This is a genomic window from Dysgonomonas sp. PF1-14, from assembly GCF_029892965.1.
Classification (GTDB): domain Bacteria; phylum Bacteroidota; class Bacteroidia; order Bacteroidales; family Dysgonomonadaceae; genus Dysgonomonas.
In genome coordinates this window covers 173,015-230,685 of record NZ_JARXWN010000005.1, presented here as the reverse complement: position 1 = coordinate 230,685, position 57,671 = coordinate 173,015, and the positions used below count along the sequence as shown (strand labels likewise).

The window sequence follows — 57,671 nt, the reverse complement described above, 5'->3', positions numbered from 1 at the left end:
AAACTGAATCGTGTAGAGGAAAACTTTTATCAGGGCAGGCATCATTCGATGACTACCCCTATACAATTTATTCAGGAGACGTTTGAATATTTCAACAAAGCTATAAGGAAAGGGTATTATTTTTATACCGATATTAGTAAAGAAGGTGTACTGCTTTACAATAGCGGCAGGCAAAAGCTATCTGAACCCCGCACCCTGAACTATGAAGAAATAAGAGATTTATCCCGCCAGTATTTTGATGAGAGGTTTAAAAGGGCAAATAGCTTTTTGGCAGATGTTTATAATGCGTTCAATAGAGAAGATTACAAACAAGCATCTTTTTATCTTCATCAAGCAGTTGAAAATCTATATTTTGCGGTAACCTTAACTTTTTCCCTTTATTCTCCCAAAGAGCATAATCTTTTCAAAATATCAGGTTATGCTAAACGGCATACCCTAGAGGTCGGGAAAGCCTTTCCCCGTGATACGGACGAAGAGCAACGTCTGTTCCAGCTTTTAGACGATGCCTATGTGCAGGCTCGTTATAATCCCAATTTTGGAGTAAACAGAGAAGATGTTGAAGCCCTAATTACCAAAGTGGAGTTATTGCGGGATATAACGAAAGAGGTATGTGAGGAGAGAATTTTAGAACATGAGAAAATGGCGGATACAAACAACAATACGGTAGAGGAATGAAAAAAGACAAATCCCTGAAAGATAATTCGGCAAAAAGAGTAGCCATCCTGATAGATGGAGACAATGCTTCTTCGGCTAAACTGAATGATATAACGGAGCTGGCATCCGGCTACGGGGAAGTGATTGTCAAAAGAATTTACGGGGACTGGAGTAAAACAACGCTTTCGAGTTGGAAAGAGCCGGCAAGGGAATTTTCTTACCGCTTAATTGAAGCCCTGCCTTATATAAAAGGAAAGAACACTACTGACATTGTGTTTGTGATTGATGCAATGGACTTGTTAAATTCAAAAAATATAGATGTATTTTTCATCGTATCGAGTGACAGCGATTACACACCATTGGCTCAGCGCATTCGGGAGGAAGGGGTAAGCGTAATCGGTTATGGAGAGAGCAAAACCCCGATTGCTTTTATCAATTCCTGCAAAAAATTCATCTATTCCGACCGAGAACCGGAGAAGAATCCCAAAGCGGAAAAAGGAGATACCCCTGCCGTATTGCTTCAAAAGGAAGCCGATCTGTTCGATAAGGCATACGAATCGGCAGCCGACGGAAAGGAAGAGGTAACCCTCTCACAAATCGGTATGGCAATGAAAAAGATAAAGCCGAAATTCAAAACTGGACGCTACGGATGTAAAACGTTAGGAGCTATCTATGAGAAACTGGATAAGTATGAAGTTATCCAAACCGGACAGAAGGGTATCTATAATGTGGTAAGAAAAAAGTGAAGTGAATACATTATCATAAAAAGCCTCCGATATCACATCGGAGACTTCTCAAATTTTTAGAAAACTTCAAAGAAAATTGGCTGTACAAACTTTAAAAATTACAGATAATCAGAAGATTCTTCCTCATTCGGGGCAATCAGCCATGAATAAATAATATTTATCCATGTAACTATATACGAAATTACCATCATCGTTGTCATAGCTCTTCTTCCTTGCTTGAATCAGTATTAAATTGGAATGATAATGGATATTCATTTCCGAATGAATCGAAAAAAAACAAGTCGATGACCGCCTGCTCTTCCGATTCGGAAGTGTAATACAGGCGGAATGTATCACTGGGCAGCAGGTAAGTGTCATTGGGCAGGAAAGGTTCGTTATTACCTATCCGCAAAGAGCCTGCCCCTTCACTTTGGAAGAAACGGAGGTAATATTCAGCCTCTTCATAGTAACCCGAACGCAGCAATTGACACCTGATCTCCGCTACCTCTCCGACTTTCAGTTTTTTTTGCACAGGCAAGTAAGTAACCTCGAATTCATAACTTTGGCGAACATCAATATTGTCGCTACAGGCACACGCTATTGCGGCCAGCAATAGCGTAAAGATGATGTAAGATGCACATTTTTTCATGTTAAATCTGATTTTTAGTTTTTAACTTTTAGTTTATAAATACCTTGATTCCAAAACCCACCTGTGTATGGAACTTATTAACCTGCGAGCCGAAGAGTATCCGCTCTCTGGCATTGATGAGCAGGGCAAACCTGTCGGACAGGAATGTTTCAATTTCAAAAGATACTGCACCACCATACAGGAAGTTATCCTCTGATGTAATCGTTGCCCCATCGAACAATAACTCTTTGCCCCAGTTTATCGTTTCGTAGCCTCCGACAGCTGATAATCCGACCGAGAAGAATAAGGTCTTACTCCTGTCCGACAGAAAGTTCAGGTAGTAACCGCCTTCTGCTGTTATCTGGGACAGGGGAATAAACTTATCCTTATACTCATAGTTTTTTTGCAGGTATTCCCCGCCGAATACCCACCGATTTCCGTTTTTGGTATAGGCAGATAAGGCGATGCCGCCGTAAAACGCCTGTCCGTCCTTCTTTTCCGCTGTAAAGCCATCTACAAAGCCACCTGTCAGCTGTATGGCTTTCTGCCCCGGTAAGTAACGTTGAGCATGAGCCTGCCCGATCAGGGCAAGACTCAGAATTATAAGGAATGTGATACGCTTCATCTTATTTCACTTTTAGTTCGTTGATTTCTTCGGCTCTCAATAAATCCTCATTCTCAATCACAAAAGATTGATTTCGCCCTCCGTTTTTCTCAAAAAGCTTAATCACCAACTGTTTATCGTTGGGTATGGTAATTTTATCGATTGTGAACACGGTGCGTTCACTTTTATTACCCCCGACAGACGAAACTAAATTATAAGCCCGAAGCGGATAGATAACTGTTTCCTGAATAGCTGTTTGCTTCATTACTTTCTTGTCTACTATTTTCATGCGTACAAAGTCTACATCGAAGGGTACATTAGATGCGTTTTTGATGGAAGTATGCAGGTAGAGCAAGTTGTTATGCGAATAGATGCCTTTGAGCAGGTATTGTATCCCGAATCGTTTGGAACCGATATGCTTAACTATCCGCTTGTCGGTATTGTAGACAGCACGGTTTATCAGGTAAACGATGCGGGGTGATTCGCTGCCCAATTCCTTCAGGTAGATTTCCATACTGTTATTCGGGCGATTGGTTGCTACACCATCATGCATAAAATCCTTCATTTCGATATTGAGCTTTTCCGGTTCATCGGCATATTTAACATTATAGGTATAGTAACTCCCCTCTTCGGTAATGACTGCCATATTGGTTTCCGTTTCAAAATTGCGAATAGCCGCCTTTACCCGCAGGATATTCTCCGAACTGCCTGCTTTGCCCGCAATGATATTATTCGAGCCTAAATCCACATAGCGGATAGCTGCCGGGAAAATGATATGCACGGTCTTATCGAAAGTAACCTCCAACCCGTATGGCGGAATCATGCGGTCGAATGTGATTTTCTTGGTCAGCCCCTCGTAGTAATCTCCAAAAGAGGGTTTGAGTACTTGTTGCAAGTCTTTCTGCATTTCCTCCGGTGTCTGATTGATAACAGGGATGGTGTCCGTCTGGGCATTGGCCGCGATAGTTATTGCCGCCAGCATTATTAATACAATATATTTTCTCATTATTTTTTGATTTAAATTGTTCATTCACTTAGTTTACTTGTAACTCGTAACTGCCCGTAGGGCGCAGTAACTCGTAACTATTTCGGCATCAGCATTACCCTATATCCCGATTTGAGTGTAATCTTTACCTGCCTTATCTTTTTCTGCATATAAGCCGATAAACCCTGTATCGCCCCTTTGGTCAGATCGGAGGTCAGTTGAGCACCCGTGCTTTCGGTCATGGTAAAGCTCGTGCCGACACTGCTTCCCATATTGGCTATGATTTCTTTGGCGGCGTTCATCTCCAATGAGCCGGGAATGTAGATTCCACGTTGTCCGTCCGAATCATAGACCATCATTTCCACAGGAATAATCGTCCCTTCGTACTCGATAGAAGAAATCTGAATCTCCATCCGTTCGCCCTGCACTTTGGCAAGGCCTGTTACAATGGTGTTTTCGGGGATAAGAGTAGTTCCTGCCATGAGTGGCTCGGTCAGGCGCAGACGGGTGGTTTGTCCGTCTACCACAGTTTGGTCATCATGGACAATAGCGGCAATCGTATTTTTCTCCGATACCCCGACTGTCCCGCCCACCGTATTAAAGCTGATATTTCTCGGCTGATCATACATTTGGTAATACTCATCGCCACCTATGGACTGTGCCAATGCAGATACCGTTTGGTTTCGGATCTGCCGTATCGGAGTGATTTTAGTTTTGTTGTTATTACTGCTATTTTTAACCGTACCGTTCGCTATTCTTTTGCTCAGGCTTTGGTTACCGTTGTCCTGCTGAACCTGTGGCATATACTTGGCCGCCATTTGGTAGGACTTTTCCATCAGCTCCAACTGCTCATCCATCGCCGACTGTTTGCTGTCCTTTTCGTTCATTTTGGCTTCCAGTTCCTCCAATCGTTTCTTCATTTCTTCCTTTTCGGGATCGATTTTCGGCTGTTCGTAGAAAGTACCCAATGTGCGGTTGATGTCCTTGTAGGCGGAAACCGAGCTGCCGATAGGCTCTTTCGCTTCTTCCGGCGTTGTTGCTTCCGGTTCGGAATAATCTAATACAACAGGCTCTGTCTTAGCTGATGATTCGTTTTCCAGCATACTAATGTATCCCTGAAGGGATTGCATCCGGTCCTTTTGCTTATTTTGCATCTGCTCCTTTTCGTAAGCGTCTTTTTTGTCGCCGATAATCTCATCTTTGCCCGGATCGGGGATATCGGCGTTAAAGCCGATACCCTCCTGTAGCTTTATTTTGTCTGCATCCGATGGCTTAAATATCAGCCATATGCACCCCACACAGATAATTGCCATCAGGGCAAAAACAGCATATTTTTTAAGCTTCTGCTTTTGCGCCGAAGATATTTTCAGTCGTTCGTTCATATTCTTTGAATTTTTGTTGATTAATTCTTATACTGTCGATAGAATCCTTTCGGATTTTTTGTTGATACAGGTCGAAGAGTTCCTTGTCAACAGGAGAATCCATCATTTGCTCTATCTCCAATACTTTCTTCTTTTCGCTTTCTTTTCCCCAGTTATAAATCGTGGAAAAGGTAAAGTAGAGGTTTCCGATGGTCAGTATCAGGAGCATTATCACTATCGCCGTTATCCGTTTGTCGGGTGTCAGTTCCCCGCAAAAATCCTTGATCTTACCTTCCAACCAATAGCCTAATTCTTTCAGTCTTTCTTTCATAGGCGTTGTTTTTAGCGAGCCAGCACCCTGATATCCTTATTCTCCCTGACTTCGAATCCTTCGATAATAAATCCGTGCGGATTACTTTCCGAGCGAACGGAGTTCAGCAGGCGGCAATAAGTAACCAAAGAGCGTTCGGTAATATTGCTCTCACGGATAATCATCTGCCGGGCATAAGTCGCCGCTTCGTAAGGATAGCTGTTCAGGTTGCATACAACACTGTCTATCCGGATGGTCTGATTGATATTTCCGGAGATTATACGGTTGTAAAATCCCTTCTCCGACAAGTCCTTATAATAATTGAAGGCCGACTTATCGGACAGGAGCAATGCTCTGTTGATATTACTTTCAATGGCACTCTTATCGGGAGAAAGAGTAAAAAAGAGTTCATGGAAGCGCCTGATGTGCTCCCTTGCTTCCACAGGGCGGTTTTGCGACAAGTCCTGCGAGAGAGCCAGCATCAACGATTTCCCGTTGTCTAACACATATATTTTTTGACGTTGCTTTTCCGCAAAGTCATACGCGCTGTATAAGGAGTAGCCTGTAACGGCGGCGCACATACACAAAAACACAATGCCGAAAAATCGGAGGTGCTTAAAACTCGTTTCGATATTTTTTAATGATTTAAATTCCATAAATTCAATTTGAAAATTTGATAATTATTAAGGAGTCTTCCTTGAAGAGCCGGATTGTCCACCATCTCCTGTGGCGTAATTCTTTCCTTGTGGCTGACTGCCGCCGCCGGCAGAACTACTACTGCTACTACCGGAATTACCGCCTCCTTTCAATCGTCCTGTAATATTTCCTGCTGCAGCTCCGGCAGCTCCTCCGGCGATTGCACCGCCTTTGGTTGCCGTCTGGTTTACATTCTTACCGAAGTTACCTATACCCCCGGCCGAGATTATCCAGCCTGCAACTGTCGGAATAGTGAAATAGCCTACAATGCCGATGATCATAAACAGGATATAGATTACATCCGAGTTATCTAAAGAAAAATTCGGGTCAATTTCCATGCGCTCGATATCAGCTTGGAGCATCAGGGATTGAAGCCGCGCCAGTATCGTACTGAATAAATCCGATACGGGCAGCCACAGGTAAACAGAAATATAACGGGTTATCCATTGGGTAAGAGTAGATGAAAAACCGTCCCAGACGGATATGCCGAAAGCGATAGGTCCCAGTATAGCCAATACTATCAGAAAGAAAGTACGAATCACATCGATAACCAACGCCGCAGCTTTGAAGATTATCTCCAGCAGTTCACGGAAAGTATTGCGTATCCATTTCTTGACATCATACAGTTCCCGTTCCAGATATAGCCCTACTTTTGTTCCCACATCGGTGATACCCAGCTCTTCCATTTTGGCGTCGAATATCTCGTTATCGACCAGATAAGCCGTTTCGGGATTCCGCCGCATAGCTTCATATTCCAGCTTATCTTTCTGCTCCGCGTATTTCTGCATATCGAATGTTTCGGATTGCAGCATCCCGTGTGTTCCCTTTACAACCGGGCTCATCACGCTGTTGATTGTCCCTAATACGATGCTTGGGAAAAACATGATACATAGCCCGATGGCAAAAGGACGGAGCAGGGGGTAAACATCAATCGGCTCTGCCCTTGAAAGGGATTGCCAAACCCGATGGGCGACATAAAACAATGCTCCCAGTCCGGCTATTCCTTTGGCTACGCCAACCATATTGCCGCATAAGGGCATCATCTGTTCGTAGAGTGTCCGCAGTGTTTCGTGAAATTGATTAAAATCCATGATTCTAATTTGTTAATGAGATAATATGCCGATGTGCCAATGAGGTTCGCTTCGTGTTAATTTCCGAATTTGCTAATTGACACATTAGCACATTAGCGCATTGATTTACCAATAACGAGCATCCGGATTACCATACAAGGTATTGACACGGGATGTCTCCCCTTTTTTCTTGGCTCTGAGATAAGAAATACTGATATTCTTGTTGGTATAGTATTTCACCAGATTACGGTAGCTTACCATTTCGTCATAGCAATGATTGACCACATCCATACGATCTTTGTCGCTTAATGATAAGGTGCTGATATTTACTACTCCTTTCAATTCATTCAGTACATCACCTGATTGTTCCAACAGTTTAGTATACCCGTGAGCAATGGCATTGAGTTCGTCTATTGAGAAGTTGGGATCGGACAGCATCTTTTGAAAATTAGTAACATAGATTTCCGACACTTCTCCAACCATCAGGATGGTCTTTTGAACTTTTTTCGCGTCTTTTACTAAGTTATTGACCGCTTTGAGCGCATCGTAATACTCTTTCCCTTGATTATAAACCTTTTGAACTTCTTTGAAATTACTGATCATGGTTTGGGCGGTACTCGAAGTCTGTACAATCTGCTTGCTGGTATTTACGATACTCTGTGTAAAGTTCGATGGGTCCCATACTGTCCATTGGGCACTCATATTGGTTGTGAAAAGCATAAGGCTTATGCACAACATGAAAAATTTTGCTTTCATATTGAAATTGTTTTTAAATGAATACTTGTATGATTTTCTAAGAGATTTATCTCTTGTCCGCTAATTGTTTAATCGCTAATTCTATATCGCCACCTAATTTTTCGGCTAAACGGAAAACTTCTACCTTTTCAGTTTCTTCGGTTGTATAGCTCAGGTATTCCGCTTTGCTCACTTCGGTGGCATATACCGCCGATTGCATACCGCCCAATCCTATCCAGACTTCCTTATAAATCCGTTTTGGATTATTCGACATATTGATGGATAGTATCTGCGAGCGTTCCTTATCGGTCAGCCCCAACAAGGACTGTATCGCGTCGAACTTGTTCATATACTTGCGCTGATCCAACAGTATCTTGCAGTCGGAGTTATTAATAATGGCTTCCTTGACAATCGGAGACGAGATAATATCATCCACTTCCTGCGTAACGACAATGGCTTCCCCGTAATACTTTCGAACCGTTTTATACATATACTTCAGATAATCAGCCATATTTGGAGAAGAAAGAGCCTTCCATGCTTCTTCCACAATCAATTGTTTGCGAATGCCTTTCAGATGCCGGAGCTTGTTGATGAATGCCTCCATGATGATGATGGTTACCACCGGAAAAAGTTCTTTATTCTCCTTAATTTGATCGATTTCGAATACGATAAAGCGTTTATTCAGCAGGTCCAATTCCTTGTCCGAGTTCAATAGGAAGTCGAAGCGTCCGCCTCTGTAATATTGCCGGAGGGTAGTCAGAAAATTATTGATATTGAATTCTTCTTTTCCGACGTCAATCTCCCGGTTTTCCAGTTCCGCTTTGTATTCATCCCGCATAAATTCATAGAAGGAGTTGAAGCCCGGAACAATACTCCTGTCGGTTTGTATCCGTTTGATATATTCATCGACGGCACTACCCAGCTCTCCCGATTCGGTCTTGGTGATCTTGTCATCCTCACTTTTCCAGAGAGTCAGCAACAAGGTTTTCAGACTGTCCTTTTTCTCCACATCAAACTGCCCGTCGTCCGTATAGAAGGGATTGAATGAAATGGGATTTTCTTCCGTATAGGTGAAATAGATTCCGTCCTGACCTTTGGTCTTGCGGTTTATCAGCTCGCACAATCCCTGATAGGAATTCCCCGTATCGACTAACAGTACGTGTGTTCCCTGTTCGTAGTATTGGCGCACAAGGTGATTCATAAAGAAAGATTTTCCCGAACCGCTCGGCCCCAATACAAACTTGTTGCGGTTGGTAATAATCCCTTTCTTCATGGGCAGGTCGGAAATATCCAGATGCAAGGGTTTTCCCGTCAGGCGGTCTACCATCTTGATGCCGAAAGACGAAGGCGAACTCCGGTAGTTGGTTTCGGCGATAAAGAAGCACAGAGCCTGCTCGATGAAGGTGTAGAAACTTTCTTCTGCCGGAAAGTCCCCTGCATTGCCCGGAATACCTGCCCAGAATAGTGTCGGGGTATCCACCGTATTGTGTCTGGGTTTACATTCCATCAGGGCCAACTGACTACCCACATCGTTCTTGATGCGGGAAAGCTCCTCCTTGTCTTCCGACCATGCCATTACATTGACATGACAGCGTACCGAGGTCAGCCCGTAGCTATGCGCTTCGTTCAGGTAGTCTTCGATCCACTCTTTGTTTATTTGATTGGAACGGCTGTACCTGGATAACGAGTGCATATTACGGGCTTGCTTTTCAAAACGTTTCAGATTTTCCGTGTGGTCGTCAATAAAAATGTACTGGTTCACGATGTGGTTGCAGGACAAAAGAACACCTATCGGCGCGGCAAAAGACAGGCGGCAATCGCTTCTGTCGGTAGACAAGCGTTCGTATCGGCTATCGGTCTGTACCTTTCCCGGCAGGTCTTCGGTATCGGAAAGGGTATGCAGGCAGAGGCATTTATCGCCTATCTTCATTTGCCCTGCCCCAAGTGTTATATCCTGCAAGCAGGTAGTATCTTCCTGCGAAAGCGAAAAATACTTTTCCACAATACCTGCTTCGGATTCCGTGCCTACAATCTCATCCGTGGTAATGCGGCTTAGCTTCACAAACCCCGAATCATTCAAAATCCGTTCGAACTGCCCAACGGCTTCCAAAAACTTTTGGATGGCATCTTTGTCCTGCATTTCCTTGGGGATGATAAATCCCCGTGTCAGTGCGTTGAAGTTGCTCTGTTGGCGTGCCCTGTCTTTCGTTGTTTTGGTCAGGAACAGATAACTGCTATGGTTCAAATACGGACGTTCATTGAAATGACGCTCGAAACTGCGGGATAAAAAACTGATGTCTTCCTTGTCTATCTCCGGCTCATACTTTTCCTCGACAAACCAGTCCTGACGATGAACGATACTGTAATCGGGAAGTACCTTGACCGCTTTGAGCCAGGCAGCGTGCATGGCCTCATATTCTGCGGAAGTAACGGTAAAGAGTTCGGGCAGCTCTACCCGATAGGCTACCGACAAGTCGGCGTCTTTGCTCAGGATGCAGTCATGTTCGACAGTCAGCAGTGGAAATTTACTTTCCAATGTGGCTGCTTTGGCTGTGTTTCTCATCGGCGGGCTCCTTTCTTTTTTCTTCGGAATAGCCGTTCGATGCGCAGCCTGTTGATGATATATCGGGGATGGTTGCGGGCAGCCTGCAATTTCATCAGCCCGAATTCCCCGTACCTGTCATTCAGATGGAAGGTCAGCCACACCAATATGGAAGCCGTAACAACTCCGAAGCCGATACAGAAAGTTTGGCTGATACCTATCATGTACATGATTACGAAAATCACGAATACGGACAGCAGTCCTCCGGCGAAGATGAACAGGTATTGGGATTTGAGGCCCTTGAACTCGGCGGGCTTGCCGATTCCTTTATTAATCGAGTATTCCATTCTTCTTGTGTTTAAAAAATTATTTAACTCATGTGGATTCCTTATTTCCCCCTTTCGGGGGAAGTAAAGGTTTATGGGTTTACAAGAAGAAGGAACGCAGGATGGTTGCCGCCACAATCAGGAAGATACAGGCTCCGAACCACGAAGCGGCGGTTTTGCTGGTATCGGGATCGCCCGAACTGAACTTTCCGTACACCTTTACCCCGCCGATCAGGCCGACAACGGCTCCAATGGCATAGATTAGTTTTGTGCCGGGCTCGAAATACGAGGTTACCATATTGGTAGCTTCGGTAATACCGCCAATACCGTTTCCCTGGGCAAAAAGGCTTGATGCTATGGCTAAAATCATAGCCATAGAAAGAAGAAGTTTCTTTCTCATAAAAATTGATTTGTTTTTAATTGCCGTGGGGGTGGATAGTCCCCACGGCGGGTTAGACTTGGATAATTAAAATGGATAATTAGTGAGGCCGCAGGCCGTCTTGTAGACTTGTTTACTTGTCAACTCGTCTACTTGTTTACTGATTACTGTTTTCTACATAGGCATCTTATTTTATTGTTCTAAAATATACTGTCGATATCAAAATCCTTAAAATCATCAGGAAAATCCGTTTCTTCCCCGCTTTTGTTTTCTTTTTTGACTTGCTTTGCCAGATGGAACTCAATAACGGAGGTTATAGAATCTTTCATCTTATCGCTGCTTGCCATCATTTGCTCGAACAGCTGCGTATTACGACTCTCATATAACACACGTCCGGCTTCATCTTTCTCCTGATCCGATGGTTTTGCTTTGACAATAACTTCCCCTGCATTCATCAGTTCATCATAACCAGCTCCGCTCGCAAGGACAGCACCTCTTTCTGCTTCGAGTTCTACCATTTCCTGATCCGGATCAAACTCCCCTTCTGTCAACGTTTCGACTTTCTCCAAAGGAACGTCTACATCAGCTATTTGATTGGTTTCTTCTGCTGTTTTCGATGCAAATGTAGAATCTTTTTCCTCAACTCCGGCATTTTTCGGGTTAGTGGTAGCCTTTGTCCTGTCATGTCCTATTTTTGTTTTACTTTCTCCTATTACAGAGGATATTTTTGAGGATTCCGGCTCCGGTTTATGTACCTTGTCCGCTCCTTTTTCCATTGAGCCTGCTCCCATATTCCAATACCACCAATTAACAAGGTTATTTACCTTTTTTAGGAGGGTCGGATAGAGAATCATGCCTAATATAATGGAAGCTGCTACTACTATTATTTGTATCATTTTAGTATGGTCCTCTGTTTTTACTGTTATATATTTTCCTGATTTCTTGTTCGTAAATTTCAAAATGATGTTCCATTACTGCATCTATATAGGAGAATACCGATAGTCTCGGATTTTTATACAGAAGTAGGATCTTCATTATCCGTTCGTAAAATTCTTCTCTCAGATAAACAGTCTTTTGCCGCCTGCCCGTTATATCGATAGGTTTGATAAATAAGGATTCGTAACCGGTCTTCTTTATTTTTGATGCTGAACGTTTAAAGTAGCTGCGACTTCTATCCGTCTTTGTCTTGGGTGTATTATTTTCCATTGTTGTTCTTTTTATTATTTAATTAAGTCGTCCCGCCTCCTGCGGTACAGGTTATTGATTTCGGCTTTATGTTCTTCCAGATGTTGTCGCAGCACAGTGTCGATAAATGCACCGACTGTCATACCTTTCATTGCAATTTCGTTTACGATTGCCAATATTGTCTCATGCAGGTCTAAGCTGATATAGACACATTGCCGCATTTTGAGTTCTTTCGGGTTCAGGAAAGTCGACATATAGCTTTCTCCCTGTTTCTTCTTCCCGATAGCTTCAGTTGGTGGAGAAACCTTATCTTCCCTTTCATTTCTTTCTATATCAGCAACGGGTTCACTGACGGGTGATGGAAGTAGAGTGTGGGAAGAGGGAGCTTTGATTGTTTCCTCATCACCGAATCCGGCAAGGGCGGCAAGCAATTCCTTTTCGTTGACCTCCTCTACTCTGCGGATGATATTACTCTTCTTTGCCATTTGAACTTGGTTTTATTATTGCTTCTATTTCATCTGCCAGCAAATCGATATTACTCCCCTTTACAAGTTGCTTGTCCGGCGGAAACAAAGTACAGCGGAAAAACGGCTTTATCTCTTCCGACAATTCATGCCGGAATCGTTTCCTGTCGGGCAGGAAGTTTTTCATAATCTGTAAGCCCAACTCCCCAATAATATCTTCGTATGTGCCATACAATCCCGATTTTTCACGGGCATCTACCTTATTCCATAGTAGGTAAAGCCCCTTAATATTACCCTTTGCCGTGGAAATGACATTCTCGTTGAGAAGGGAAGCAAATTCCAGTGTGCTTTGCAATACCATCCTGTCGGCACTGATCGGGGCAAAGATATAATCCAGCATAGACAGAGTACTGAGAATCCCCGCACTGTTCAATGTTCCGGGCAGGTCGAAGAAAATAATATCGGGAGCCACTTGGGAATCTAAAAGTCAAAAAAATATCTCTTGCGGAACAATACATAAATTTCAAGGTAAAGAAGCTGATATTGTCTTTCTTGTGTTAGGAAGTAATCCTGCCTCTTCTGGAGCTAGGAATTGGGCTTCTCAAAAGCCGAATATGCTAAATGTCGCTTTGACTAGGGCAAAGAAACGTTTTTATGTTATAGGAAATAAGAAATTATGGGCTTCATGTAATTATTTTAATACAATGAATCGTATTTTAGATATAGATAATAAATAAACATCATATCTGTGATATAGACTTTAAGAATAAAAGTGTATCTTTGAATCTATAGAACAGAATACAAGCCAACTCTAAGCCAAAAGTGGCATTTTGAGAGACAATCCAAAGACAATAACCGTTACTAAATCGTTACTATTTGGATTGACTTCTTTGAATAAACAATTGACAATTATTAATTTAGGATAAAAATAAGTGTTCCCCTGTGGATCACTGCGAATATTGGATAGTCTGCGAACCAAAATCGACCAGATTTATAATGTCGAATTAGAAACAAAAGGCTATGTACTTCCCACAACCATAAAGAATAAACTGCAAGGCAATGATCCCAACAGAAAGACCTTTATGGAATATTCAGTTTGCACAATGAACAGTACAAACTCCACTGAAATTCAGTATGAAGATGTGTTTTGCTTCTGTCAGGCTTCCTGTTACTGTTTGTTAATTTCAGAAGAAAATAGTACCAAAATATTCTTATCTGCGTACTGATAACAATAAAGTTTACCGAAAAAATGTATCTTTGTTCTCGATTTTACAAATTATTGCGTAATAATATATTTATATGCTGACTTCATTATTTGAAAAGCTGGGACATTATACACTACTCATGCAGAAGGTTCTTACAAAACCTCAGAAGTGGAGTGTTTTTTTTCGGCAGTTACTCACCGAAATTAGTAAGTTGGGCGTTAATTCGATATGGATCGTTATCATTATATCGTTCTTTATCGGAGCTGTTATCGTTGTCCAGATTAAACTGAATATAGACTCACCTTTCATGCCGCGCTATACGGTAGGATACGTATCCCGTGAAATTCTGATACTCGAGTTTTCATCTACCATTATGTGTCTTATACTGGCGGGAAAAGTAGGGTCTAATATTGCTTCCGAAATAGGAACAATGCAGGTTACCGAACAGATAGACGCCCTCGAAATAATGGGAGTCAACTCTGCCAATTACATCATTCTGCCTAAAATAATTGCATTGATGGTTTTTGTACCTGTACTTGTTATCCTCAGTATGTTTTTCGGGGTAATCGGGGGATTCGGAGTCTGCGTATTCGGCAATGTGATGCCCGCAGATACATTCCAGTATGGTCTTCAGTTTTTCTTCAAGGAATTCTATGTATGGTATGCTATTGTAAAAACGATCGTCTTTGCTTTCATCATAGCTTCTATAGCTTCTTTCTATGGCTATTCGGCTCGCGGAGGATCACTCGATGTAGGTAAAGCAAGTACAGACTCGGTGGTGATGAGTAGTATTCTTATACTTGTTGCCGACCTGTTACTCACTCAATTAATGATGTCATGATAGAAGTAAAAAGCTTATATAAATCATTCGACGGCAGAGAAGTATTGAGTGATATCAATATCGTATTCGAAGCCGGAAAGACCAATCTGATAATAGGACGAAGCGGATCGGGTAAGACCGTATTGCTCAAAAATCTGGTAGGACTGATGCGCCCAACAAGCGGAAAAATCCTGTATGACGGACGCGACCTTCCTAAAATGAGTATAAATGAAATGAAAGCGCTTCGTCAGGAAATGGGGATGATCTTTCAGGGATCGGCATTATTTGACTCCATGACTGTATCCGAGAATGTAAATTTCCCGCTGATGATGTTTTCAAATATGTCGAAGGCAGAGCAGACCAAACGCACCCAGTTTTGTCTCGAGCGTGTAAATCTTGCAGATGCAGGACATTTATATCCTTCCGAAATAAGTGGGGGAATGATGAAACGTTCAGCCATAGCACGGGCTATAGCCCTCAATCCGAAATATTTGTTTTGTGACGAACCCAATTCGGGACTCGACCCGCAGACCTCTCTGGTGATAGACGATCTGATACACGATATTACCAAAGAGTATAACATGACTACCGTTATCAATACCCATGATATGAATTCTGTGATGGGTATTGGTGAGCGCATCAACTTCATCAAAGAAGGAAAAGTAGAATGGCAAGGAACCAGCCAGGAGGTAATGTCATCGACCAACGAAGATTTTAACGACTTTGTATTTGCATCCGACCTGTTCAAGAAAGTAAAAGCTGCTGAAAATGAAGGGATAAAACTTACATAAGTTGTTGTAAATTACAAAATTATAGTGTTTTTTTATTTACGAATCTAAAATACAATGAAAAACTACACGCTTTGTTTCACAGTAATATTTTTGATGGTTACCATCGGCTTGCATGCGCAAAGTGCAGCTATGCAAGCTCAACGGCACACAATGCAGTTTCATCAACAGGCCATGCAGGCTCATCGACAAGCTATGCAGTCACACCAGATGTTTATGAATATGCATATAATGAGGTCGAATAATATGATGGTGAGAAAGACTAACGGAAAGTATAAATTTAATATTATAACGTTGGATGGCGATACGATAGTGGCAAGTAAGAAGGTAAAGATTAATTTTTTAGAGCCTTTGGCAAAGCTGACGATCAAGACAAAAGAAGGCGAACGGTCCTTTGCTCCGCATGAGACAAAAGAAATTTTCATAAAACAGAAATCAAATTATGTAAAAGGTATTCTGCGTGATAGTATTTGGATTTTTAATACATTTTCGACATCGGAAGTTAAATTTTATGGATTAGCTCCTGTCAAAGAATTAGGTTACCTTAATTGGTTTCAGGCAGAAGGTGATTCGGTACGTGTTATCACCAAAGAGAACATGCAGCAGTTGATGAAAGGTTATGAGAAAGCTGAGAAAGCATTAGATAAGGGGAAAACCGGGCATGCGATTTATTATTATATAAGAGAGGATAATAAAAGGAACAAGGACAAGGAACAAAAAAAGCATTAACCGAAAGGGATATAGTTAGTTGTATGCGAATAAGTCTCTGAAAAACAGGGATTGTAAATGAATCAATAAAATGGACATGAGTATAATTTGTTGATTCTAAATATTACGAACTCTTTAAATAAACAAATAATGAAAATCATATCATATAATGTGAATGGCATACGTGCCGCAGTGAATAAAGGCTTGTATGAATGGCTCGAAAAAGAGTCACCGGATATCCTCTGTTTGCAGGAAATAAAAGCGATGGAAGACCAGATAGATGTGCTGAGCATCCAGTCATTGGGCTATGAATACTATTTTCATCCTGCCGAAAAGAAAGGCTATAGCGGTGTAGGCATCCTTTCCAAGCGTACACCCGATCTGGTCAAAATAGGCATGGGTATTCCCGAGTTCGACAGAGAGGGTAGGGTGATTCGCGCAGACTACGGCGAAATGACAGTTATATGTGTTTATATTCCTTCCGGTACGATGGGAGATATTCGTCAAGAGATAAAGATGCGGTTTTTGGCCGATTTCACTATCTTCATAAACGAATTGCGTAAAGAAAGACCTCAGATACTGATATGTGGTGACTATAATATCTGCCACAAGCCGATAGATATAAACCATCCCGAACGTCACACCAAAAGTTCCGGCTTTTTGCCTGAAGAACGCCAATGGTTTGATGAATTCATCGATACAGGACTGATCGATACCTTTCGCGTATATGACCAAAGCCCAGAGAAATACAGCTGGTGGAGCTACAGGGCAGGAGCGAGGGGTAAGAATCTCGGCTGGCGCATCGACTATCATGTAATTTCCGAAGCTGCCAAACCTCGCCTGAATGGCGCATCTATACTAAATGAAATAGATTTCTCAGATCATTGCCCGATAGTGGTGGAGATGGATTTTTAGACAATTTACCTTAATTGGTATTTTCTAATCATATTTATATGTATTTCAAAGAGGCTTTATCTGATGATGTCAGATATAATCAATGACAATGTGTGAGATATAGATTTAATAGATATGTAATAGCTTGTGATAAACAAGCTATTTTCTTTTTTATTTATTAATTTTGTGTCCGAAAGTCTCAATGACTTGAACATATATGGTACCTTATTGTTAAAAAGATACTGAATTTAATATAAACAACATAAAATTTATAATGGCGAACTTATTAAACATAAAGAACTTGCACGCTAATGTTGAAGGCAAGGAAATACTGAAAGGATTGGATCTTGTCGTTAACGAAGGCGAAATACATGCTATAATGGGACCTAACGGAGCCGGAAAGAGTACATTAGCTTCCGTCCTTGTAGGAAACCCTAACTTTGAAGTAACAGAAGGTGAAGTGGATTTCAGAGGTCACGACCTGCTCGATATGGATCCTGAAGACCGTGCCCGCGAAGGTCTTTTCCTTAGTTTTCAGTATCCGGTAGAGATACCCGGAGTGAGCATGACTAACTTTATGCGTGCATCGTTGAACGAAATAAGAAAACATAACGAACAGGAACCGATTTCGGCATCAGATTTCCTGAAAATGATGCGTGAAAAACGTGAACTTGTAGAACTCGATAAAGACCTTGCAGGACGTTCTGTAAATGAGGGCTTCTCCGGTGGCGAGAAAAAGCGTAACGAGATATTCCAGATGGCAATGCTGGAACCAAAACTGGCTATTCTCGACGAAACCGATTCAGGACTTGATATCGACGCATTGCGCATTGTAGCAGCAGGTGTAAACAAACTACGTACAAAAGACAATGCAACAGTGGTAATTACACACTATCAGCGTTTGCTCGACTATATTAAACCGGATTTCGTGCACGTGTTGTATAAAGGTCGTATAGTAAAAAGTGCAGGGCCGGAACTGGCTCTCGAACTCGAAGAAAAAGGTTATGATTGGATTATTAAAGAATTTCAGGACTAATGATAGAAACTCAATATACAGACATATTTAAGCAGTACAGACACAAAATTGACGAGAAGTCTGCACCGGCAATAAATAGTCTTCGCGATAAAGCATTCGAAGCCTTCGGTAAGCAAGGTTTCCCTACCAAAAAACTGGAAGATTACCTCTATCTGGATGTGGCCGCCGAATTTTTGCCCGATTTTGCACTTAATCTCAATCGTGTCCCTTTTCATGGCAATCCGTATGTAGCTTTCAGATGTGAGATACCTAATCTTACAACAAATCTTTACTTTGTGCTGAATGACCTTTTCCACAAAGAGCATCAGCCAAGAGTAGAATATCCGAAAGGAGTATTTGTAGGTAGTCTCAAGGACTTTGCCGAACAGCAGCCTGAAACATTTGCTAAATATTACGGACAAGTAGCCGATGTGGATAACAACGGCATTGTGGCATTCAATACAATGTTTGTGCAGGACGGATTTGTTATTTATGTACCTAAAGGTGTAATTGTAGAAAAGCCGATACAACTGATCAATATACTTAAGAGCGAGTTCAACTATCTGGTAAATCGTCGTATAATGATCATTGCAGAAGACGATGCACAGGTAAAATTGCTTGTTTGTGATCATACAGTAGACGAATCGCAGTTTCTGGCTACACAGGTAACTGAAATTTTTGCAGGGCGGAATGCTATCATAGATTACTACGATCTGGAGGAGAATTCCGATAAGGTTACACGCCTTACCAATACCTTCGTTCATCAGCAGGAAAACTCCAATGTGCTGGTAAACAATATGACGCTGAATACAGGTGTAAGCCGCAATAACTATAATGTAAAACTTGACGGAGAGCATGCCGAAGCATACGTGTGTGGTATGGTGATAGCCGACAGGCATCAGTATGTAGACAACTTTGCATTCTTAGATCACCTTGTACCGCATTGTACAAGTACGCAGCTGTTTAAATACGTATTGCAGGACGATGCCAGAGGTTCTTTCTGCGGACGTATTCGTGTAGAGAAGGATGCTCAGAAGACGATGGCTTATCAGTCTAACAACAACCTATGTATTTCGCCTACAGCACATATGTACTCTAAACCACAGCTCGAAATATATGCCGACGATGTAAAGTGTTCACATGGACTGACCACAGGTCAGCTGGATGAAGAAGCGCTCTTCTATTTGCGTTCGCGCGGTATTGGCGAAGATGCTGCCCGCCTGATGCTGATGCAGGCATTCGCAGCCGGGGTATTGGAGCATGTGCGTATCGATGTGTTGAAAGTCCGACTTCTCGATCTTGTCGAAAAACGTTTCAAAGGAGAAACTGCACGCTGCGGAAATTGCGCGGTATGTAAGTAATAACAGTTACAAGTTACGGGTTACAAGTTACAAGATAGTAGCGAAAAAACTCGTAACTCGTAACTCGTAACTCGTAACTAAAATGGATATTGAAAAAATAAGAGCCGATTTTCCTATTCTATCTACTACCGTTTACGGCAAACCCCTGATCTATCTTGATAATGGGGCAACTACTCAAAAGCCACAATGTGTGGTAGAAGAAATGGATAAAATATATTACACCACGAATGCCAATGTGCATCGTGGTGTACACTATTTAAGCCAGAGGGCTACCGATCTGGCCGAAGAATCACGTGTTGTGGTGCAGCAGTTTATCAATGCTAAGCATAGCCATGAGATTATCTTCACGCGGGGTACGACTGAGTCTATTAATCTTATAGCGCACAGCTTCTGCCAGCAGTTTTGCAATGAGGGTGACGAAATCATTGTTTCGGCAATGGAACATCATGCAAACATCGTATCGTGGCAATTGCAAGAATCTATACGCGGCGTTAAACTGAAAGTAGTTCCAATTAACGAAAAAGGTGAACTGATACTGGAAGAACTAGAGAAACTTATTTCACCTAATACACGCCTGATATCAGTCACACATGTCTCTAACGTACTGGGAACGATAAATCCTGTAGAAGAGATAATAGAGATAGCACACAGGCATGATATTCCTGTGCTGATAGATGCTGCTCAGTCGGTGCAACACATGTATCTTGATGTACAGAAGCTTGATTGTGACTTTCTTGTTTTCTCAGGTCATAAGGTTTACGGGCCGAATGGAGTAGGGGTGCTCTATGGAAAAGAAAAATGGCTGAACCAGATGCCTCCTTATCAGGGAGGGGGTGAAATGATTAAAACCGTTTCGTTTAATGGTACGACATTCAATGAGTTACCATTCAAGTTTGAGGCCGGAACACCCGACTATCCCGCAGTGATAGCACTGGCAACTGCAATAAAATACATAAAAAATATTGGCCTCGACTCAATAAAAGCATACGAAGATCAGTTATTACAGTATTGTACGGATGAATTGATGAAAATAGAAGGTGTACGCATTTACGGAACTGCCGATGAAAAGAGCAGTGTAGTATCGTTCCTTGTAGGTGATATCCATCATTACGATATGGGAATGCTTCTGGACAAGATGGGGATAGCCGTACGTACCGGACACCATTGTGCCCAGCCGCTAATGGACGTTCTCGGCGTAGAAGGAACGGTGAGGGTCTCCTTGGCATTCTACAATACAAAAGGAGAAATTGACAGCTTTATTGACGGAGTGAAACGTGTTGTTAGCATGTTCGGATAATTCGTGTCATTTATCTCAAAAAAACATAATTGTAAAAGTTTATTTTCAAATTATAAAAGCTTTGTGTAAATTTGCAAACTAATTTTTGAGTAGAATGAAAATCAAAATCCTGTGTGCCTTATTACTTACGTTATTGTTGGCTTCGTGCGGCGAGTATAATAAAATACTGAAAAGTCGTGATGCCGAGCTGAAATATACATACGCTAAGAAGTACTTCGATGAGAAAAAATACGGCAGAACCACAACCTTACTAGAGGAAATACTCTCGGTATATACCGGTTCGGCTAAAGAGCAGGAAATCCTGTTTTTGCTGGCTCAAGCCTATTTCTACGACAAAGATTATGTAACAGCCACACAGTATTATACAAGATATTACAACAAATTCCCTAAAGGGGACTATACCGAACTGGCACGCTTCAATGCTGCTTACGGATTGTATCTGGATTCGCCCGATGCCCGTCTCGATCAGGGTAGTACGGTGAAAGGAATACAGGAATTCCAAAACTTTTTGGAGTATTTCCCTCAAAGCGAAAAAGCCCCCGAAGCACAGGACTATATGTTCAAATTGCAGGAAAAGCTTGCCTATAAAGACTTTCTTGCAGCCCGTTTGTATTACAATCTGGGACTGTATATGGGCAACAACTATGAGGCATGTATTGTGACATCACGCGAAGCACTTAAGAGTTATCCGTTTTCGGAGTTTGCCGAAGAGTTTCAGATACTGATAGTAAGAGCACGTTACGAATTGGCATATCACAGTGTGGAAGAGAAGAAACCTACCCGTTACCGCGATCTACTTGACGAGCACTTCAACTACAAGAACATGTTCCCAAGCGGAAAATACCTGAAAGAATCGGAAAAATATTACCGTCAGGCACTGAAAGCTCTCGGACAGGAGATAGATCAGGAAACAAACGAGGCAGTACAACAAGAGTTGAGCAAATAAATAGAAAACATTCAATTTATATAAATTTTTAAGAATAGTATGGATTACAGAAAATCAAATGCAGCAAACAACACAGTTACAAGAGATATGATGTCTCTGTCGGAAGACACAGGCAATGTGTACGAAACTGTGAGAATTATTTCGAAAAGAGCTAATCAGATAGCTGTTGAGATGAAACAGGATCTGGACAAAAAGCTGCAGGAATTTGCATCATATAACGACAATCTGGAAGAAGTTTTCGAAAATAGAGAACAGATTGAGATTTCACGTTATTATGAAAAACTTCCTAAACCGACTCTTATAGCGGCTCAGGAATATACAGAAGGCAAACTTTATTACAGAAACCCGAATAAAGACAAAGACAACTTCTAAGAAGGGATGATACAACGTATTCAGAGTATATTTTTGTTACTGGTTGCTATTTTGATGGGAATCGCTTTATATTTCCCTATAAGTGAAGTTGTGGATAATGATGGCATTTCTGTGATGTATCATTCTTATGGCTTAGAAATAGCAGGTGATAAATTACCTGTATGGAAAGATCAAGTTTCTTCTATAACATGGGGAAGTCTTACATTTGCATTACTGAGTATTATAACACCATTAGTCGCAATATTTTTGTATAAAAATAGAAAACGTCAGGCTCGTATAACTTTGTTTAATACATTGTTTATCGTTTTATATTATGTAGCTGTAGTAAGTTATTTTTGTGCATTTATAAATAAAATAGATAGTGAGGATGCCAATATTCATATTAATCTGACTCCATCTTCGCTTATCATTTTATTACCGCTAGTAGCCTTAATTTTTAACTTTCTGGCATATTGGCGTATAAGAAAAGATGAAAAGTTGGTAAAATCGTTAGACCGCATACGTTAATCGTTTTAATGAAAAAATATATGGAAGCTGGATGAGAAATACATTCGGCTTCTTTTTTTGCATTATATTTGTTGTTATATTTTAATAAAACTTTATCTATAAGCTATATCCAGTAATGGTTAGCAGTTGACAGCGAGATCATTTAAAAGTTATTAGTATTGTCAGGTTTTAGTTAAAATTATCTCACGCAAAGACGCGAAGGCGCAAAGGAGTAGAAAGCTAGAATACTTGTAATTAATGTAAGGAATGTCAGGTTTTAGTTAAAATATAGTTTACTAGTTTTTAGTCTACTAGTGTACTAAAAAAAGAGAATTATGAGGTAATCGGCGGTGCCAACTAAAACTAGCAGGCTAGTAAAAGAGTGAGTTCTGTCAGATTTTAGTTAAAATATAAAGAGAGTAATCTCAATTATAAATATTCGTTATGGAAAAACTACCCGATATAAAAGCGTTTCGTTTTAAAGATACATCCTTTGCCAGCCTGATGACAAAGCGTATATTCAATGTGTTGCTGATTGCTACGAAGTATGATTCTTTTACCTTAGAGGACGACGGACGCATCGACGAACAGATATTTAACGAATACACATCTCTTAACCTGAACTATCCGCCACGCTTTACACAGGTAGTAACAGAGGAAGAGGCGCTGGCCGAACTCAGCGAAAACCATTATGAGCTCATCATACAGATGCCTAATATGGACGAGGCTGATATGTTTGCTACATCGAAGCGCGTAAAGGAACTGTACCCTGATACTCCATTCGTGGTGTTAACGGCATTCTCGCGCGAAGTAACAAAACGTTTGTCGCAAGAAGACTTATCGGGTGTCGATTATGTTTTCAGTTGGCTTGGTAATCCGGATCTATTACTGGCCATCATCAAACTGATAGAAGATGCCATGAACGTGGAACACGATACCGAAAGTGTAGGTGTACAGGTTATATTATTGATAGAAGATTCGGTGCGCTTTTATTCTTCAGCCTTGCCTACCTTATTTAAGATAGTAATGGAAGAGTCGAAAGAGTTTTCGAAAGAAGCATTGAACGAGCACCAGCAAATGCTGCGCATGCGTGGGCGCCCAAAGATTATGTTGGCTCGTACTTATGAAGAGGCAGTAGAGATATATGCCAAGTATTATAACAATATGTTGGGTATTGTTACCGATATGAGTTATGCACACGAGGGAGTAAAAGACAAACTGGCCGGTTATGAATTTGCTAAAATGATGCGGAACAAGAAACGCTTTGTGCCGATAGTATTCACTTCATCTGAAATAGCGAATAAGGCCTACGCAGAAGAATTAGGCTGTAGCTTTATTGATAAAAACTCAAAAAGCTTTCCGCGCGATTTGCGTAAGCAGGTTGTTAATAATTTTGGTTTTGGCGATTTTATTATAATCAATCCCGAAACAGGGGAGGAGATTCAACGAATTAGGAACCTTAAAGATCTACAGAAGAGCATATTTACAATCCCTACCGAATCATTGGTCTATCATTTATCGAACGATCATTTTTCCCGATTCTTCTATTCGAGGGCAATGTTCCCGATGGCAGAGTGGCTCAAGAAGATCAAGGTTTCGGACTATAGCAGTATGGACGAGGCCCGACAGTTGATCTACGATATGATTATAAAATACCGTAAGGTAAAGAATTCGGGAGTGGTGGCTATATTCGATAAAGACAGGTTCGATGAGTTTTCCAACTTTGCGCGTATGGGGGATGGCTCTATAGGAGGTAAAGGACGTAGCATAGCCTTTATGGACAATATCGTAAAAGAGCATTTGGAACTTAACGAGGATGATAACATACCTGTGATAATACCACGTACTGTTGTCCTGTGTACTGATATTTTCGATGAGTTTATGGAAACGAACGATTTGTACCCTATTGCTTTATCTGATAAACCTGATGATGAAATACTGCGCTATTTCCTGAAAGCCGGACTGCCGGACAGGCTAATTGAAGATTTCATGGTTTTTCTGGAAACTATAAAAGCTCCGATTGCAGTACGGTCGTCGAGCCTGTTGGAGGATTCGCACTATCAGCCATTTGCAGGCGTTTATTCGACTTATATGATTCCAATGCTCGAAGACCGCTATGAGACACTCGGGTTGCTTAGCAAGGCTATAAAAGCCGTATATGCATCAGTGTTCTATAAAGATAGTAAAACCTATATGGCTGCTACTCAGAACCTGATAGATCAGGAGAAAATGGCTATTGTTTTGCAGGAAGCGGTTGGTACGCAGTATGGCGACCATTTTTATCCGACTATATCGGGTGTGGCGCGTTCGTTGAATTTTTACCCTGTGGGTAATGAGGAACCGGAAGAAGGAATTGCAAATATTGTACTGGGACTGGGAAAATATATTGTAGAAGGTGGCGTCAACCTGCGCTTTTCGCCTGCACACCCTCACAATATAGTACAGTTGAGTTCAGTAGAATTAGCATTAAGAGATACACAGCGATATTTTTATGCACTGGATATGAAAAATGTACATAAAGAGTTTTCGACAAATGACGGATTCAATTTGCTGAAATTGAGTATAAAAGATGCAGAAAAAGATGATTCTATAAGATATATATCTTCTACATACGACCCTGTCGATCAGGTAATATATGACGGATATTACGATAGTGGACGAAAAATAATATCTTTTGCCAATGTGTTGCAACACAATGTATTCCCTTTAGCCGAAATTCTACAACAGGTATTGAAAATAGGCCAACAGGAAATGGGGCGAGCAGTTGAAATAGAATTTGCAGCCGACCTGAAAGACAAGGGGGAAGGTAATTTCTACCTATTACAGATCAGGCCAATAGTACAGAATAAAGAGCTGGTAGTGGAAGATTTGTCGGAAATAAGACCAGAGGTTGAAATACTACATTCGGTGAATGCTCTTGGGCATGGCGTTATGAATGATATATATGATATTGTATATGTTAAGACAAAAGATTTTAACGCTGCTAAAAATATGGATATTGCGGTCGAAATAGATAAGATAAATACAGAATTTCTGAATCAGGAGAAGAATTATATTCTTGTAGGTCCCGGAAGGTGGGGTAGTAGTGATTCGTGGTTGGGAATACCTGTAAGATGGCCTCAGATATCGAACGCCCAGGTGCTTGTCGAAATAGCGTTGGATAATTATAAGATAGAGCCGAGTCAGGGTACTCATTTTTTTCAGAATCTGACTTCTTTCGGTGTAGGGTATTTTTCGATCAATCCTTCTGTTTCGGGAGACGGTTTATTTGATGAAGACTATCTGAATAGGCAACCGGCTGTTTTTGAAACCGAATATATACGTCATGTACACTTTCAGAAACCAATGATGGTAAAGATAAATGGGAAGAAGAAGATGGGTACGGTGTTAAAGTCGGAACAATAAGCACAACACAGATTACACAATATGAAAAGGTTTTTATTCGTTTTTATCTTTATTATCTCAGTTTTGGTTGTACAGAGTCAGACAACAGGGAATGCTACTTACTATGGTAAGAAATTTAACAACCGGAAGACTGCCAGTGGTGAGATTTACAGGCAGGATAGTATGGTGTGTGCTCATCGGACATATCCTTTCGGCAGATTGCTGCATGTAAAGAATATGAAGAATGGAAAAGAGGTTGTTGTAAGGGTAATAGATAGGGGACCTTTCCGCAAGAAATGTATAATAGACTTGTCATTGGCAGCAGCGAAAGAACTGGATATGGTTCGTCATGGGGTTGTTCCAGTAGAGGTGTCGGAATATACAGAAGAGGTATTTCCGAAAATCGTATCCGATACGGTTTGTGTATCAAAATGATACGATATATTGCCTATAAAAACAATAATAATCGTTTGTTCATTCGATAAAATATCATATCTTTGCAATCGCTAATCAAAAATTGGTTCCTTGGCCGAGTGGTTAGGCACCGGTCTGCAAAACCGTTGACGGCGGTTCGAATCCGCCAGGAACCTCGAAGTATGTTGAAAGATTAGAAATATAATTTCTAATCTTTCTCTTTTTTAGATAGTTACAGTTTTTAGAAAAGAGAGAATAGAAAGAAAAATTATAGAAATTACACAATCTGTTGGTCGAAAATTGGTCGAACTTTTAAAACAATTTAGACATGAGAGCAACAGTAAAATTAGTACTTCGTAACGATTACGTTCGTAAAGACGGTAAGCAACAACTTTTTTATGTTTTTAAGATTGCCGATTAATCTCACAATATTTGATACAGATATTGCCAAATAAATTTCTTTTATTATCTTTGTCGCAGGTTTATCACGAGTTGTATTTATTTCTGCGGTTCGACAAGATAAACCAAATATCCCATTTAAATTTAGAGGTCTTAATATTTTGGAGTGTAATACTTCTGTTGAAGGGATATGAAAGCAAACTTTTTTAGACATTGAACAAACGGCAAAAGCTGTTTTCTAAAATAAGATCCAATAATATCATATATATATAATAAACTGCCAAAAAAGGGTTTACCTTAATCGTTTTGAGATAAATATAACCAATCATATAATTTAATATAGATATACATGCGTATATACAATATCCTTGAGCTTAATGAAAAGCTCACTATTGAACTGAGAACTATCGCGAAAGAACTCGGCATAAGACGTCCGGATGCCTACAAAAAAGACGAACTCATTTATAAAATACTGGATGAGCAGGCTATTCTGGAAGCACGTAACAAAAATTCAGAAAGCTATCAGAGCGAGGACAGAATAGAACAACAGCAAAAGAAATCACAGTCTGGAACAAAGGCAAAACAGGGAAAAGATAAATCTCCGGCACAGCCTAAAAAGCAGGCTTCGGCTCCGGTAGCTGCAAAAGAACAAGCTCCTGTGCCACAAACGAAGAAAGAAGAATTAACATCTGCTAAACCGGAAGTAAATAAGGGTGTTCAGGCTCCTGTTACAGAAAAGAAGGATGCAGCACCTTTGGCAGATAAAAATCCTCAAAAAGAGATTATAAAAAAAGGTAATGCTGAAATAGCCAAAGAAAATAAGCCGGATACACAGCAACCTAAACCGCAGCAAGCCCAACCTACTACAAAACCTACCCAATTGGTATTCCGTTCTAACAAAGTGAGAGAAAGCGAACCCGAAGAACATATTCCGGGACTACCATTGCTTACACCACTTGAAGTAGATTCTGACGTGACGCCAGTCGAAATAGTACAGGAAGCTCCGCAAAAAGCAAAACAACAACTGCAAAATCAGCATAATAATCAGCCTCAGAAGCAAAATAATAATCAGTCACAGGAAAAGCCTTTCGATTTTGAAGGGATACTTAATGCAACAGGTGTACTGGAAATTATGCAAGAAGGATATGGGTTTCTCCGTTCGTCCGACTATAATTATATGTCATCGCCCGATGATGTGTATATCTCTCAGTCTCAAATACGACTATTCGGATTGAAAACAGGAGATATCGTAGAAGGCCCTATTCGTCCCCCCAAAGAATCTGAGAAGTTTTTCCCATTGGTGAAGGTAGACAGGATAAATGGCCGTACACCAGACGAGGTGCGTGACCGTGTTCCGTTCGATCACCTGAAACCACTTTTTCCGGATGAGAAATTTAAGCTGACAAAAGGACGCAACGATAATCTCTCTTGTCGTGTAGTAGACTTGTTTTCTCCTATAGGTAAAGGACAGCGCGGACTTATTGTAGCACAGCCTAAAACAGGTAAGACTACATTGTTGAAAGATATAGCCAATGCTATCGCAAGCAATCATCCTGAAGTATATATGATAGTACTTCTTATAGATGAGCGACCTGAAGAGGTTACAGATATGGAACGTAGTGTAGATGCAGAAGTAATAGCTTCTACATTTGACGAACCAGCTGATCGCCATGTCAAAATAGCGGAGATTGTACTCAATAAAGCAAAACGTATGGTAGAATGCGGACACGATGTAGTTATCTTACTCGACTCTATAACACGTCTTGCACGTGCATACAATACAGTACAACCTGCATCGGGTAAAGTCTTGACAGGTGGGGTAGATGCTAATGCATTGCACAAACCGAAGCGTTTCTTCGGAGCTGCACGTAATATTGAAAATGGGGGATCTCTCACAATTATAGCTACGGCACTTACCGAAACAGGTTCTAAGATGGATGATGTGATCTTCGAAGAATTTAAGGGAACAGGTAATATGGAATTACAGCTTGATCGCAAATTGTCAAACAAGCGTATATTCCCTGCTGTCGATATCATATCTTCAAGTACACGCCGTGACGATTTGTTGCTTGATAAAGATACACTTAGCCGTATGTGGGTATTGCGTAACTTCCTTTCGGATATGAATTCAGTGGAAGCAATGCAATTCCTGGAAGGAAGATTGAGAAAAACTATCAATAATGAAGAATTCCTTATCTCTATGAATGATTAAGGAAGCAGAATTATAAATAATATAGCAAGAAGCAAGGGAAAAAGATGTAACTTTACCCTTGCTTTTTTTATTCTTGTTAATTCTAAATAGGCGATAATGGTACATGATCATAATCATGACGAAAATAGTCATGGGCATTCGCATGGCGGACATAGCCATAGCCACAATGCTAATAAGAAAGCACTAACAATAAGTTTTCTGCTTATAGCAGGCTTTATGTTTGTTGAATTTATTGGAGGATACCTCACCAATAGTCTGGCTCTGATATCCGATGCCGGACATATGCTTAGTGATGCTGTTGCTTTGGGGTTAAGCCTTAGTGCGCTCATCTTTGGTGCAAGAGCAGCCACCCCTTCTAAAACTTATGGCTACAAACGTTTCGAAATATTGGCCGCATTACTCAACGGAATAGTGCTTATTCTGTTATCTATATTTATCTTCAAAGAAGCTATAGAGCGTCTTTCCACACCACCTCAGGTAGTAGGACAGGGTATGATGCTTATATCAGTTATCGGGCTTATTATAAATATCATAGTAGCCTATATTCTGCATTCGCAGGGCTCTACCGAAGAAAATCTGAATGTACGTAGTGCTTTCCTGCATGTTATAGGGGATCTATTAGGCTCGGTAGGGGCAATTATTGCCGCAGTACTGATCATGTTGTTCGGTTGGTATATTGCCGATCCTATTGCCAGTATGATTGTTTCTTTATTGGTATTATATAGCGGATGGAATGTACTCAGAGAGTCGGTGAATATATTAATGGAGGCCAAGCCTTCTTCTATTGATTCAGAGAAGGTTATCAAAACATTGAAATCTGTAGATGGTGTACAAGATGTTCACGACCTTCATATATGGATGATTACCTCAGATTTTTCCGTAATGACGGTTCATCTCAAAGTTGATCCCAAATCAGACCGGGATCAGATATTGGAGAGTGCGAAGCGATTGATTAATAAAGATTTTGGAATAAGGCATGCAACAATTCAGATTGAGGGTAGGGATATATGCCCATATGAAGAAACATGTAACTAAAAATCAATACATTCTCACGAAAATTCGATATAAAGTTTATTCATTAAAAATATTACTAAAAACGGGCTGTAATCACAATAGTTTTTATAACTTTGTTCGCCTAAAAGCAGGTTATTAACACATCATGTCTTCAGAAAAAAAAATTAAAACAGCGCTGATCTCCGTTTATCATAAAGATGGACTGGATGAAATTTTAAAAGAGTTGAATAATTCAGGAGTTCGCTTCTTGTCTACAGGTGGTACAAAGAGCTTCATTGAATCATTAGGATTCCCTTGCGATGCCGTGGAAGATGCCACAGGTTACCCCTCTATTTTAGGTGGTCGGGTAAAGACATTACATCCTAAAATATTCGGTGGAATACTTTGTCGCAGAGAACTACCCGAAGACATGAAGCAGATAAAAGCATACGACATACAGGAAATAGATCTTGTGATTGTCGACTTGTATCCGTTTGAAGAAACTGTAGCTTCGGGTGCAGCAGAACAGGATATTATCGAGAAAATAGATATAGGAGGGATATCCCTTATACGTGCAGCAGCTAAAAACTTCAAAGATGTACTTATTGTTGCCTCTAAAAAACAATATCAGCCATTGAAAGATTTGCTGGATGCCAAAAAGGGTAAGTCAGATATTGCTGACCGCAAATTCTTTGCTAAAGAAGCCTTTGCCGTATCATCCTTATACGATACAGCAATTTTTAACTATATGGATAATAATGAAGGTACAGCATTCCGCTATGCGGAAGACAATGCTGTACACCTTCGTTATGGGGAAAATCCTCACCAGAAAGGAACATTCTATGGTGACTTCAATACAATGTTCGATCAGATACATGGCCGCGAAACATCATATAATAACTTGTTGGATATAGAATCGGCAGTAAGCCTTATCAGTGAGTTTGACGAAACTACGGTAGCTATTTTGAAACATAATAATGCATGCGGTATAGCTTCGCGCCCAACAGTTGTAGAAGCATGGAAAGATGCTTTAGCAGGAGATCCGGTGTCGGCATTCGGAGGCATTATTGTAAGCAACCGCAAAATAGATAAAGCCGCTGCTGAAGAAATTAATAATATATTCTTTGAAATAATAATTGCCCCTGAATATGATGTAGAGGCGCTCGAAATACTGGAACAAAAGAAAAACCGCATTATACTTGTACAAAAGCAACCACTGACCGGAGATAAGCAATTCCGTTCTTTACTGAATGGTGTTTTAGTGCAGGATAAAGATTTGAGCATACAAGCAGAGAAGGATTTGGAACTTGTTACGAAAAGACCATTACAGGGAACAGAAGTCGAAGACCTTTTGTTTGCGAATAAGCTGGTAAAACATACAAAATCGAATGCCATTATACTGGTGAAAAATAAGCAATTGTGTGCAGGCGGTACCGGGCAAACGTCCCGTGTAGATGCTCTGAGGCAAGCTATAGAGAAGGCAGACTCATTCGGTTTCAATCTCGATGGAGCAGTAATGGCTTCCGATGCCTTTTTCCCGTTTCCCGATTGTGTGGAAATAGCAGGGAATGCAGGTATTACAGCCGTTGTGCAACCAGGTGGCTCCATTAAGGATAATCTGTCTGTCGAATATTGTAACGAACACAATATATCGATGGTGATGACAGGTATCCGCCACTTTAAACATTAATATTAATTGTAAATAATAAGCGATATAAGAAAATATGGGATTATTCTCTTTTACACAGGAAATAGCGATGGACCTTGGTACAGCCAATACCATCATCATACATAACGGCAAAATTGTTGTAGATCAGCCTTCGGTGGTAGCACTGGAGCGCAAGTCGGGAAAAGTAATAGCAGTAGGGGAGCAAGCCCGTCAGATGCACGGGAAGACACACGAAGATATCCGTACTGTGAGACCGTTGAAAGACGGTGTGATAGCAGATTTTACGGCTGCTGAGCAGATGATTCGCGGACTTATTAAGATGTTCAACAATAAAAGCCGTCTGTTCTCGCCATCATTACGCATCGTTATATGTATCCCTTCAGGAAGTACCGAAGTAGAAACGCGTGCTATACGCGACTCGGCTGAACATGCCGGCGGACGTGATGTATATATGATATACGAACCTATGGCTGCTGCTTTGGGTATCGGTATCGACGTGGAAGCGCCGGAAGGAAACATGATCGTAGATATAGGCGGGGGAACAACAGAGATTGCAGTAATATCTCTAGGCGGTATCGTTTCTAACAAATCTATTAAGATTGCAGGGGATGACCTTACAGAAGATATACAGGAGTATATGGGACGTCAGCACAATATTAAAGTGGGAGAGCGCACTGCCGAAAATATAAAAATAGCAGTCGGTGCGGCTTTGACCGAATTGCCGGATGATGAAGTTCCGGAAGACTTTATTGTTCATGGGCCAAATAGAATGACATCTTTGCCAATGGATATACCTGTTTCATATCAGGAAATGGCGCATTGTCTCGATAAGTCCATATCTAAAATGGATTCGGCTATACTTAGTGCTTTGGAACAAACGCCACCAGAGTTGTATGCTGATATTGTTCGCAATGGCATATACCTTACAGGAGGTGGAGCACTGCTGAGAGGTCTGAGCAAGCGTTTCTCCGACAGAATTGGTATTCAGTTTCATGTAGCTGAAGATCCGCTTCATGCAGTAGCAAAAGGAACAGGTATTGCTCTCAAAAATATAGAGAAGTTCAACTTCTTGATGAGATAATAAGACAAGTATAGCAGTTGATTTACCCAGAATAATACAGAAGCAGATTTATGCGGAACCTGATAAACTTTTTATTGAAGAATAGTTCATGGTTTTTGTTCATACTGTTAGAGATAATCTGTTTTTACTTTATATTCAGTAACAATTCATATCAAAAGAGTGTCTTTCTCAATTCTTCTAACGAAGTGACGGGAAGGGTTTACTCTATATCCGGAAGCATCCTGTCGTACTTCGGTTTAAGACAAGAAAATCAGGAGCTTCTGGAAAAGAATGCGGAATTACAAGTTCAGATTTCCGAATTGAAGGATTATCTATTTACTATCGAAGCAGATTCTATTAAGACTGAAGCTTTCTTACGCGACTCGTTAGGGAGAAGAACCGAACCTCCTTTCATTGTTGCCCGCGTTGAGAAAAACAGCATCTCGATGATAGAAAACTACATGATAGTGAACAAAGGAACAAATAGTGGAATACGACCTGATATGGGAGTTATTTCACAGCAAGGTATAGTAGGTGTGGTAAGATCAGCCAGCGCCAACTATGCTATTGTGCAACCTGTATTGAATCCGCACAGTAAATTCAGTTGTAAAATATTGAATTCCAACACTGCTGGTATCTTACTGTGGCAGGGAGGAGATTCCAGATATGCCGTTCTTACCGAATATCCTAAATATGAACGTGTAGAGATAGGGGATACCATCGTAACGAGTGGATTCTCGGATTTCTTTCCTGAAGGTTTGATGGTCGGTACAGTCGAAGATTATAAGAGTGAGACAGATGATAACTTTTATAGCCTGAAGATAAAATTGTCGACCGACTTCGGGTCACTCAAAAATGTACTTCTTATTAATAACACCAACGAAGAGATTAAAGAGTTGGAGAACAAAGTGAAGAATGCTAAAAAGTAATACAATAAAATATGTGATTCTGTTTGTATTGCTCGTACTGCTACAAGTATTGGTACTTAACAAGGTGTCGTTTCTTGGTTATGCAGTACCTTTCCTATACATATATTTCATATTCAAATTGCCGGTAGGCTGTAGTCGGAGCCTTTCCACTTTTCTGGGCTTCCTGTTAGGATTTACCATAGATATATTTTGTAACACTCCCGGTATAAATGCAGCCGCAACCACCTTGATAGGCTTCATATGCCGTCCGGTGCAGAATCTGTTCTTTATGGTAGACGATTATGATGAACAGACTCCCAGCCTTGCTTTATTGGGAGCCGCATTTATGAAGTATGTAATATTCTTAACACTGATTCATCATATTGTGCTCGTATCTATAGAATCATTTTCCTATTTCAATATTAAGCTGATTCTACTTAGGTTCTCGCTATCTGCTGTACTCACGTCTATTCTTGTTTTTGCTTTCGAAGGATTCTCATTAAAGAAGAAAACCGTATGAAAGCAAACATTTTAGACCTCAGTAAACGTAAGTATGTACTGGGAGGAATAGTCTGCACCATTGTACTGATATATATAGCACAGTTATTCTATTTACAGATAGTAAAGAGCGAATATAAGGAATCTGCTGATGGCAATGCTTTCTTTAACAGAACACTATATCCTGCACGAGGTATTATATCCGATCGCAAAGACCGTCTGCTTGTATATAACCAGCCTACATACGATCTGGTTTATATTCCCCGCGAAGTGCAGGTATTCGATACACTGGATTTCTGCCGGACTCTTGGTATAACTCAAGAGCAATTTGCTAAACGTATAGTGGATATTAAGGACAAACGCCTCAATCCCGGCTATTCTTCATATACACAGCAAACGTTTATGACTCAGCTTACTTATCAGGAAAGTGGATTCTTACAGGAGAAGCTATATAAGTTTCCGGGGTTCTTTATTCAGAAGAGAACACTGAGGCAATATACGCATCCTAATGCCGGACTTCTACTTGGGTATGTCGCAGAGGTAAGCAAGACTCAGATGGATAAGGATAACTACTATGTACGAGGTGATTATGGAGGTAAATCGGGGATAGAGTTGTCATACGAGAAATACCTGCGTGGTGAAAAAGGCGTTGAAATACTGTTGAGAGATGCCCATGGCCGGATACAAGGTAAATACGAAGAAGGGAAGCACGATGTAGCCCCTGTATCAGGTAAAAATCTAACCTTATCCATTGATATAGAATTACAGGCTTATGGAGAATACCTTATGCAGAATAAGGTGGGTAGTATTGTGATGATAGAACCGTCTACCGGAGAAGTTCTGTGTCTGGTAACTTCGCCTACCTATGACCCTTCCATGCTATTAGGCAGGGACTTTGGGAAGAACTATCTTGAGCTTGAAAATAATCCGCTGAAACCGTTATACAATAGAGCTATACAGGGAATGTATCCTCCCGGATCTACATTCAAAACAACACAGGGACTGGTGTTTCTGGAAGAAGATATTATAACAGAGAATACGATGTATTCCTGTGCAGGTGGATATCCGCCATTAGGTGGTCGTCCGAAGTGTCACGCGCATGGCGCACCGTTACCCCTTATTCCTGCAATAGCTACATCTTGTAACTCATATTTCTGTTACGGACTGGCAGCGATGCTTAGCAACCGCAAGAAGTATAAGGATGTACAGACTGCATTTGAAGTCTGGAAAAATCATATGGTAGATCAGGGATTCGGTTATCCGTTGGGAGTAGATATGCCGTCTGAAAAGAGAGGGTTTATCCCTAACAGTAAATTCTACGACAGGGCGTATAAAGGCAGTTGGAACGCATCTACCATCATATCTATTGCTATTGGTCAGGGAGAAGTAACAGCAACTCCAATACAGGTTGCCAATCTTGCAGCAACTATTGCTAACAGGGGATTTTATTATACACCCCACGTTGTGCGCCAAATACAAGATACGGCACTTGATAGCACATACGTTAATAAACGTTCAACGGGTATTAAACAGCAACATTATCAATCAATAGTGGAAGGCATGGCTCGTGCGGTAACCGGAGGTACATGTAGAGGGGCTAACTTATTGCCAGACTTTGAAGTATGTGGTAAGACAGGAACTGCCGAAAACCCACATGGAAAAGACCACTCCATCTTTATGGGATTTGCACCTAAAGATAATCCGACAGTAGCTATCTTTGTTATTGTGGAGAATGGTGGATTCGGAGCGACTAACGCTGTGCCTATGGGACGGTTGATGTTGCAGAAATATTTGCGGGGAGAAGTTCCGGCGAGTGACAAAGGATTGGAAGCCATGATTGCCAACAGGGTAATATTGCCTCAGCTATTTTTCAATTGGAATCGTAATAATAAAAACTCTGAACTGATCCAACAACCGGCAGTAAGTACTGTTAAGCAACCGGCAGAGAATACTATACAGCCTTTCAGACCGGGAGGCTTCGACGAAGACTAATATAGTTTGCAGTAGACAAAAGACAGATGTATCAAAGAGAAGATGATAATATAAAGAAGAGCCTCGACTGGTTTACCATTGTGCTGTATATTCTGCTCATTCTGGGTGGATGGTTCAGTATATATGGTGCCAGCTATAACTATGAGCATGCTACCAGTATGTTCGACTTGTCGGGCAGGGCAGGTATGCAGCTTGTGTGGATGGGAACATCCATTGTGTTAGGCTTTATCATTCTCAAGCTCGATAGTAATCTCTACGATATACTGGCATACTATATCTATGCCGCATTTATGCTTCTCTTGCTGCTTACGGTTATTGTCGCTCCTGATATAAAAGGATCGCGGTCGTGGCTTGTAATAACGGATACGATACGGTTGCAACCCGCCGAGTTTGCAAAGTTTGCGGTTGCCCTTGCTTTAGCCCGCTTCCTCAACAGCTATAACTTTAAGCTACTGACAGCTAAAAATTTGCTGATAATAGCAGGGATGATCATATTGCCGATGCTCCTGATACTATTGCAAAAAGAGACCGGTTCGGCTTTAGTCTACACTGCATTTATATTGATGCTGTATAGAGAAGGTCTGCCCGGTATAGTGCTGTTTCTGGGTGTATCGGCAGTTGTATTCTTTGTAATAGGGCTCAAGTATTCAGATACCGATGTAGGTATGATATCCACAGGTGAGTTCATAACGGTTATACTAGTTATCCTCATTTGTGCAGGATTGGTACTAAGCTATAAGCAAGACCGTGTGACGGCACGTAATATTCTGCTCGGAGCTATAGTATTCTTTGGATTGGCATATCTGATCTCATTGATAGGAGTGGATATAGACTTCGGGTTATTAGCTCTTGTCTCTATCGGTGCATTGGTAGCCTACTTGCTATATCTGGCAAAGAAGCATTGGTCTAAAACCTACCTTCTGGCAGCAGCCTTTGCCATAGGCAGCGTACTGTTTGTAGGCTCTATCGATTACCTGTTCAGCGATGTAATGCAACCACATCAGCAGATGCGTATCAAAGTCACATTGGGCATGGAAGACGACCTGATGGGAGCCGGATATAATGTGAATCAATCAAAGATAGCCATAGGATCGGGGGGATTACTCGGTAAGGGCTACCTGAATGGTACACAGACCAAGCTTAAATACGTGCCTGAGCAAGATACAGACTTCATATTCTGTACAGTCGGCGAGGAGCAGGGCTTTGTAGGCTCGGTAGTCGTTCTTATTCTATTTATGACGCTGATACTGAGGTTGATATATCTGTCTGAGCGTCAAAAGAGTACCTTTGGGCGAGTCTATGGATATTGCGTCGCGTCCATATTCTTTTTCCATGTAGCAATCAATATTGGTATGGTTATAGGCTTAACCCCTGTTATAGGAATCCCCTTACCGTTCTTCAGCTATGGAGGCTCGTCTTTATGGGGTTTTACCATCCTGCTCTTCATATTTCTGCGCATCGATATGTCTCGTAAACGGAGATAAAATAAGAGGAGCTTTTCAATGCTTCAATTTCTCAACCAAATCCTCAAAACTTGCAATATAAGCTATTGAACCATCCTGCTTTTTAAGTTCAAAATGTGTGGTAGTCGTTTGTCCATCAATAACTTCTTTGGGAGAAATAGAAAACAGTATGTCAGAATCCTCACTGTCTGCTAAAGAGAATCCGTTTCTTTCCAGCATATTTTTTGTCCAATGATATAAAAGCCCGTCAGCTTTGAGATATACCTTTTTTGTATTACTTCTTTTAGGTAGGAAATTTCCTGTATATCTGTCAAATACGATGCTATCACCTTTAAAGAAATGGTCAAGTGTTCCCGATAATACAATGTCTTCTGTAATTCCTCTTATTAAACCTTTACCTTTGGAAATCAACCACAAACGGTCGGCTAGGAGCAAGGCCAGATCAATGTCGTGAGTCGATAGCAATATTGTTTTACCCAGATTGGCTGCAAGGTCATGCAGCAGATTCATTATTTCTATACGGCTTTCTATATCGAGAAATGCAGTAGGCTCATCCAGTAAAACGACCGGACATTCCTGTGCCAAAGCTTTGGCTATCATCGCTTTCTGCCGTTCACCATCCGATAGTTCAGATACATAAGTATTAGCCTTATGCGAAATACCGACATCATCTATTGCCTTTTGTACTACTGCTTTATCCTGCTTGGTTAATTGTCCGAAAAATCCTGTGTACGGATAACGACCGAGTTCTACTAATTCTCTGACAAGCAGTCCGCCTACAGATGTTTTATCAGTCAATACCAATCCCATGAGTTGTGAAAGCTCTTTTTCGGAATATGTAGTTATATCCTTGCCTTCGAATAGTATTTCTCCATTTAGTGTAGGCTGATTATTACTGATTGTACGAAGCAGAGTCGATTTACCGGCACCATTTACACCCAAAAGGCATACAAGCTCACCTCTGTAAAGATCAAAAGATAAATCTTTATAGAGAGAAGCTTCGCCTCTGTGCTTCGATTTAGCATAACCGATCGCTATATTTCTGGCCGATATAACAGACTCTTTATTCATTCAATATATTCAATTTTAACTAAAACCTTACAAAAATTACAAGTTTTAGCTACACTTTGTTTCGCTGAACGATGTTTCTAGCTTGCTTGCTTTATATTTTCTTTCTTCTAGTACACTAAAAACTGGTATCCTAAAATTTTAACTAAAACCTGACAAACCTTGCACTTTTTGCATTGTTTTGATTCTGCTTGTTTTTTTAATTGAGTTAATTCATCATTTATAATTTATAACTCATAATTCTTATCTCTCTATAGATAAATACAATCAGGAAAAATAACAGCCTAATTGAAATACTGGATCTTCTTCTGATTCAGTATCACATATATAATTACAGGTGCGCCGAATATCGGAGTTATTGCATTCAATGGCAATACGCCCGATGAACCGGGCAACACGCTGATCAGATTACAAAGCAAAGCCATGACCGAACCTATAAGTATGGTGACAGGCAGTAGCGATTTATGATTAGATGTGCCAAGTAGTAATCGTGCAATATGCGGTACAGCAAGACCGATAAAAGCCACCGGTCCACAGAATGCACAGGTAATAGCTGTCAACAGACCAGCACATAGTAGTAACAAAAAGCGTATCAGTTTTATGTTTACACCCAGATTGGCAGCATACCTTTCCCCAAGTAATAAAGCATTCAGAGGCTTAATAAGCAGAACTGACAAAAACAGCCCGATGCCCACGATGATGCAATAGAACGGTAATTGTTCGATAGATACACCCGAAAAGTCGCCCATTCCCCAGATCATAAAAGAATAGGCGTTTTCGCTTGTACTCCAAAATTTCAGGATGGAAATAACAGACGATGTCAGATAGCCGACCATAATACCGATGATAAGCAGCATTACACTATTTTTGATTACGGATGCAAATCCCATAATAATAGATAAGATAACGGACGCACCGATGAAAGCACCTAAAACGATACTCATCGAATAAGACAAATCTAAACTACCTACCGAGCCTATTCCATTTCCTATAAGCAATATTACAAATGCTACACCCAGATTTGCTCCGGCACTTATCCCTAATATACCCGGATCGGCCAGAGGATTGCGAAAAGCTGTTTGTAACAGAAGTCCCGAAACGGCTATTGCTCCACCCGAAACCAGTGCTGTAATGGCCTGTGGAAGGCGTGACTCGAGTACAATGTAACTCCAGGCTTGTTTTTCAACTTCATTTCCTTGTAATATTTCAAAAATCGCCTGAGCTGGGATAGATACAGAGCCAAGAAACAGAGTTAAGACAAACAGAATAATTATGCTTATCGAAAAAATGAGGCTATATGTAAAACCTTTAGGCATGCAATATATTTAATAAAAAACCCCTCTTTGCAGGAGGGGTTCAAATATACAAATTTTAGTATAATACTTTATATTTATCTCCGGTTTCTTTCACCACTTTCCGGTAAAATTCTTTTGAATATCCTACACGTTGCGGAGACGAAGGTTTACCATGTTCATTGCGGATAAATTCGCCGTCTTTCTCTTTACGTACAATACCGTCCATATATTTGATCAACAGGAATTCTCCGAGTTTTTTCCATCTGTCGAAAGCATATTGAGCTTGTTCCCCACTATATTTTGTCAGATATTGAACAGCTTTCTCCGGCGATTGCTTATACAATTCCTGTGCTTCTTTTTCTATATTGGCTTGGTTAGCAAAGAATTTGCTTTCCAGTTCTTTTTGTATCTTTTCCAGATCAGGGTGCATTTGGTCGTATCGGTTATATACCATATTTGATACCCAGTTCTGAATCCAGAAGCTCGACGTCCACGAGAATGTATACAGATCGCCATTACCTTCTTTATAGCATTCAGGTATTTCTGTTATAGAACAATACATCGGTGTAAACACAGTCTGATCGGCATCGTCTGTTCCAAACCACAATACACCTCCAATAGGATTTGGCAACCATGAACGCATTTGCGATGTGAATACGAAGCCACTTTGCTGAGTAGCTACAGGGCGTTCGTTACAATACTGTACCGAATCAGATTCCCATGTCAGTGGAGCCCAACGATAAGGTGATTTGTAAGGGCCTGCGCCTACATCGTTTGTCCAGTCCAGAGCAGTACCCTCATAGTGGTCGCGCATCATTTCCTGTATATCGGCCAGTGAGATCTTTCTGTCAGGCTTAATATATAAGGGCATCGGATCTTGTGTTTTACCCTGAGCATAAGTTACATATTTAGCCATATCTTTATTATACTTGTTAAAGAACGTCCACACGCGGGCTTCGCAGAAACGCTGTCCGCCGAAATCCAATGGATTATACGTTAGTGCAAAACTAAAATCCTCATCTTTACCATTATAATAACCTTTCTCTCTGGCAAACGAAATTACGTCTTTCGAGTATATACAATTAGCAGGATCATTTAACGGAAATTGCTGTATACGAGCCTGATTAGCATGAGCCGATACACAATCGTCCGGTATGCGTACTGCAACCCATACCGCACCTTTATTGTTTTCACCTTTACCTATCATTTCCAGTACCCATACTTCGTTAGGGTCACCTATAGAGAATGATTCTCCACCGCTATAATAACCATACTCGGCTACAAGGTCGGTCATTATCTTTATTGCGTCCTTTGCTGTCTTGGCTCTTTGCAATGTTATATATATAAGGCTGCCATAATCCATTATACCTTTCGGATCGGCTAGTTCTTCACGTCCACCGAATGTAGTTTCACCAATAGTAACCTGATGCTCATTCATATTTCCTACCACATTATATGTCTGGCTGGCCTGAGCAATTTCCCCTAAATATTTTCCTGTATCCCATTCGTAGACTTTCAGCATAGTTCCTGCCGGATACTTCATAGCAGGCCAGTGGTATAGTTCCCCGAATAGAGCGTAAGAATCGGCAGAATAAGTAATCATTGTAGACCCGTCAACAGACGCATTTTTGCCAACTAAAAAATTTGTGCAGGCAAATACGTGAATCTGGGAGACTAAACAGAATAGAGTAAATAAAAATATCTTTCTCATAGTTCAAATTTTTTGTTATGAACGTAAAGATACTCTAATATTTAGAAATATGGAAGCGTGTGGATAAATATACAAATGTTTTCTTACTGAAATATACATAAGTAAACCAAGTGGAGTAAACAAAAGTCTGCCTACTCGATTTATAAATGTATATTTACGATTTATATACAAATATAACTATATAGTATTCAAATGTAAGCAGATGCGCAGTATACAGATGTATGCACTATGATTGTATAGTTATTTAATATATTATTATCTATCTATCAATTGTTTATATATATAATATGAAGTTTTAATTACGATATTGGTAGAATAGGGGAGTGTTATGGCCTATTTTGGCTATTTATAGCTATATGTATTGTATATAATCTATTTATTATTAATTATATAATGAAATAATAAAAAGTTATACTTTTAGGCTATTTGAATTAGTTACATCTGTATATATTATAAATGTATTCTAAGTGATTACTTTTGTTGACTCCAAATGTAAATAGATAAAAGTTCTATTTGTAAAATATATTATTTACATTTGTTTCTTGTAATTTACATGCTATATGAAAGATAGAATCAGACAGATAATGGAACATGAACAGCTAACGCCATCTGCATTTGCCGATAAGTTGCAATTGGGCAGAGCTGTAGTATCGCATATACTTAATGGGCGCAACAATCCCAGTCTGGATGTGGTAACACGCATCTTATCTAATATGGAATACCTCAATCCTGATTGGTTGATTACAGGAAACGGTAGTATGTATAAATCCGGATATGATAATAAAAACGTATCGGGTCAACAACCGTCAACCACACCTGTTAATTCATATCAGGCAAATCAGCCCGATTTATTCTCTCAGACGGCTGTATCTTTGCCTAATGATAAACCCGAAACCGAATATCGCAAAGAAATTGTAGTTGAGCAGCCTCAAATACAACCGGAAAATACAGTGAACCAGACTATTGTATATCAAAAGGCACCCGAACGAAAAGTCAGTAAGATAATTATTTATTATACCGATAATACGTTCGAGACTTTTAATGCCGATAATAAGCCGCTATAGTTCGTAAATTGGCAGATATAAAAATAGCCCCACCTAAATTAAGGTGAGGCTAAAATATTCTTAAATTGTAAGACTAATAACCTTTAATTATTTCGCTCTTTTCATTTCTACTGTAAAATGCCTTAACAGTTCCGCTTCCCACGTTATTTCCAATCCCTTAGTGATACTCTCACGCCGATCGTAGATATTTTTTAATGCAGCTGCCACTACATTCATATGATTGTCGGTATATACACGACGAGGTATAGCTAACCGGAGCAGATCAAGCCCGTCAAAACGGTTCTCTCGTGTAACCGGATCGCGGTCAGCCAACAGATATCCGATCTCACAACCACGTATACCGGCTTCCAGATATAGCTCCACAGTCAGTGTTTGTGCCGGAAACTCCTCTTTAGGTACATGAGTCAATACTTTTGTGGCATCTACAAATATTGCGTGCCCTCCGGCAGGACGCTGATATGGTATTCCGTATTCATCTAGTTTCTTACCCAGATACTCTACCTGCTTAATACGGCTCTCTAGGTTATCAAATTCGGTATTTTCATCTAGCCCTATGGCCAGCGCATTCATATCACGTCCGTTCATTCCTCCGTACGTTACAAAGCCCTCGTACGCAATTCCCTTCACTTTAGCCATATCGTACCAGTCCTTCAGGTTGGTGGCAAAGAAACCGCCCATATTCACTATAGCGTCCTTCTTAGCGCTCATAGTCATAGCATCGGCATACGAAAACATCTCGAGGCATATCTCCTTTATTGTTTTCTTATCGAAGCCTTTTTCGCGTGTTTTGATGAAATAAGCATTCTCTGCAAAGCGGGCAGAATCGAAAAGTACCTTTTTGCCGTATTTATTGGCTAATACACGTGTATCCCACAGATTTTGCATAGATACCGGCTGTCCGCCTGAAGTATTATTTGTAATCGTAATAATAATAAACGGAATACGGTCACCGTACTTTTTCAAAGCCTCTTCGAGTTTGGCGATATCCACATTCCCTTTGAATGGTATTTCCAGCTGTGTATCCTTAGCCTCATCTATCGTACAGTCCAGAGCTATCGCTTTGCGGGATTCTATATGCCCTTTAGTCGTATCGAAATGTGAATTGCCGGGAACTACATCACCTTCTTTTATCAGGCACGAGAATAAGACGTTTTCGGCAGCCCGTCCCTGATGGGTAGGCAATACATAGTCGAAACCCGTAATACGGGTTACTGTATCTTTCATCTTATAATATGAAGATGCTCCGGCATAACTCTCGTCTCCCAGCATCATAGCAGCCCATTGGCGATCGCTCATAGCACCCGTACCCGAATCGGTGATCAGGTCTATATATACTTGTTCTGCCTTTAACTGAAACATATTATATTTAGCTTCTTTCAGCCATTGTTCACGTTCTTTGCGTGTGCTTTTACGAATTGGTTCAACCATCTTGATTTTCCAAGATTCAGCAAATGGTAATTCCATAGTAATAAAGAATTATATGATTTTATAAAAAGATTGATAGTAAAATTGATCTTCATGCTTATTTTATGAAGATATACAGAATTTAGAAGATGCGGCAGAAATGGTCTCTTTCCTTAATATTGAGAAAAAGATGTCCGATAAGTGTGTTTTTGTTATGAATATTATCAATCAACATCTGTATTGAACTTTATTTGCTGTCATAAAGATAGTAATTCTTTCCAAATAAAGAATATTCCGGCTCAGTTTTATTATAAGGCTAAACTTTATTAACTTTGTAACCGAAAAATAACAAAGCGTATTTATTCTCTAAAAAATAAGGTAAATGAAAAAAATGCTGGATTTGGTTGTTACTGAAAATCAACAGCTAAACCGTAATTATTGCCTCCTAAAACTTTCCACCACAGATAATTCTCCATTACCGGAAATGTTTCCCGGACAATTTGTAGAAGTAAGGGTTGATAATTCACCGACTACTTACCTGCGCCGCCCTATTTCGGTAAATTTTGTAGATAAAGACAAAAATGAGCTGTGGCTGCTTGTGCAGGCTATAGGTGACGGCACACGTAAGATGTGCGAATATCAAAAAGGGGATATAATGAATCTGCTGCTGCCATTAGGTAACACCTTTACGCTTCCTGCCGAAAATAACGGACAGGAATTATTGTTGATAGGTGGTGGCGTAGGTACAGCTCCGATGCTGTTTTTGGGAGCATGCCTAAAAGCAAAAGGCTATAACCCTAAATTCCTGTTAGGGGCAAGATCGAAGGACGACTTACTACAATTGGATGATTTCGGTAAGTATGGAGAAGTGTTTTGTACGACCGAAGACGGTAGCTATGGCGAAAAAGGATATGTGACTGATCATTCAGTGTTAAAAAACACCCGAATTTCGGCTATTTACACCTGTGGACCTAAGCCTATGATGATGGCTGTGGCAAGGTATGCCAATCAGCATAAAATAGAGTGTCAGGTGTCACTCGAAAATATGATGGCATGCGGGTTTGGCGTATGTTTGTGTTGTGTGGAAAAGACTAGCGAAGGGAATGTATGTGTGTGTACAGAGGGTCCCGTATTTAATATAGAAAAGTTGACATGGATAAACTGATTGTAAACATAGGTAAATTACATTTGAAGAACCCGGTAATGACTGCTTCGGGTACTTTTGGCTATGGAAAAGAGTATTCGGACTTTATTGACCTATCGCGAATAGGTGGTGTTTTTGTAAAGGGCACTACGGTTCGCGAACGTCAGGGGAATGATTACCCTCGTATGGCAGAAACACCATCAGGCATGTTAAATGCTGTGGGACTGCAAAATAAGGGTGTCGATTACTTCGTTTCCAACATATATCCGGAGATTAAAGACTTCGATACGAATATTATTGTGAATGTATCGGGCTCTACCATCGAAGATTACGTAGAATGTACCCAAAAACTGGTAAATCTGGATAAAATTCCGGCTATTGAGCTTAATATTTCATGCCCCAATGTAAAGGAGGGTGGTATGGCTTTTGGTACTTCTGCCTGTTCGGCTTCCGATGTTACGGCTGCTGTCCGTAAAGTATGGGATAAGACACTGATCGTAAAATTGTCGCCTAATGTTACTGACATTACCGAGATAGCAAAAGCTGTAGAAGGTGCAGGTGCTGATGCCGTATCTCTTATCAATACATTGCTCGGTATGGCTGTGGATATAAATAAACGCCGTCCGGTATTGTCTACTGTTACAGGTGGATTATCCGGTCCTTGTGTAAAACCGGTTGCCCTCAGAATGGTGTGGCAGACATATAATGCCGTAAAAATACCAGTAATAGGTATGGGCGGTATATCTTGCTGGCAGGATGCTATCGAATTTATACTGGCAGGATCGAGCGCTATACAGATAGGAACTCACAATTTTATCGATCCTACTATTTCGGTAAAGGTTGTAGAAGGAATCAAAGAATATTTGGATAGAAACAACATTAGTTCAGTAAAAGAACTTGTAGGAGCTTTACATATATAAAGCAGTTGATTTTCAGGTGTTTTTAATAATATGCAGAACTCAATTAATCTATATTTTATCACCCTGTTGTTAAAAAGAATCAAATTATCTAAAATTCAGATCGAATTTCTGAGAAGTACACAATAAAGAATTTGCACTCTAACTAATTTTAGCGCTGTTATGCGTACAAGATTAATATTTATATCCTTCATTTTAGGCTGCGGGATACAGCTAAACGCCCAGACAATAGATAGTCAGGATACAGTAAAAGTTGAAAAGAAAAACTTCTTCAAGCGTATTTACGAATATTTCGAAAAATCGAATGAAGTAAATCCGGATAAGCGTTTCGACTTTTCGATTATCGGAGGGCCTCACTATTCCAGTGATACCAAACTTGGAGTGGGCTTAGTGGCTTCCGGTCTGTTCAGAGTAGATCGCAACGATTTGACTATGTCGCCGTCCAATGTTTCCCTGTATGGGGATATTACTACTTCGGGGGCATATGTTATCGGTATAAGTGGTAATGTCTTATTTCCTGAAATGAGTTATCGCATCGATGGTGATATGTATTTCGCCTATCGCCCAAGCCGTTATTGGGGAGTCGGTTACGATGCCGGACGGCAGGATTATTACTCAGAGTACGATAATCAGGTGATGGAGTTTAAATTCGATTTCCTGAAAAAGGCAGCACGTTACACATATCTGGGAATAAGTACTAATGTGAAAGAAATCAGTGGAAAGAATTTTGATGATGTCAGTCTGCTTGGTGGTGAAAGGAATAAGACCACAGCAGTAGGCTTTGGGCTTATTGCATCGTACGATTCAAGAGATTTTATCCCAAATCCGTATAAAGGGATTTATGCTAAGGCCGAATATACCTTTTATCCTAAGTTTTTGGGAAGCACCTACGGATTCAATCGGGCTGAAGTCATATTCAGATATTACAAAGAAGCTTGGAAAGGCGGAGTAATCGCATTCGATCTGCAAGGTATTCTCAATACAGGCGATGTGGCGTGGAATATGATGGCGACAGCTGGCAGCTCACGTCAGATGCGAGGTTATTATGGCGGACGCTATCGTGACAAAGGATTGATACAATCGCAAATAGAGCTTCGTCAGCGGGTTTATCGCCGTAGCGGTGCTGTAGTATGGGCAGGAGCCGGAAATGTATTTCCTAAATTCTCCGAATTCGAATGGAGTGAGACTCTCCCTACTTTCGGTATAGGATACCGTTGGGAGTTCAAGAACAGAGTGAACGTCCGTCTCGATTACGGATTTGGTAAAGGCGAATCAGCCTTTTATTTCAACATTAATGAAGCTTTTTAAAAGCATTTTGTAAACATGGAGTTTAAGAAATACTTGAATGAGTTTATAGACAACCCTGTAAAGCTGTTTATCTTTTTTGTAATTGTAAACTTCTTGCCTACAGCAGGACTACTATTTACAGAACCTTTCGATATATGGGGAAAAATAGCACTGGTATTGTTTCCTCTTGGGCTTTATTTTGTTCTGTACACTATGCTCAAAAATATTGGGCTGACGCAGTTATTGTTAATCCCGCTATTGATTATTCACGCATTTCAGATTGTCGTGTTTTACCTTTTCGGAGAGGGAGTTATTGCAGTAGATATGTTTCTGAATGTGATGACTACCAACGTAAATGAGGCCGGAGAGGTGCTGAACGGAATCATGGCTTCCGTCATATTTGTAGTTGTGGTCTATGTTCCAACGATTATTATCGCTGCAATTGCATGTAAAAGAAAGATATATCTGACTTCTAAATTTAGAAAAATAATGTTTCCGGTAGGTATTATTCTGTTGTTTGCATCTTCATTATTATGCTTTGCCGCAAAAAATAAGAATACCGGAAAATTTGAATTACACGAAGATGTGTATCCTGCCGATGTCTTTTACAATCTGGGATTTGCCCGTCATAAGTGGGTGCTAAGCAGTAAATATCTTGAGACATCGAAAGATTTTACATTTAATGCGCATAAGAAAGACAGTATAGCACAACGCGAAATATATGTAATGGTAATCGGCGAAACAGCTCGTGCCGAAAACTGGGGATTGTACGGATATGAGCGGAACACTACTCCTCAGTTGGCAAAAGACAGCAACATAGTTCTGTTTCACGATGCTGTAACTCAATCAAATACGACACACAAGAGTGTTTCCATAATGCTTACCGCCGCTTCGGCTGAGAATTACGATATAATATACCGCCAGAAAAGTATAATCGAAGCTTTCAAGGAAGTGGGATTCTCTACTGTATTTCTGTCCAATCAGTCGGCTAACCGCACATTTACCGATTATTTTGCACAAGATGCCAATTATACAGAGTATTACCGCTACTTTAATGAGAAGACCAATAATTACGATGAAGTGCTTTTGCCTCGTTTGCAGCATTATATGGATTCGGTACAGGGTAATTTATTCTTTGTGTTACATACTTATGGCTCACATTTCAATTATAAAGAGCGCTATCCCGAAGAATATGCTGTATTTACACCTGATGATGCAATGGAGATCACCAGAGCCAATAAGGATTACCTTGTAAACGCATACGACAATACGATCCTTTATACAGATAACTTCCTGCATAATGTGATAAAGATATTGGGGCAGAGCAATAGCTGTTCGGCAATGTTCTATACATCCGATCATGGTGAAGATATATTGGACGACAATCGTCAGCGGTTTTTGCACGCATCGCCTACACCTACATATTATCAGTTGCGTGTTCCCATGCTGATGTGGTTTTCGCCCGCCTATAATGAGGTGTATCCGCAAGCTATAGCTAATGCCGAAAAGAATGAATCAAAGCCAATAGCATCTAATGCAGTATTCCATACAATACTGGATATGGCTAATATAGATACAGAGTATCAGAATCCAGACCTGTCACTCCTCAACCCCGATTTTAAGATCGCAACAAGGATGTATCTTGACGATCATGATGATCCGATTCCTTTTTATAATACCGGACTTAAGAAAGAGGATATGATAATGATGGAAAAAAGAAAAATACAACGTTGAGATGTTTAAAACTCAACAAAAAATAAGATAATATGAAGTTCAAACAATTAGGCAAAATCTCATTAATCACTCTGCTGGCATTATCAGTATGTACAGACATGTCGGCTCAATCGGGCAAAGTGGAGTCCATAGCCTTTGGCAATATGGATCACTGGATGGTGAGAAAGATAAAAGAATCGAAGGTGATAGGGAGTAATACGAAATATATATATGAAATAGCAACAGGAGATACCCTTGTTGATGTTGCATATAAGAACACTACTTCACCATGGGCTACATCTTCAGTCTTGGCAAAGGTGAAAGGTGTCACCAAAGCCAGTATAACTGTTTTTCCCGAGCAGAGGGGAAGTGGTTCCTGTGCACGTTTGGAGACACGTATCGAATCTGTTCGTGTGCTTGGTCTTTTTGACATTAATGTACTTGCCAGCGGAACTATATTTCTTGGAGAAATGGTAGAGCCGATCAAAGATACCAGTAATCCGCAGTCGAAACTAGTTACGGGAATTCCGTTTACCGGACGTCCTAAAGCTCTACAATACGACTATAAAGTATCTACCGGAGGTGATTGCATCCGTTCTACAGGCTTTAGCGGACAAAAGAAAGTGGATAAAAAAGATATGGCCGAAGTTCAGATACTTTTGCAATACAGATGGGAAGAACCTAGTGGAAACGTGTATGCTAAACGTGTAGGGACGGGCTGGGAACGATTCGATAAATCGGTCGGTACATGGCAAAACAATCACAGGCTCGAAGTACATTACGGAGATATAAGCGGAAAGAACTTCTACGGAGCATATATGGGGCTGAAACAGGGGGAAGATGCCTATTATACCCGCAACAGCAAAGGCAAGATGGTTCCCATTCAGGAAGTAGGATGGGCATTGCCTGACGAAAAGGTAACACACCTGATTGTGCAATTCTCTTCCAGTAATGGCGGAGCATATACTGGCAGCACAAGCAGTAAGTTCTGGATAGACAATGTCAAACTGGCATATTGATTGACATTACTTCAAATAGAAAAACGCTGTCAGATTCAATTCTGACAGCGTTTTTCTATATTTCTTAAGCAGATAGCTTATTTCACATATCCTACAGCCTGTACAAGTACAACCTCTTGTTTTTCGGTCAGTTTTAATACATTGTGTACATCCGGCCTTTTAAATGAACCGCGAGCTACCGAACCCAATCCGGCAGAAGCACAATACAGATACACGTTTTGAACGGAGAATCCGGCATCCATCAGCCCCGCATCTCTACTGTTTTTATCCAGATTGATAACATAGATAAGTGACAGTGACGCATTGTCCGAAATAGCAGGCTGTCCGAGTGCCTGGCGGAAATCTCCGGCTTCTTTCAGTACCAGTTTGTTGGCTTTTGCATCGTAGAAGTAAATTCCATTGCTAAACATCACATATACATCCACTTCCTGCTTATTCTGAGACGATGGTACAGTGCGTTTATCTTCTCTGTTGAATCCATAAGCAGCCCAAAGCAAGTCAGACAGAGTCTGTGCAGGAAGGTCTTTTTTCTCGAAATTACGATTCGACTGACGCTCGTTCAGAGCTTCCATCAGTGGTTTACCTCCGGTTTTGGTCGGCGGTACTAATTGTATATCCTGAGCCGAAAGGCAGGCTATAAAAGAAAGAAACAAGATTGTAAGTAATCCTTTTTTCATACTATATTTTGTTTTTAAAGATTGTATGGAAACGCTCATGACAAAATTATCAAACTCTTTAGCAAAGCTAATTCATGCTCGTTTTCATAATTAAAACTCTTTTAATTAATTCATTGCAAAATTATAGAATAAAGCAGGCATAAACTACAATACCGTTTGTATTTTAAGTAAAATTCACATCGTACTGCTGAATGAACGCCGTCAGGTCATACATTCTATCGGCAAGATATCTTATCTTTGTATTGAAATTTTTTAACAATGCGAAAACTTATTCTATTTCTTGCTATAATAACCGGAATCGTTTCCCAAACTAGAGCACAGGAGATTCCACGCATCGTATTGAGCGATTCAGCAAAAATCAGTTTATTGACAAATGCACCTTGGGATGAAGCCGTATATTCATTATTCGGGCACACATCTATGCGGGTAAATGATCCGGCTCGGGGTGTTGATTTGGCATTCAACTTCGGCTTGTTCAACATGTCTAAGTCTAATTTTATTTTCCTGTTTATGAAAGGAGAGACCGACTACATGGTGGCTCCGATACCGTACAGTGCCTATTATCAGGAATATAAAGAAAGAGGAGTAGGTATTATAGAGCAGGAATTCAATCTGACACAGGAAGAAAAACAGAATATTTTCAATGCGTTGCTTGTCAATTGTCTTCCGGAGAATAGGGAATACCGCTACAATTATTTTTATGATAATTGTTCTACACGTCCCAGAGATATTTTTGAGAAGTACATCAATGGTAAAATAGAATATGCACCTACAAATACAGAGCAAACATATCGCGATCTGGTTATAGAATGCACCTCAACAAGGCAATGGTTCCGTTTCGGAATAAATATGGTTATAGGTGCTGATGCCGATAAAGTGATAACAGACAGGCAGAAAGATTTTCTGCCACGCTATCTGATGAATGCTTATGAAGGTGCAACTGTAGTGGGTGACAGTATTCCCCGAAACCTTGTGATGTCAACGACTACATTGCTCGATCCTAAGCCTTTTAGCAAAGATTTTCCTGTTACGCCGCTTTATGCCGGAATAATATTATTGATAATCACATTACTGATATCATACATATCATATAAAAAGCAAGTGCCTGCATTAGGCAAAGTTTTTGATACAATATTATTTCTCGTTGCAGGAATAGCCGGATGTATTATTTTCTTCCTTATGTTCTTTTCGGTGCATCCTTGTACCAATCCGAACTGGAATATAGTATGGTTGAATCCTCTGCAACTGATAGTTGCCCTATTATTCTTTGTAAAATCACTGACAAAGTACCTAAGTTATTATCATTTTATTAACTTTGTGGCGCTTTTAGCATTTCTTTTGGCATGGTGTTTGATCCCACAGCAATTAGAAATCGCATTTATTCCGTACATCCTGTCTATAATGATACGATCGGGGATGAATGTATTACAGCAAAAAAAGTTAAATAAAAAAGCTGAATACAGCTTACCAAAAGCAAAATGATAAGGATAATAACTTCTTTAGTAGCAGTACTGACGATATCATCTGTTCAAGCTCAGACTTCCGCATCTGTGCGTGAGACGCCTAAGCTGGTGATAGGTATCACTATAGATCAGCTAAGGGGTGATTATCTTGAGCTTTTCCAGAATACATTTACCGAAAAAGGATTCAAGCGTTTGCTCAGCGAAGGTTTGGTGTATCAGAATATCAGGTTCGATATACCCAATCTCGACGATGCCTCTGCCATAGCAACTATATATACCGGAGCTACGCCATTTTATCATGGTATTGTTGGTAATAAAAAGTATCTGGCAGACAAGCAGCAGGAGATTACCACATTTTCAGATCCTTCGTTTCTTGGTAATTATACACAAGACAAAGTGTCACCTTTGGCACTGAAAACGTCTACAATAACAGACGAAATAAAAATAGCATCGCGGGGCTCTTCCGATGTGTACTCATTTGCCCCTCATATCTCGCAAGCTCTGATCACAGCCGGACAAAGGGGGACAGGAGCATATTGGGTAGACGATTATAGTGGTAAATGGGCTTCCACGACCTTCTATAAGAATTTCTACCTCTATGTAGACATGGAAAACCGCAACAGCACGTCGGATTTTTCCCTGAAAGCATGGGCAATGCAGTGGCGCCCGTTGCTCGGTATAGAGTCGTACAAAGCGTTTCCGTTTATGCAGGGTGTAGCACCTTTCAACCATAATATGGGGACAGATAAGGAGACATACATTAAGGCAAAGCAGACACCAGCAGTGAACGAAAATGTTGTAAAAATGGCAACCACTGTTCTAGCGAAAGCAGAACTGGGGCGACGTGTCAATCTCGACTTCCTGTCTGTAACGCTTTACGCCGGAAACTATAAAGATGTACCCGATTATTCTATCGAAATACAGGACACATACGCCCGTCTCGACAGAGAGATAGAAAAACTGTTGGATGAAGTAGATAAGACTGTAGGTTTGAAAAACACACTGATATTTCTGACCTCTACCGGTTACTACAATTCGAATGAGACTGACTCTAAGTACGAACAAAATACAAATATCCCTGAAAATAAGTTCTATGTAAACCGTTGCGAAGCCTTGCTCAATATGTATCTGATGGCTATATATGGCAAAGATGGCAAATGGATAGATAAGTTTTACAACGGACAGGTATATCTGAATAGGGAACTGATCAAGAAAAAAGAAATATCTCTCGAAGAGATTCAGAATAAGGCCGCTGAGTTTGTTTCCGAGTTTACGGGAGTACAGGATGTTTACACATCATATCAGATACAACACGGACAATGGAATCCTATAATGGAGTTTTACAAAAATGGTTATACAAAGGAAACATCCGGAGACCTTTTTGTAGAATTGCAACCGGGATATAAAGTTGTTAATGAGCAAGATGCTTCATTTAAAGAAAAACAGGTGCGTAGCAATGCTATTGTGTGTCCTGTTATATTCTTCGGTAACGGAATAAAGCCACAGAAGATAAGAAGAACAATAAAGGCAACCGAAATAGCGCCTACCATTTCGTATATAATGCGTATCAGGTCGCCCAATGCGGCAAAAGAAGAAGCATTATCGGAATTATTGTAAATATATATAAGAATAGAAAAGACATTAGTCAAATATTAAATCTTGAAAATAATAAAACAAATATATGGGATTCGCTGATTTTTTAACATCACTATTCGGAAATAAGTCACAACGAGACTTGAAAGAAATTAATCCGTATGTAGAACGCATCAAAGCCGTATACCCTGAAATAGAACGTCTGTCACACGATGAACTGCGTGCCAAAACAATCGAAATCAGGCAAGAGGTACAGGATTATGTAGCCGAAGAAAAAAATAAAATAGCAGAACTGAAAGCCAAGGTTGAAACGTTGGAAATAGATCAACGCGAAGAACTTTGGGCTGAAGTAGATAAGCTGGAGAAAGAAGTAACTGAGAAATATGAAGAGGTTCTCGACAAAGTACTGCCCGAAGCATTTTCTATTGTAAAAGAAACTGCCCGCCGATTAACTGAAAATGAAGAAGTGGTAGTTACAGCTACCGATTTCGACCGAGAACTGGCCGAAACACATGATTTTGTAGATATAGAAGGCGACAAGGCAATTTATTATAATCACTGGGTTGCAGGTGGTACAGAAATACAGTGGAACATGATCCACTACGATGTACAGCTATTCGGTGGTACTGTGCTTCATAAAGGTAAAATTGCTGAAATGGCAACAGGGGAAGGTAAAACGCTGGTAGGTACACTACCGGTATTCCTCAATGCCCTTACCGGAAACGGTGTACACGTAGTAACGGTAAATGACTATCTGGCAAAACGTGACTCGGAGTGGATGGGACCTATCTATATGTTTAACGGTCTGTCGGTAGATTGTATCGACAAGCACCAACCAAACTCAGAAGGTCGCCGTAAAGCATATCAGGCAGATATTACATTCGGAACGAATAATGAATTTGGTTTCGACTATTTGCGTGACAATATGGCCATCAACCCGTCCGACCTTGTGCAACGCAAGCACAATTATGCGATTGTCGACGAGGTAGACTCCGTATTGATTGACGATGCACGTACACCATTGATCATATCAGGGCCGATACCGAAAGGAGAGCAACAGTTGTTTGAAGAATTCCGCCCTCGAGTAGAAATCCTTGTAAAAACGCAAAGAGACCTTTGTACAAAATTACTAGCCGATGCCAAATCGAAAATGAATTCGGAAGATAAGGAAATACAGAGACAAGGTAGTTTCCAGTTGTTCCAATCATTCAAAGGGCTTCCTAAAAATAAACCACTCATTAAATTTTTGAGTGAGCAAGGCGTAAAAGCTTCAATGCTGAAAACCGAAGAGGAGTATATGGGTGAGCAAATGCGCCGTATGCATGAGGTGACTGACGATCTGTATTTTGTTATTGATGAAAAGAACAACAGTATAGAACTGACAGATAAAGGTATAGATTTACTTACAGGTAATTCGGATGACCCGCTGTTCTTTGTATTGCCTGATATAGGAGCTCAACTTTCAGAACTGGAAAATACATCTCTGACTGATGCTCAAAAAGCAGAAAAGAAAGATGAGCTGATGCAGAATTACTCGATCAAATCGGAACGTGTACATACTGTTAATCAACTTCTTAAGGCATATGCTCTGTTCGAGAAAGACGATGAATATGTTGTAATTGACAATAAAGTTATGATTGTAGACGAGCAGACAGGACGTATTATGGACGGCCGCCGCTACTCAGATGGTCTGCATCAGGCGATAGAAGCAAAAGAACGTGTAAAAGTAGAAGCTGCTACACAAACCTTTGCTACAATTACATTACAGAATTACTTCCGTATGTATCATAAGCTTTCGGGGATGACCGGTACGGCAGAAACAGAAGCAGGTGAGTTGTGGAACATCTACAAACTCGATGTAGTTGTGATTCCGACCAACAGACCGATTGCACGTAACGATATGAATGACCGTATATATAAGACAAAACGAGAAAAATATACTGCGGTTATACAAGAGATAGAAAAACTGGTAAGTGAAGGACGTGCTGTACTTGTGGGTACAACCTCAGTCGAAATATCCGAATTACTGGGTAAGATGCTTACCATGCGTAAGATCAAACACAATGTACTGAATGCCAAGCTGCACCAGCGTGAGGCAGAAGTAGTAGCATTAGCCGGACAACCGGGAGCCGTTACCATTGCTACCAATATGGCGGGTCGTGGTACTGACATCAAACTGGCACCAAGTGTGAAAGAAGCCGGAGGACTGGCGATTATCGGTACAGAACGCCATGAATCGCGTCGTGTAGACCGTCAGCTGCGTGGTCGTGCCGGACGTCAGGGAGACCCGGGTTCATCTGTTTTCTACATCTCACTCGAAGACGATTTGATGCGTCTGTTCGCATCCGAGCGTATTGCGGGTATGATGGATAAGATGGGCTTCAAAGAAGGCGAAATGCTTGAGCATAATATGCTTAGCAAGTCAGTAGAACGTGCACAGAAGAAGGTGGAAGAAAACAACTTCGGTATTCGTAAACGCTTGCTGGAATATGATGATGTGATGAACTCACAACGTGAAGTTATTTACAAACGCCGTCGCCACGCACTTATGGGTGAGCGTATTGGTATTGATATCGTAAATATGTTCTACGATACAGCTGTAAGCACTTCAGAACAATATTGCGACAATCTTGATTATGAAGGACTGAAAATAGAATTGCTACGCTTATTTGCCATCGAAACACCGTTTGATGAAGCTTCGTTCCGTTCAATGAAACAGGACGCTGTGACTGATACAGTATACGAAAAAGCTGTTCAGAACTTTAAGCAGAAAATGGATCGTTTGGCAGAGATTGCCAATCCGGTAATCAAACAGGTATATGAAGAGCAGGGAGATAAATTTGAGAATATACTGATTCCTATAACTGACGGGAAACGTATATACAATATCTCATGTAACCTGAAAGAAGCGTATGACACACAGTCTAAAGATATCATCAAATCGTTCGAGAAAGCAATTGTATTACATACTATCGACGAGGAGTGGAAAGAACATCTTCGCGAAATGGATGAATTGCGTCAGTCGGTGCAGAATGCAAGCTATGAGCAGAAAGATCCGCTATTGATTTACAAACTGGAGTCGTTCAATCTGTTCAAATCTATGCTTAACAGCGTGAATACAAAGGCTGTAACTATTTTGATGCGTGGACAAATACCGGTACGTGAGCCGGAACAGGTTCGTCAGGCTGCTCCTGAGCAGAAAACAGACTATAGCCGTTACCGTACCGAGCGTAACGACATGGAGCAGGATAACCCGCAAAGACAACAAGCTCCACAAGGAGGTGATCCTAGACTAGACAGATCAAGAATAGCACCTGTGCATGTTGACAAGAAGCCGGGACGCAACGATCCATGTTTTTGCGGAAGTGGTAAGAAGTATAAAAACTGCCATGGAAGAAATGAATAAATGATTATTTAAATACTAAATAGAAAGGATGTGTCAGATTTGATACATCCTTTTTTGCAATATACAGATTGATTTTCTGTTACATTAAATTAACTTTGCCATATGAAAGACGAACTTTATAATTTTTATTTAGATTGTAAAGAACCTCAAAAAAGTGCTCTTCTGGCCTTGAGAAGTATTATTCTGGAATATGATGAAAATATTTCGGAAACACTGAAGTACGGCATGCCATGCTTCCTTTATAAGAAAAATATATTGTGCTACTTATGGATTGACAATAAGACCAGCGAACCATATATTCTGATGACTGAAGGTAAATATCTGTCAAATCCTGAGCTGGAACAAGGGCAACGTGCCAGAAT

General features: G+C 40.5%; 52 protein-coding genes and 1 tRNA gene (2 of these 53 running past the window's edge). 33 read left to right on the top strand and 20 right to left on the bottom strand.

The window, feature by feature from the left end:
- Window positions 1-675: the 3' portion of a HEPN domain-containing protein gene (locus M2448_RS08610; protein ID WP_280645612.1), read on the top strand. 243 nt of this gene lie to the left of the window's left edge; 675 of the gene's 918 nt are visible here — the last part of the coding sequence; the start codon falls outside the window, past its left edge; its stop codon occupies window positions 673-675.
- Window positions 672-1,400 (top strand): NYN domain-containing protein, encoded by a 729-nt coding sequence (locus M2448_RS08605; protein ID WP_280645613.1) that lies wholly within the window; start codon window positions 672-674, stop codon window positions 1,398-1,400. The genes M2448_RS08610 and M2448_RS08605 overlap by 4 nt, the downstream gene beginning before the upstream one ends.
- A gap of 196 nt (window positions 1,401-1,596) precedes the next feature.
- Here the strand turns inward: M2448_RS08605 and M2448_RS08600 are convergent, their stop codons facing one another.
- From M2448_RS08600 to M2448_RS08530, 15 genes are all read right to left on the bottom strand, one after another.
- Window positions 1,597-2,028 carry a TraQ conjugal transfer family protein gene (locus tag M2448_RS08600; RefSeq protein WP_280645614.1) on the bottom strand — a complete coding sequence of 144 codons (432 nt, stop codon included), beginning with the start codon at window positions 2,026-2,028 and terminating at the stop codon, window positions 1,597-1,599.
- Between the two features lie 28 nt (window positions 2,029-2,056).
- On the bottom strand, window positions 2,057-2,632 hold the full coding sequence (locus M2448_RS08595) for a conjugal transfer protein TraO (RefSeq protein WP_280645615.1): 576 nt from the start codon (window positions 2,630-2,632) through the stop codon (window positions 2,057-2,059).
- A gap of 1 nt (window position 2,633) precedes the next feature.
- Window positions 2,634-3,617 carry a conjugative transposon protein TraN gene (traN, locus tag M2448_RS08590; protein ID WP_280645616.1) on the bottom strand — a complete coding sequence of 328 codons (984 nt, stop codon included), beginning with the start codon at window positions 3,615-3,617 and terminating at the stop codon, window positions 2,634-2,636.
- Window positions 3,618-3,694: 77 nt separating this feature from the next.
- Window positions 3,695-4,978 (bottom strand): conjugative transposon protein TraM, encoded by a 1,284-nt coding sequence (traM, locus tag M2448_RS08585; protein WP_280645617.1) that lies wholly within the window; start codon window positions 4,976-4,978, stop codon window positions 3,695-3,697.
- A complete protein-coding gene (locus M2448_RS08580; protein WP_280645618.1) occupies window positions 4,932-5,288 on the bottom strand; it encodes a TraL conjugative transposon family protein in 357 nt (118 codons plus the stop codon). Before M2448_RS08580 ends, traM begins: the two co-directional genes overlap by 47 nt.
- 11 nt (window positions 5,289-5,299) lie before the next feature.
- The gene (gene traK, locus M2448_RS08575; RefSeq protein WP_280645619.1) at window positions 5,300-5,923 is read right to left on the bottom strand and encodes a conjugative transposon protein TraK; all 624 of its coding nucleotides are present in this window, start codon (window positions 5,921-5,923) and stop codon (window positions 5,300-5,302) included.
- 27 nt (window positions 5,924-5,950) lie between these two features.
- Window positions 5,951-7,054 (bottom strand): conjugative transposon protein TraJ, encoded by a 1,104-nt coding sequence (gene traJ / locus M2448_RS08570; protein WP_280645620.1) that lies wholly within the window; start codon window positions 7,052-7,054, stop codon window positions 5,951-5,953.
- Window positions 7,055-7,159: 105 nt separating this feature from the next.
- Window positions 7,160-7,789, bottom strand: coding sequence for a DUF4141 domain-containing protein (locus M2448_RS08565; RefSeq protein WP_280645621.1), 630 nt, complete (start codon window positions 7,787-7,789; stop codon window positions 7,160-7,162).
- Between the two features lie 46 nt (window positions 7,790-7,835).
- Window positions 7,836-10,331 (bottom strand): TraG family conjugative transposon ATPase, encoded by a 2,496-nt coding sequence (locus M2448_RS08560; protein ID WP_280645622.1) that lies wholly within the window; start codon window positions 10,329-10,331, stop codon window positions 7,836-7,838.
- On the bottom strand, window positions 10,328-10,657 hold the full coding sequence (locus M2448_RS08555; protein ID WP_280645623.1) for a DUF4133 domain-containing protein: 330 nt from the start codon (window positions 10,655-10,657) through the stop codon (window positions 10,328-10,330). The genes M2448_RS08560 and M2448_RS08555 overlap by 4 nt, the downstream gene beginning before the upstream one ends.
- Window positions 10,658-10,736: 79 nt before the next feature.
- The gene (locus M2448_RS08550) at window positions 10,737-11,036 is read right to left on the bottom strand and encodes a DUF4134 domain-containing protein (RefSeq protein WP_280645624.1); all 300 of its coding nucleotides are present in this window, start codon (window positions 11,034-11,036) and stop codon (window positions 10,737-10,739) included.
- 179 nt (window positions 11,037-11,215) lie between these two features.
- Window positions 11,216-11,911, bottom strand: a complete 696-nt coding sequence (locus M2448_RS08545; RefSeq protein ID WP_280645625.1) for a hypothetical protein — start codon at window positions 11,909-11,911, stop codon at window positions 11,216-11,218.
- A gap of 1 nt (window position 11,912) precedes the next feature.
- A complete protein-coding gene (locus M2448_RS08540) occupies window positions 11,913-12,221 on the bottom strand; it encodes a DUF3408 domain-containing protein (RefSeq protein ID WP_280645626.1) in 309 nt (102 codons plus the stop codon).
- Between the two features lie 14 nt (window positions 12,222-12,235).
- The gene (locus M2448_RS08535) at window positions 12,236-12,685 is read right to left on the bottom strand and encodes a DUF3408 domain-containing protein (protein ID WP_280645627.1); all 450 of its coding nucleotides are present in this window, start codon (window positions 12,683-12,685) and stop codon (window positions 12,236-12,238) included.
- Window positions 12,669-13,136 carry a hypothetical protein gene (locus M2448_RS08530; protein ID WP_280645628.1) on the bottom strand — a complete coding sequence of 156 codons (468 nt, stop codon included), beginning with the start codon at window positions 13,134-13,136 and terminating at the stop codon, window positions 12,669-12,671. The genes M2448_RS08535 and M2448_RS08530 overlap by 17 nt, the downstream gene beginning before the upstream one ends.
- 827 nt (window positions 13,137-13,963) lie before the next feature.
- Here M2448_RS08530 and M2448_RS08525 point away from each other — a divergent pair.
- The 21 genes from M2448_RS08525 (at window position 13,964) to rodA (ending at window position 37,569) form a co-directional block, all read left to right on the top strand.
- Entirely contained in the window at window positions 13,964-14,710 is a 747-nt protein-coding gene (locus M2448_RS08525) for an ABC transporter permease (protein WP_280645629.1), read from the top strand.
- The gene (locus M2448_RS08520; protein ID WP_280645630.1) at window positions 14,707-15,480 is read left to right on the top strand and encodes an ABC transporter ATP-binding protein; all 774 of its coding nucleotides are present in this window, start codon (window positions 14,707-14,709) and stop codon (window positions 15,478-15,480) included. The genes M2448_RS08525 and M2448_RS08520 overlap by 4 nt, the downstream gene beginning before the upstream one ends.
- 54 nt (window positions 15,481-15,534) lie before the next feature.
- Entirely contained in the window at window positions 15,535-16,206 is a 672-nt protein-coding gene (locus M2448_RS08515; RefSeq protein WP_280645631.1) for a hypothetical protein, read from the top strand.
- 129 nt (window positions 16,207-16,335) lie between these two features.
- Window positions 16,336-17,100: an exodeoxyribonuclease III gene (locus tag M2448_RS08510; RefSeq protein WP_280645632.1), complete on the top strand. Its 765-nt coding sequence runs from the start codon at window positions 16,336-16,338 to the stop codon at window positions 17,098-17,100.
- 253 nt (window positions 17,101-17,353) lie between these two features.
- Window positions 17,354-18,115 (top strand): Fe-S cluster assembly ATPase SufC, encoded by a 762-nt coding sequence (gene sufC / locus M2448_RS08505; RefSeq protein WP_280645633.1) that lies wholly within the window; start codon window positions 17,354-17,356, stop codon window positions 18,113-18,115.
- Complete coding sequence (gene sufD / locus M2448_RS08500; RefSeq protein ID WP_280645634.1) at window positions 18,115-19,455, top strand: Fe-S cluster assembly protein SufD; 1,341 nt, start codon at window positions 18,115-18,117, stop codon at window positions 19,453-19,455. The genes sufC and sufD overlap by 1 nt, the downstream gene beginning before the upstream one ends.
- Before the next feature lie 82 nt (window positions 19,456-19,537).
- A complete protein-coding gene (locus M2448_RS08495) occupies window positions 19,538-20,752 on the top strand; it encodes a cysteine desulfurase (protein ID WP_280645635.1) in 1,215 nt (404 codons plus the stop codon).
- A 94-nt stretch (window positions 20,753-20,846) separates the two neighbouring features.
- Window positions 20,847-21,698 (top strand): outer membrane protein assembly factor BamD, encoded by an 852-nt coding sequence (gene bamD / locus M2448_RS08490; RefSeq protein ID WP_280645636.1) that lies wholly within the window; start codon window positions 20,847-20,849, stop codon window positions 21,696-21,698.
- A 39-nt stretch (window positions 21,699-21,737) separates the two neighbouring features.
- Window positions 21,738-22,070: a DNA-directed RNA polymerase subunit omega gene (locus M2448_RS08485; RefSeq protein WP_280645637.1), complete on the top strand. Its 333-nt coding sequence runs from the start codon at window positions 21,738-21,740 to the stop codon at window positions 22,068-22,070.
- Window positions 22,071-22,076: 6 nt separating this feature from the next.
- A complete protein-coding gene (locus M2448_RS08480) occupies window positions 22,077-22,577 on the top strand; it encodes a DUF4293 domain-containing protein (protein WP_280645638.1) in 501 nt (166 codons plus the stop codon).
- A gap of 423 nt (window positions 22,578-23,000) precedes the next feature.
- A complete protein-coding gene (locus M2448_RS08475) occupies window positions 23,001-25,961 on the top strand; it encodes a PEP/pyruvate-binding domain-containing protein (RefSeq protein ID WP_280645639.1) in 2,961 nt (986 codons plus the stop codon).
- A gap of 21 nt (window positions 25,962-25,982) precedes the next feature.
- Window positions 25,983-26,375 carry a septal ring lytic transglycosylase RlpA family protein gene (locus M2448_RS08470; protein WP_280645640.1) on the top strand — a complete coding sequence of 131 codons (393 nt, stop codon included), beginning with the start codon at window positions 25,983-25,985 and terminating at the stop codon, window positions 26,373-26,375.
- A gap of 84 nt (window positions 26,376-26,459) precedes the next feature.
- Window positions 26,460-26,530, top strand: a tRNA-Cys gene (locus tag M2448_RS08465).
- Window positions 26,531-27,102: 572 nt separating this feature from the next.
- Window positions 27,103-28,965: a transcription termination factor Rho gene (gene rho, locus M2448_RS08460; RefSeq protein ID WP_280645641.1), complete on the top strand. Its 1,863-nt coding sequence runs from the start codon at window positions 27,103-27,105 to the stop codon at window positions 28,963-28,965.
- 96 nt (window positions 28,966-29,061) lie between these two features.
- A complete protein-coding gene (locus M2448_RS08455; RefSeq protein WP_280645642.1) occupies window positions 29,062-30,000 on the top strand; it encodes a cation diffusion facilitator family transporter in 939 nt (312 codons plus the stop codon).
- 124 nt (window positions 30,001-30,124) lie between these two features.
- On the top strand, window positions 30,125-31,648 hold the full coding sequence (gene purH, locus M2448_RS08450; protein WP_280645643.1) for a bifunctional phosphoribosylaminoimidazolecarboxamide formyltransferase/IMP cyclohydrolase: 1,524 nt from the start codon (window positions 30,125-30,127) through the stop codon (window positions 31,646-31,648).
- A 34-nt stretch (window positions 31,649-31,682) separates the two neighbouring features.
- The gene (locus M2448_RS08445) at window positions 31,683-32,708 is read left to right on the top strand and encodes a rod shape-determining protein (RefSeq protein ID WP_280645644.1); all 1,026 of its coding nucleotides are present in this window, start codon (window positions 31,683-31,685) and stop codon (window positions 32,706-32,708) included.
- 50 nt (window positions 32,709-32,758) lie between these two features.
- Window positions 32,759-33,616 (top strand): rod shape-determining protein MreC, encoded by an 858-nt coding sequence (gene mreC, locus M2448_RS08440; protein WP_280645645.1) that lies wholly within the window; start codon window positions 32,759-32,761, stop codon window positions 33,614-33,616.
- Window positions 33,603-34,115, top strand: a complete 513-nt coding sequence (gene mreD / locus M2448_RS08435) for a rod shape-determining protein MreD (RefSeq protein WP_280645646.1) — start codon at window positions 33,603-33,605, stop codon at window positions 34,113-34,115. The genes mreC and mreD overlap by 14 nt, the downstream gene beginning before the upstream one ends.
- Window positions 34,112-36,085 carry a penicillin-binding protein 2 gene (gene mrdA / locus M2448_RS08430; protein ID WP_280645647.1) on the top strand — a complete coding sequence of 658 codons (1,974 nt, stop codon included), beginning with the start codon at window positions 34,112-34,114 and terminating at the stop codon, window positions 36,083-36,085. The genes mreD and mrdA overlap by 4 nt, the downstream gene beginning before the upstream one ends.
- Before the next feature lie 26 nt (window positions 36,086-36,111).
- Window positions 36,112-37,569, top strand: coding sequence for a rod shape-determining protein RodA (gene rodA / locus M2448_RS08425; RefSeq protein ID WP_280645648.1), 1,458 nt, complete (start codon window positions 36,112-36,114; stop codon window positions 37,567-37,569).
- 15 nt (window positions 37,570-37,584) lie between these two features.
- Here rodA and M2448_RS08420 read toward each other — a convergent pair whose 3' ends face one another.
- The 3 genes from M2448_RS08420 to M2448_RS08410 all read right to left on the bottom strand — a co-directional run bounded on the left by M2448_RS08420 (window position 37,585) and on the right by M2448_RS08410 (window position 41,622).
- On the bottom strand, window positions 37,585-38,619 hold the full coding sequence (locus M2448_RS08420) for an ABC transporter ATP-binding protein (protein ID WP_280645649.1): 1,035 nt from the start codon (window positions 38,617-38,619) through the stop codon (window positions 37,585-37,587).
- 281 nt (window positions 38,620-38,900) lie between these two features.
- Window positions 38,901-39,932, bottom strand: a complete 1,032-nt coding sequence (locus M2448_RS08415; protein WP_280645650.1) for an iron ABC transporter permease — start codon at window positions 39,930-39,932, stop codon at window positions 38,901-38,903.
- Between the two features lie 55 nt (window positions 39,933-39,987).
- Window positions 39,988-41,622, bottom strand: coding sequence for a C69 family dipeptidase (locus M2448_RS08410; RefSeq protein WP_280645651.1), 1,635 nt, complete (start codon window positions 41,620-41,622; stop codon window positions 39,988-39,990).
- Window positions 41,623-42,182: 560 nt separating this feature from the next.
- On the opposite strand from M2448_RS08410, the gene M2448_RS08405 reads away from it, so the two are divergent.
- Complete coding sequence (locus M2448_RS08405) at window positions 42,183-42,686, top strand: helix-turn-helix transcriptional regulator (RefSeq protein WP_280645652.1); 504 nt, start codon at window positions 42,183-42,185, stop codon at window positions 42,684-42,686.
- Window positions 42,687-42,773: 87 nt separating this feature from the next.
- Here M2448_RS08405 and M2448_RS08400 read toward each other — a convergent pair whose 3' ends face one another.
- Entirely contained in the window at window positions 42,774-44,150 is a 1,377-nt protein-coding gene (locus M2448_RS08400) for a tryptophanase (RefSeq protein ID WP_280645653.1), read from the bottom strand.
- Between the two features lie 322 nt (window positions 44,151-44,472).
- On the opposite strand from M2448_RS08400, the gene M2448_RS08395 reads away from it, so the two are divergent.
- The 5 genes from M2448_RS08395 (at window position 44,473) to M2448_RS08375 (ending at window position 50,170) form a co-directional block, all read left to right on the top strand.
- Window positions 44,473-45,255, top strand: a complete 783-nt coding sequence (locus tag M2448_RS08395; RefSeq protein WP_280645654.1) for a dihydroorotate dehydrogenase electron transfer subunit — start codon at window positions 44,473-44,475, stop codon at window positions 45,253-45,255.
- The gene (locus M2448_RS08390) at window positions 45,243-46,154 is read left to right on the top strand and encodes a dihydroorotate dehydrogenase (RefSeq protein WP_280645655.1); all 912 of its coding nucleotides are present in this window, start codon (window positions 45,243-45,245) and stop codon (window positions 46,152-46,154) included. Before M2448_RS08395 ends, M2448_RS08390 begins: the two co-directional genes overlap by 13 nt.
- A 159-nt stretch (window positions 46,155-46,313) precedes the next feature.
- Window positions 46,314-47,459, top strand: a complete 1,146-nt coding sequence (locus M2448_RS08385) for a BamA/TamA family outer membrane protein (protein ID WP_280645656.1) — start codon at window positions 46,314-46,316, stop codon at window positions 47,457-47,459.
- Between the two features lie 15 nt (window positions 47,460-47,474).
- The gene (locus M2448_RS08380) at window positions 47,475-49,172 is read left to right on the top strand and encodes a phosphoethanolamine transferase (RefSeq protein WP_280645657.1); all 1,698 of its coding nucleotides are present in this window, start codon (window positions 47,475-47,477) and stop codon (window positions 49,170-49,172) included.
- 32 nt (window positions 49,173-49,204) lie between these two features.
- Window positions 49,205-50,170: a PCMD domain-containing protein gene (locus M2448_RS08375; RefSeq protein ID WP_280645658.1), complete on the top strand. Its 966-nt coding sequence runs from the start codon at window positions 49,205-49,207 to the stop codon at window positions 50,168-50,170.
- 77 nt (window positions 50,171-50,247) lie between these two features.
- Here M2448_RS08375 and M2448_RS08370 read toward each other — a convergent pair whose 3' ends face one another.
- The gene (locus M2448_RS08370; protein ID WP_280645659.1) at window positions 50,248-50,847 is read right to left on the bottom strand and encodes a SagB/ThcOx family dehydrogenase; all 600 of its coding nucleotides are present in this window, start codon (window positions 50,845-50,847) and stop codon (window positions 50,248-50,250) included.
- Between the two features lie 258 nt (window positions 50,848-51,105).
- On the opposite strand from M2448_RS08370, the gene M2448_RS08365 reads away from it, so the two are divergent.
- The 4 genes from M2448_RS08365 to M2448_RS08350 all read left to right on the top strand — a co-directional run.
- On the top strand, window positions 51,106-52,329 hold the full coding sequence (locus tag M2448_RS08365; RefSeq protein WP_280645660.1) for a DUF4105 domain-containing protein: 1,224 nt from the start codon (window positions 51,106-51,108) through the stop codon (window positions 52,327-52,329).
- Entirely contained in the window at window positions 52,326-53,927 is a 1,602-nt protein-coding gene (locus M2448_RS08360; RefSeq protein ID WP_280645661.1) for an alkaline phosphatase family protein, read from the top strand. Before M2448_RS08365 ends, M2448_RS08360 begins: the two co-directional genes overlap by 4 nt.
- 64 nt (window positions 53,928-53,991) lie before the next feature.
- Window positions 53,992-57,309, top strand: coding sequence for a preprotein translocase subunit SecA (secA, locus tag M2448_RS08355; protein ID WP_280645662.1), 3,318 nt, complete (start codon window positions 53,992-53,994; stop codon window positions 57,307-57,309).
- A gap of 102 nt (window positions 57,310-57,411) precedes the next feature.
- Window positions 57,412-57,671, top strand: the 5' portion of a protein-coding gene (locus M2448_RS08350) for a DUF1801 domain-containing protein (protein ID WP_280645663.1). It continues 109 nt past the right edge of the window; 260 of the gene's 369 nt are visible here — the first part of the coding sequence; the start codon lies at window positions 57,412-57,414; the stop codon falls past the right edge of the window.

Coding starts and splice junctions, on each gene's coding strand:
- M2448_RS08480 (WP_280645638.1), top strand. CDS start 22,077: ATGATACAACGTATTCAGAGTATATTTTTGTTACTGGTTGCTATTTTG.
- M2448_RS08605 (WP_280645613.1), top strand. CDS start 672: ATGAAAAAAGACAAATCCCTGAAAGATAATTCGGCAAAAAGAGTAGCC.
- M2448_RS08405 (WP_280645652.1), top strand. CDS start 42,183: ATGAAAGATAGAATCAGACAGATAATGGAACATGAACAGCTAACGCCA.
- M2448_RS08445 (WP_280645644.1), top strand. CDS start 31,683: ATGGGATTATTCTCTTTTACACAGGAAATAGCGATGGACCTTGGTACA.
- M2448_RS08560 (WP_280645622.1), bottom strand. CDS start 10,331: ATGAGAAACACAGCCAAAGCAGCCACATTGGAAAGTAAATTTCCACTG.
- M2448_RS08535 (WP_280645627.1), bottom strand. CDS start 12,685: ATGGCAAAGAAGAGTAATATCATCCGCAGAGTAGAGGAGGTCAACGAA.
- sufC (WP_280645633.1), top strand. CDS start 17,354: ATGGCGAACTTATTAAACATAAAGAACTTGCACGCTAATGTTGAAGGC.
- rho (WP_280645641.1), top strand. CDS start 27,103: ATGCGTATATACAATATCCTTGAGCTTAATGAAAAGCTCACTATTGAA.
- M2448_RS08515 (WP_280645631.1), top strand. CDS start 15,535: ATGAAAAACTACACGCTTTGTTTCACAGTAATATTTTTGATGGTTACC.
- M2448_RS08545 (WP_280645625.1), bottom strand. CDS start 11,911: ATGATACAAATAATAGTAGTAGCAGCTTCCATTATATTAGGCATGATT.
- M2448_RS08520 (WP_280645630.1), top strand. CDS start 14,707: ATGATAGAAGTAAAAAGCTTATATAAATCATTCGACGGCAGAGAAGTA.
- M2448_RS08380 (WP_280645657.1), top strand. CDS start 47,475: ATGGAGTTTAAGAAATACTTGAATGAGTTTATAGACAACCCTGTAAAG.
- traM (WP_280645617.1), bottom strand. CDS start 4,978: ATGAACGAACGACTGAAAATATCTTCGGCGCAAAAGCAGAAGCTTAAA.
- traK (WP_280645619.1), bottom strand. CDS start 5,923: ATGGAATTTAAATCATTAAAAAATATCGAAACGAGTTTTAAGCACCTC.
- M2448_RS08580 (WP_280645618.1), bottom strand. CDS start 5,288: ATGAAAGAAAGACTGAAAGAATTAGGCTATTGGTTGGAAGGTAAGATC.
- M2448_RS08475 (WP_280645639.1), top strand. CDS start 23,001: ATGGAAAAACTACCCGATATAAAAGCGTTTCGTTTTAAAGATACATCC.
- sufD (WP_280645634.1), top strand. CDS start 18,115: ATGATAGAAACTCAATATACAGACATATTTAAGCAGTACAGACACAAA.
- M2448_RS08565 (WP_280645621.1), bottom strand. CDS start 7,789: ATGAAAGCAAAATTTTTCATGTTGTGCATAAGCCTTATGCTTTTCACA.
- M2448_RS08410 (WP_280645651.1), bottom strand. CDS start 41,622: ATGAGAAAGATATTTTTATTTACTCTATTCTGTTTAGTCTCCCAGATT.
- M2448_RS08525 (WP_280645629.1), top strand. CDS start 13,964: ATGCTGACTTCATTATTTGAAAAGCTGGGACATTATACACTACTCATG.
- purH (WP_280645643.1), top strand. CDS start 30,125: ATGTCTTCAGAAAAAAAAATTAAAACAGCGCTGATCTCCGTTTATCAT.
- M2448_RS08400 (WP_280645653.1), bottom strand. CDS start 44,150: ATGGAATTACCATTTGCTGAATCTTGGAAAATCAAGATGGTTGAACCA.
- M2448_RS08470 (WP_280645640.1), top strand. CDS start 25,983: ATGAAAAGGTTTTTATTCGTTTTTATCTTTATTATCTCAGTTTTGGTT.
- bamD (WP_280645636.1), top strand. CDS start 20,847: ATGAAAATCAAAATCCTGTGTGCCTTATTACTTACGTTATTGTTGGCT.
- M2448_RS08495 (WP_280645635.1), top strand. CDS start 19,538: ATGGATATTGAAAAAATAAGAGCCGATTTTCCTATTCTATCTACTACC.
- M2448_RS08385 (WP_280645656.1), top strand. CDS start 46,314: ATGCGTACAAGATTAATATTTATATCCTTCATTTTAGGCTGCGGGATA.
- rodA (WP_280645648.1), top strand. CDS start 36,112: ATGTATCAAAGAGAAGATGATAATATAAAGAAGAGCCTCGACTGGTTT.
- M2448_RS08370 (WP_280645659.1), bottom strand. CDS start 50,847: ATGAAAAAAGGATTACTTACAATCTTGTTTCTTTCTTTTATAGCCTGC.
- traJ (WP_280645620.1), bottom strand. CDS start 7,054: ATGGATTTTAATCAATTTCACGAAACACTGCGGACACTCTACGAACAG.
- M2448_RS08390 (WP_280645655.1), top strand. CDS start 45,243: ATGGATAAACTGATTGTAAACATAGGTAAATTACATTTGAAGAACCCG.
- M2448_RS08600 (WP_280645614.1), bottom strand. CDS start 2,028: ATGAAAAAATGTGCATCTTACATCATCTTTACGCTATTGCTGGCCGCA.
- mrdA (WP_280645647.1), top strand. CDS start 34,112: ATGAAAGCAAACATTTTAGACCTCAGTAAACGTAAGTATGTACTGGGA.
- M2448_RS08360 (WP_280645661.1), top strand. CDS start 52,326: ATGATAAGGATAATAACTTCTTTAGTAGCAGTACTGACGATATCATCT.
- M2448_RS08485 (WP_280645637.1), top strand. CDS start 21,738: ATGGATTACAGAAAATCAAATGCAGCAAACAACACAGTTACAAGAGAT.
- M2448_RS08375 (WP_280645658.1), top strand. CDS start 49,205: ATGAAGTTCAAACAATTAGGCAAAATCTCATTAATCACTCTGCTGGCA.
- M2448_RS08365 (WP_280645660.1), top strand. CDS start 51,106: ATGCGAAAACTTATTCTATTTCTTGCTATAATAACCGGAATCGTTTCC.
- traN (WP_280645616.1), bottom strand. CDS start 3,617: ATGAGAAAATATATTGTATTAATAATGCTGGCGGCAATAACTATCGCG.
- M2448_RS08415 (WP_280645650.1), bottom strand. CDS start 39,932: ATGCCTAAAGGTTTTACATATAGCCTCATTTTTTCGATAAGCATAATT.
- secA (WP_280645662.1), top strand. CDS start 53,992: ATGGGATTCGCTGATTTTTTAACATCACTATTCGGAAATAAGTCACAA.
- M2448_RS08455 (WP_280645642.1), top strand. CDS start 29,062: ATGGTACATGATCATAATCATGACGAAAATAGTCATGGGCATTCGCAT.
- M2448_RS08555 (WP_280645623.1), bottom strand. CDS start 10,657: ATGGAATACTCGATTAATAAAGGAATCGGCAAGCCCGCCGAGTTCAAG.
- M2448_RS08540 (WP_280645626.1), bottom strand. CDS start 12,221: ATGGAAAATAATACACCCAAGACAAAGACGGATAGAAGTCGCAGCTAC.
- M2448_RS08510 (WP_280645632.1), top strand. CDS start 16,336: ATGAAAATCATATCATATAATGTGAATGGCATACGTGCCGCAGTGAAT.
- M2448_RS08395 (WP_280645654.1), top strand. CDS start 44,473: ATGAAAAAAATGCTGGATTTGGTTGTTACTGAAAATCAACAGCTAAAC.
- M2448_RS08420 (WP_280645649.1), bottom strand. CDS start 38,619: ATGAATAAAGAGTCTGTTATATCGGCCAGAAATATAGCGATCGGTTAT.
- M2448_RS08595 (WP_280645615.1), bottom strand. CDS start 2,632: ATGAAGCGTATCACATTCCTTATAATTCTGAGTCTTGCCCTGATCGGG.
- mreC (WP_280645645.1), top strand. CDS start 32,759: ATGCGGAACCTGATAAACTTTTTATTGAAGAATAGTTCATGGTTTTTG.
- M2448_RS08550 (WP_280645624.1), bottom strand. CDS start 11,036: ATGAGAAAGAAACTTCTTCTTTCTATGGCTATGATTTTAGCCATAGCA.
- mreD (WP_280645646.1), top strand. CDS start 33,603: ATGCTAAAAAGTAATACAATAAAATATGTGATTCTGTTTGTATTGCTC.